Origin of the sequence: Streptomyces sp. XH2, from assembly GCF_049725035.1 — a bacterium.
GTDB classification, from domain to species: Bacteria; Actinomycetota; Actinomycetes; order Streptomycetales; family Streptomycetaceae; genus Streptomyces; species Streptomyces roseoverticillatus.
In genome coordinates this window covers 223,639-278,997 of record NZ_JBMMMZ010000003.1, presented here as the reverse complement: position 1 = coordinate 278,997, position 55,359 = coordinate 223,639, and the positions used below count along the sequence as shown (strand labels likewise).

The 55,359-nt window shown below is 73.8% G+C and carries 54 protein-coding genes and 4 tRNA genes (2 of these 58 cut by a window edge); 28 read left to right on the top strand and 30 right to left on the bottom strand.

All coding sequences use genetic code 11. The features are described from left to right. The 6 genes in view from ACOTKD_RS08300 to ACOTKD_RS08275 are tightly spaced (at most 56 nt apart) and all read left to right on the top strand, a layout consistent with a single transcriptional unit that may run on beyond the window. Positions 1 to 699: the 3' end of a GH3 family domain-containing protein gene (locus tag ACOTKD_RS08300; protein WP_424888213.1), read on the top strand. Its footprint begins 999 nt before the window's first position; 699 of the gene's 1,698 nt are visible here — the last part of the coding sequence; its start codon lies off the left edge, out of view; it ends in the stop codon at positions 697 to 699. 18 nt (positions 700 to 717) lie between these two features. Then, positions 718 to 1,596, top strand: a complete 879-nt coding sequence (locus tag ACOTKD_RS08295; RefSeq protein WP_424888212.1) for an alpha/beta hydrolase — start codon at positions 718 to 720, stop codon at positions 1,594 to 1,596. After that, positions 1,589 to 2,779, top strand: a complete 1,191-nt coding sequence (locus ACOTKD_RS08290) for an enolase C-terminal domain-like protein (protein ID WP_424888211.1) — start codon at positions 1,589 to 1,591, stop codon at positions 2,777 to 2,779. Before ACOTKD_RS08295 ends, ACOTKD_RS08290 begins: the two co-directional genes overlap by 8 nt. Before the next feature lie 3 nt (positions 2,780 to 2,782). Beyond that, the gene (locus ACOTKD_RS08285) at positions 2,783 to 4,531 is read left to right on the top strand and encodes a thiamine pyrophosphate-binding protein (protein WP_424888210.1); all 1,749 of its coding nucleotides are present in this window, start codon (positions 2,783 to 2,785) and stop codon (positions 4,529 to 4,531) included. Positions 4,532 to 4,587: 56 nt separating this feature from the next. Then, entirely contained in the window at positions 4,588 to 5,490 is a 903-nt protein-coding gene (locus ACOTKD_RS08280; protein ID WP_424888209.1) for an FAH family protein, read from the top strand. Between the two features lie 2 nt (positions 5,491 to 5,492). Further along, entirely contained in the window at positions 5,493 to 6,884 is a 1,392-nt protein-coding gene (locus ACOTKD_RS08275; RefSeq protein ID WP_424888208.1) for a hypothetical protein, read from the top strand. On the opposite strand, the gene ACOTKD_RS08270 is transcribed toward ACOTKD_RS08275, so the two are convergent. After that, entirely contained in the window at positions 6,781 to 7,152 is a 372-nt protein-coding gene (locus tag ACOTKD_RS08270) for an ArsR/SmtB family transcription factor (protein WP_424888207.1), read from the bottom strand. The genes ACOTKD_RS08275 and ACOTKD_RS08270 overlap by 104 nt on opposite strands. A 139-nt stretch (positions 7,153 to 7,291) precedes the next feature. On the opposite strand from ACOTKD_RS08270, the gene ACOTKD_RS08265 reads away from it, so the two are divergent. The 3 genes from ACOTKD_RS08265 (at position 7,292) to ACOTKD_RS08255 (ending at position 10,012) form a co-directional block, all read left to right on the top strand. Then, the gene (locus tag ACOTKD_RS08265; protein WP_424888206.1) at positions 7,292 to 8,731 is read left to right on the top strand and encodes an MFS transporter; all 1,440 of its coding nucleotides are present in this window, start codon (positions 7,292 to 7,294) and stop codon (positions 8,729 to 8,731) included. A gap of 163 nt (positions 8,732 to 8,894) precedes the next feature. Then, complete coding sequence (locus tag ACOTKD_RS08260) at positions 8,895 to 9,302, top strand: 5-carboxymethyl-2-hydroxymuconate Delta-isomerase (protein ID WP_424888205.1); 408 nt, start codon at positions 8,895 to 8,897, stop codon at positions 9,300 to 9,302. Further along, positions 9,299 to 10,012: an SDR family oxidoreductase gene (locus ACOTKD_RS08255; protein WP_424888204.1), complete on the top strand. Its 714-nt coding sequence runs from the start codon at positions 9,299 to 9,301 to the stop codon at positions 10,010 to 10,012. The genes ACOTKD_RS08260 and ACOTKD_RS08255 overlap by 4 nt, the downstream gene beginning before the upstream one ends. A 124-nt stretch (positions 10,013 to 10,136) precedes the next feature. Here ACOTKD_RS08255 and ACOTKD_RS08250 read toward each other — a convergent pair whose 3' ends face one another. From ACOTKD_RS08250 to ACOTKD_RS08190, 13 genes are all read right to left on the bottom strand, one after another. Then, complete coding sequence (locus ACOTKD_RS08250; RefSeq protein ID WP_424888203.1) at positions 10,137 to 10,952, bottom strand: VOC family protein; 816 nt, start codon at positions 10,950 to 10,952, stop codon at positions 10,137 to 10,139. Between the two features lie 59 nt (positions 10,953 to 11,011). After that, a complete protein-coding gene (locus ACOTKD_RS08245) occupies positions 11,012 to 12,301 on the bottom strand; it encodes an MFS transporter (protein ID WP_424888202.1) in 1,290 nt (429 codons plus the stop codon). A gap of 63 nt (positions 12,302 to 12,364) precedes the next feature. After that, positions 12,365 to 13,039, bottom strand: coding sequence for a class I SAM-dependent methyltransferase (locus ACOTKD_RS08240; protein ID WP_424888201.1), 675 nt, complete (start codon positions 13,037 to 13,039; stop codon positions 12,365 to 12,367). Then, positions 13,036 to 13,668, bottom strand: a complete 633-nt coding sequence (gene epsC, locus ACOTKD_RS08235; RefSeq protein ID WP_424888200.1) for a serine O-acetyltransferase EpsC — start codon at positions 13,666 to 13,668, stop codon at positions 13,036 to 13,038. The genes ACOTKD_RS08240 and epsC overlap by 4 nt, the downstream gene beginning before the upstream one ends. Beyond that, positions 13,665 to 14,321 (bottom strand): NADPH-dependent FMN reductase, encoded by a 657-nt coding sequence (locus ACOTKD_RS08230; protein ID WP_424888199.1) that lies wholly within the window; start codon positions 14,319 to 14,321, stop codon positions 13,665 to 13,667. The genes epsC and ACOTKD_RS08230 overlap by 4 nt, the downstream gene beginning before the upstream one ends. Next, positions 14,318 to 15,613 carry an ATP-grasp domain-containing protein gene (locus ACOTKD_RS08225; protein WP_424888198.1) on the bottom strand — a complete coding sequence of 432 codons (1,296 nt, stop codon included), beginning with the start codon at positions 15,611 to 15,613 and terminating at the stop codon, positions 14,318 to 14,320. The genes ACOTKD_RS08230 and ACOTKD_RS08225 overlap by 4 nt, the downstream gene beginning before the upstream one ends. Continuing rightward, positions 15,610 to 16,677: a PLP-dependent cysteine synthase family protein gene (locus ACOTKD_RS08220; protein ID WP_424888197.1), complete on the bottom strand. Its 1,068-nt coding sequence runs from the start codon at positions 16,675 to 16,677 to the stop codon at positions 15,610 to 15,612. Before ACOTKD_RS08220 ends, ACOTKD_RS08225 begins: the two co-directional genes overlap by 4 nt. Before the next feature lie 308 nt (positions 16,678 to 16,985). Next, the gene (locus ACOTKD_RS08215; protein ID WP_424888196.1) at positions 16,986 to 17,909 is read right to left on the bottom strand and encodes an AraC family transcriptional regulator; all 924 of its coding nucleotides are present in this window, start codon (positions 17,907 to 17,909) and stop codon (positions 16,986 to 16,988) included. A gap of 187 nt (positions 17,910 to 18,096) precedes the next feature. Further along, entirely contained in the window at positions 18,097 to 19,251 is a 1,155-nt protein-coding gene (locus tag ACOTKD_RS08210; protein WP_424888195.1) for a transaldolase family protein, read from the bottom strand. 159 nt (positions 19,252 to 19,410) lie between these two features. Further along, positions 19,411 to 19,500 (bottom strand) — tRNA-Ser (locus ACOTKD_RS08205). A 113-nt stretch (positions 19,501 to 19,613) separates the two neighbouring features. Continuing rightward, positions 19,614 to 20,105, bottom strand: coding sequence for a tRNA adenosine(34) deaminase TadA (gene tadA, locus ACOTKD_RS08200; RefSeq protein ID WP_052393010.1), 492 nt, complete (start codon positions 20,103 to 20,105; stop codon positions 19,614 to 19,616). Between the two features lie 34 nt (positions 20,106 to 20,139). Then, on the bottom strand, positions 20,140 to 20,667 hold the full coding sequence (locus ACOTKD_RS08195; RefSeq protein ID WP_424888398.1) for a tRNA adenosine deaminase-associated protein: 528 nt from the start codon (positions 20,665 to 20,667) through the stop codon (positions 20,140 to 20,142). A gap of 315 nt (positions 20,668 to 20,982) precedes the next feature. Then, positions 20,983 to 21,207 (bottom strand): hypothetical protein, encoded by a 225-nt coding sequence (locus tag ACOTKD_RS08190; protein ID WP_424888194.1) that lies wholly within the window; start codon positions 21,205 to 21,207, stop codon positions 20,983 to 20,985. Positions 21,208 to 21,396: 189 nt separating this feature from the next. Between ACOTKD_RS08190 and upp the strand changes: the two genes are divergently transcribed. Next, complete coding sequence (gene upp, locus ACOTKD_RS08185; protein ID WP_391828784.1) at positions 21,397 to 22,032, top strand: uracil phosphoribosyltransferase; 636 nt, start codon at positions 21,397 to 21,399, stop codon at positions 22,030 to 22,032. Positions 22,033 to 22,211: 179 nt separating this feature from the next. On the opposite strand, the gene ACOTKD_RS08180 is transcribed toward upp, so the two are convergent. The 3 genes from ACOTKD_RS08180 to ACOTKD_RS08170 form a co-directional block, all read right to left on the bottom strand. After that, the gene (locus ACOTKD_RS08180) at positions 22,212 to 22,937 is read right to left on the bottom strand and encodes a LytR C-terminal domain-containing protein (RefSeq protein WP_424888193.1); all 726 of its coding nucleotides are present in this window, start codon (positions 22,935 to 22,937) and stop codon (positions 22,212 to 22,214) included. A 115-nt stretch (positions 22,938 to 23,052) separates the two neighbouring features. Continuing rightward, positions 23,053 to 23,349 (bottom strand): type II toxin-antitoxin system VapB family antitoxin, encoded by a 297-nt coding sequence (locus ACOTKD_RS08175; protein ID WP_030368795.1) that lies wholly within the window; start codon positions 23,347 to 23,349, stop codon positions 23,053 to 23,055. Between the two features lie 157 nt (positions 23,350 to 23,506). Continuing rightward, entirely contained in the window at positions 23,507 to 24,106 is a 600-nt protein-coding gene (locus ACOTKD_RS08170) for a helix-turn-helix domain-containing protein (protein ID WP_424888192.1), read from the bottom strand. Positions 24,107 to 24,194: 88 nt separating this feature from the next. Here ACOTKD_RS08170 and ACOTKD_RS08165 point away from each other — a divergent pair, with 88 nt between their 5' ends. Next, on the top strand, positions 24,195 to 24,902 hold the full coding sequence (locus tag ACOTKD_RS08165) for a B3/B4 domain-containing protein (protein WP_424888191.1): 708 nt from the start codon (positions 24,195 to 24,197) through the stop codon (positions 24,900 to 24,902). A 64-nt stretch (positions 24,903 to 24,966) separates the two neighbouring features. Here ACOTKD_RS08165 and ACOTKD_RS08160 read toward each other — a convergent pair whose 3' ends face one another. After that, positions 24,967 to 25,587, bottom strand: a complete 621-nt coding sequence (locus ACOTKD_RS08160; RefSeq protein ID WP_424888190.1) for an HhH-GPD-type base excision DNA repair protein — start codon at positions 25,585 to 25,587, stop codon at positions 24,967 to 24,969. A 173-nt stretch (positions 25,588 to 25,760) separates the two neighbouring features. On the opposite strand from ACOTKD_RS08160, the gene ACOTKD_RS08155 reads away from it, so the two are divergent. The 7 genes from ACOTKD_RS08155 to ACOTKD_RS08125 all read left to right on the top strand — a co-directional run bounded on the left by ACOTKD_RS08155 (position 25,761) and on the right by ACOTKD_RS08125 (position 30,978). Continuing rightward, complete coding sequence (locus ACOTKD_RS08155; RefSeq protein ID WP_424888189.1) at positions 25,761 to 26,573, top strand: alpha/beta fold hydrolase; 813 nt, start codon at positions 25,761 to 25,763, stop codon at positions 26,571 to 26,573. A gap of 278 nt (positions 26,574 to 26,851) precedes the next feature. After that, complete coding sequence (locus ACOTKD_RS08150; RefSeq protein ID WP_424888188.1) at positions 26,852 to 27,034, top strand: hypothetical protein; 183 nt, start codon at positions 26,852 to 26,854, stop codon at positions 27,032 to 27,034. Between the two features lie 91 nt (positions 27,035 to 27,125). Beyond that, on the top strand, positions 27,126 to 28,880 hold the full coding sequence (locus ACOTKD_RS08145; protein ID WP_424888187.1) for an asparagine synthase-related protein: 1,755 nt from the start codon (positions 27,126 to 27,128) through the stop codon (positions 28,878 to 28,880). Further along, entirely contained in the window at positions 28,871 to 29,182 is a 312-nt protein-coding gene (locus ACOTKD_RS08140; protein ID WP_424888186.1) for a PqqD family protein, read from the top strand. The genes ACOTKD_RS08145 and ACOTKD_RS08140 overlap by 10 nt, the downstream gene beginning before the upstream one ends. After that, positions 29,179 to 29,664 carry a lasso peptide biosynthesis protein gene (locus ACOTKD_RS08135; protein WP_424888185.1) on the top strand — a complete coding sequence of 162 codons (486 nt, stop codon included), beginning with the start codon at positions 29,179 to 29,181 and terminating at the stop codon, positions 29,662 to 29,664. Before ACOTKD_RS08140 ends, ACOTKD_RS08135 begins: the two co-directional genes overlap by 4 nt. 112 nt (positions 29,665 to 29,776) lie before the next feature. Next, complete coding sequence (locus tag ACOTKD_RS08130) at positions 29,777 to 30,232, top strand: hypothetical protein (protein ID WP_424888184.1); 456 nt, start codon at positions 29,777 to 29,779, stop codon at positions 30,230 to 30,232. Next, on the top strand, positions 30,229 to 30,978 hold the full coding sequence (locus ACOTKD_RS08125; protein ID WP_424888183.1) for an alpha/beta hydrolase family protein: 750 nt from the start codon (positions 30,229 to 30,231) through the stop codon (positions 30,976 to 30,978). Before ACOTKD_RS08130 ends, ACOTKD_RS08125 begins: the two co-directional genes overlap by 4 nt. Before the next feature lie 89 nt (positions 30,979 to 31,067). Here ACOTKD_RS08125 and ACOTKD_RS08120 read toward each other — a convergent pair whose 3' ends face one another. After that, a complete protein-coding gene (locus ACOTKD_RS08120; protein WP_424888182.1) occupies positions 31,068 to 31,490 on the bottom strand; it encodes an STAS domain-containing protein in 423 nt (140 codons plus the stop codon). Between the two features lie 540 nt (positions 31,491 to 32,030). Between ACOTKD_RS08120 and ACOTKD_RS08115 the strand changes: the two genes are divergently transcribed. The 5 genes from ACOTKD_RS08115 (at position 32,031) to ACOTKD_RS08095 (ending at position 35,656) form a co-directional block, all read left to right on the top strand. Then, a complete protein-coding gene (locus ACOTKD_RS08115; protein WP_169748845.1) occupies positions 32,031 to 32,195 on the top strand; it encodes a hypothetical protein in 165 nt (54 codons plus the stop codon). 24 nt (positions 32,196 to 32,219) lie between these two features. After that, entirely contained in the window at positions 32,220 to 32,513 is a 294-nt protein-coding gene (locus tag ACOTKD_RS08110; protein ID WP_424888181.1) for a Dabb family protein, read from the top strand. Between the two features lie 150 nt (positions 32,514 to 32,663). Further along, positions 32,664 to 33,686 carry an RNA polymerase sigma factor SigF gene (locus tag ACOTKD_RS08105; RefSeq protein ID WP_424888180.1) on the top strand — a complete coding sequence of 341 codons (1,023 nt, stop codon included), beginning with the start codon at positions 32,664 to 32,666 and terminating at the stop codon, positions 33,684 to 33,686. A gap of 188 nt (positions 33,687 to 33,874) precedes the next feature. Then, positions 33,875 to 34,708, top strand: coding sequence for an RNA polymerase sigma factor SigF (locus ACOTKD_RS08100; RefSeq protein WP_058045431.1), 834 nt, complete (start codon positions 33,875 to 33,877; stop codon positions 34,706 to 34,708). A gap of 432 nt (positions 34,709 to 35,140) precedes the next feature. Continuing rightward, on the top strand, positions 35,141 to 35,656 hold the full coding sequence (locus ACOTKD_RS08095; RefSeq protein WP_424888179.1) for a hypothetical protein: 516 nt from the start codon (positions 35,141 to 35,143) through the stop codon (positions 35,654 to 35,656). Between the two features lie 34 nt (positions 35,657 to 35,690). Here ACOTKD_RS08095 and ACOTKD_RS08090 read toward each other — a convergent pair whose 3' ends face one another. Next, the gene (locus tag ACOTKD_RS08090; protein ID WP_424888178.1) at positions 35,691 to 35,909 is read right to left on the bottom strand and encodes a hypothetical protein; all 219 of its coding nucleotides are present in this window, start codon (positions 35,907 to 35,909) and stop codon (positions 35,691 to 35,693) included. 213 nt (positions 35,910 to 36,122) lie between these two features. Between ACOTKD_RS08090 and ACOTKD_RS08085 the strand changes: the two genes are divergently transcribed. Together ACOTKD_RS08085 and ACOTKD_RS08080 are read left to right on the top strand one after the other, a co-directional pair. Continuing rightward, a complete protein-coding gene (locus ACOTKD_RS08085; protein ID WP_424888177.1) occupies positions 36,123 to 36,572 on the top strand; it encodes a MarR family winged helix-turn-helix transcriptional regulator in 450 nt (149 codons plus the stop codon). Positions 36,573 to 36,623: 51 nt separating this feature from the next. Further along, positions 36,624 to 38,261, top strand: a complete 1,638-nt coding sequence (locus ACOTKD_RS08080; protein WP_424888176.1) for an MDR family MFS transporter — start codon at positions 36,624 to 36,626, stop codon at positions 38,259 to 38,261. Positions 38,262 to 38,464: 203 nt separating this feature from the next. Here the strand turns inward: ACOTKD_RS08080 and ACOTKD_RS08075 are convergent, their stop codons facing one another. The 9 genes from ACOTKD_RS08075 to ACOTKD_RS08035 all read right to left on the bottom strand — a co-directional run bounded on the left by ACOTKD_RS08075 (position 38,465) and on the right by ACOTKD_RS08035 (position 47,885). Continuing rightward, on the bottom strand, positions 38,465 to 39,235 hold the full coding sequence (locus ACOTKD_RS08075) for a TetR/AcrR family transcriptional regulator (protein ID WP_424888175.1): 771 nt from the start codon (positions 39,233 to 39,235) through the stop codon (positions 38,465 to 38,467). 626 nt (positions 39,236 to 39,861) lie between these two features. Next, complete coding sequence (locus ACOTKD_RS08070; protein ID WP_424888174.1) at positions 39,862 to 41,364, bottom strand: MFS transporter; 1,503 nt, start codon at positions 41,362 to 41,364, stop codon at positions 39,862 to 39,864. Between the two features lie 82 nt (positions 41,365 to 41,446). Beyond that, positions 41,447 to 43,477: a glycosyltransferase family 39 protein gene (locus tag ACOTKD_RS08065; protein WP_424888173.1), complete on the bottom strand. Its 2,031-nt coding sequence runs from the start codon at positions 43,475 to 43,477 to the stop codon at positions 41,447 to 41,449. Continuing rightward, positions 43,474 to 44,781, bottom strand: a complete 1,308-nt coding sequence (locus ACOTKD_RS08060; protein WP_424888172.1) for a glycosyltransferase — start codon at positions 44,779 to 44,781, stop codon at positions 43,474 to 43,476. The genes ACOTKD_RS08065 and ACOTKD_RS08060 overlap by 4 nt, the downstream gene beginning before the upstream one ends. 127 nt (positions 44,782 to 44,908) lie before the next feature. Next, on the bottom strand, positions 44,909 to 46,492 hold the full coding sequence (locus tag ACOTKD_RS08055; RefSeq protein ID WP_424888171.1) for a sensor histidine kinase: 1,584 nt from the start codon (positions 46,490 to 46,492) through the stop codon (positions 44,909 to 44,911). Further along, positions 46,489 to 47,256 (bottom strand): response regulator transcription factor, encoded by a 768-nt coding sequence (locus ACOTKD_RS08050; protein ID WP_424888170.1) that lies wholly within the window; start codon positions 47,254 to 47,256, stop codon positions 46,489 to 46,491. Before ACOTKD_RS08050 ends, ACOTKD_RS08055 begins: the two co-directional genes overlap by 4 nt. A gap of 139 nt (positions 47,257 to 47,395) precedes the next feature. After that, a tRNA-Met gene (locus tag ACOTKD_RS08045) sits at positions 47,396 to 47,469 on the bottom strand. A 29-nt stretch (positions 47,470 to 47,498) separates the two neighbouring features. Beyond that, a tRNA-Arg gene (locus ACOTKD_RS08040) sits at positions 47,499 to 47,571 on the bottom strand. 223 nt (positions 47,572 to 47,794) lie between these two features. Beyond that, positions 47,795 to 47,885 (bottom strand) — tRNA-Ser (locus ACOTKD_RS08035). Positions 47,886 to 48,101: 216 nt separating this feature from the next. On the opposite strand from ACOTKD_RS08035, the gene ACOTKD_RS08030 reads away from it, so the two are divergent. After that, entirely contained in the window at positions 48,102 to 48,596 is a 495-nt protein-coding gene (locus ACOTKD_RS08030; RefSeq protein WP_424888169.1) for an SSI family serine proteinase inhibitor, read from the top strand. Between the two features lie 300 nt (positions 48,597 to 48,896). Next, complete coding sequence (locus tag ACOTKD_RS08025) at positions 48,897 to 53,312, top strand: PAS domain-containing protein (protein ID WP_424888168.1); 4,416 nt, start codon at positions 48,897 to 48,899, stop codon at positions 53,310 to 53,312. A gap of 42 nt (positions 53,313 to 53,354) precedes the next feature. Here ACOTKD_RS08025 and ACOTKD_RS08020 read toward each other — a convergent pair whose 3' ends face one another. Then, a complete protein-coding gene (locus ACOTKD_RS08020; protein ID WP_424888167.1) occupies positions 53,355 to 54,008 on the bottom strand; it encodes a TetR family transcriptional regulator in 654 nt (217 codons plus the stop codon). A 134-nt stretch (positions 54,009 to 54,142) separates the two neighbouring features. On the opposite strand from ACOTKD_RS08020, the gene ACOTKD_RS08015 reads away from it, so the two are divergent. Continuing rightward, positions 54,143 to 55,359, top strand: partial view of an MFS transporter gene (locus ACOTKD_RS08015; protein ID WP_424888166.1) — the 5' portion only. Its footprint extends 70 nt past the window's final position; 1,217 of the gene's 1,287 nt are visible here — the first part of the coding sequence; its start codon is at positions 54,143 to 54,145; its stop codon lies beyond the right edge, outside the window.

Genomic DNA, 55,359 nt, shown 5'->3' with positions numbered 1-55,359 from the left:
ACCGAGGGCGTCACCACCATCCCGGTGGACGACACCCCGCACAGCCAGCCCCTCGCGATCAGCCAGGCGTTCTACGAGTTCGTCCCGGCCGAGGTGCCGCTGGGCGAGCTCGTGGAGCGCGGGGAGCCCGTCGAGACGCTGCTGTTCGACGAGGTCGAGGCCGGCCGGGACTACCACCTGATCATGTCGCAGGGCAACGGCCTGTACCGGCTGTGGACGGGCGACATCTACCACGTCGACCGCATCGAGGGCGGTACGGGCGGCGTGCCGTGGATCCACTTCGTGCGGCGCGACGGCGTCTTCCACTCCTTCACCGGAGAGAAGATCACCGAGGCGCAGGTGACGCAGGCCATCGAGCGGGGCGTCGCCGAGCAGGGCCTCGACATGGGCCTCTACATGTGCGGCCCCAAGTGGGGCGAGCCGCCGCACTACGTCGCCCTGGTCGAGAGCCACGGCAGCGACAGGGGCATCGACGCCGAGCTGTCCGGGCGCATCGACGAGGCGCTCAAGACCATCAACATCGAGTACGCGTCCAAGCGGGAGAGCGGACGGCTGCGGCCCATCGAGGTCGTCACCGTGCCGCACGACGCGATCAACGCGTACGTCGAGGGCCGCCGCGCCGCCGGCAACGCGACCCAGTACAAGTACAAGCCCTTTCAGCAGGACATCGACTTCGTGGCCGACATCGTCGGCGACTGACCCGGAAGAGGCATCGCCATGCTGGAGCTCAAGCGCCCCCCGCAGAACACCCGCAAGGAGATCACGTACGTACGGCGCGACGGCGCGGACCTCGCGCTGCACCTGTGGCGCCCCAAGAACCTCAAGGGCGCGATCTTCTATTTCCACGGCCTGCAGAGCCACGCGGGCTGGCTGTGGGAGGTCGGCCCGCAGTACGCCGACAACGACATCGCGTTCTTCGTCCTCGACCGCCGCGGCAGCGGCATCAGCGACGGCGAGCGCCAGGACCTCCCCGACGCCGAGACGATCGTCGGTGACTACGCGGCGGCCCTCGCCACCGTGCGCCGCATCATCGGCGAGGACACCCCCCTGCAGCTGTTCGGACACTGCCTCGGCGGCTCGTTCCTCGCCGCGCTGATGCACCACCCGGACTTCGACGTCCCCTACGAGTCGGCGGTCTTCTGCTCGTCCTGGCTCGGCAAGCTGCACGCGACCCTCTCCCCGGAGCAGCGCGCGGCCCTGGCCGCGGAGGACGGCACCGAGCTGTGGGACGCCGGCCTGAAGTCCGCGGACTTCACCGACAACGTCAAGTACCAGCAGTACATCGACCACGACGACCTGGCCGTAAGACAGCTGACCCGGCGCTCCCGGGCCACCCTCCTGGAGCTGGAGAAGCTCTACCTGCAGCCGCGGCGCGAGCTCCCCGACGTGCCGGTCAGCTACGTCTCCGGGCTCACCGACCCGATCGTCGACCTCGACGACGCCCACAAGACGTTCATCGAGATGACCAACGGGCGCGGCGGCATCATCAAGCTCCCCACGCACCAGCACTACCTCTACTACACCGACGTCCGCACCAGCCTCGTCACCTGGTCGTCCACGTACGCCCTGATACCGGGCCTGGACCACCATGGATGAGGCGCTGCTCCACCACGCGGCGCTGCCGATGCGGGTGGCCTTCGACCACCCCGCGGCGCGCCGCCGCCGGTCCGACAGCCTCGTCCTGGCGCTCACCGCCGGCGGGGTGACCGGGCTCGGCGAGTGCGCCCCCCGCCCGTACGTCACCGGCGAGACCACGGACGGCGTCCGCGCCGAGCTCCGGCGGGTGCCCGTGCGGCAGCTGCTGGAACGCCTGCGGACCACCGGCAGCGAGGAGTTGCTGGAGCTGCTGCGCCGGGACGGCTTCGCCCGGACGTTCGGCATCACCGGGGGGAACAACCTGATCTGCCTGCTGGAAACCGCGGTCCTCGACCTCCTGGGGCAGCGGCTCGGGCGCGGCGTGGGCGACCTGGTCCGCCCCGCCGGGCCCGGCCCGGCCGGTGACCGGGAGCCGCTGCCCGTCTCCCAGGTCATCGACCTGGGCACCGGCGTCGAGGAGTTCCTGGCGACCCGCGGCCCGTTCCACTTCGTGAAGGTCAAGGCGTCCGCTGACATCGAGCGCGACGCCCGCACCGTCACCGCGATCCGCGAGGCCCTCGGGCCCGGCGTCCCCGTCATGGTCGACGCCAACATGAGCTGGACCTACGACGAGGCGCTCGGCAACATCAAACGGCTCGCCGACTGCGGCGCGGGCCTCATCGAGGAGCCGCTCCGCAAGGGCTCCTGGGACGGGCTGCGCGACCTGCGGCGCGGCACCGGCGTGCCGATCATGCTGGACGAGTCGCTGTGCTCGCTCGACGACGCCCGCACCGCGGTGCGCACCGGCGCCGCCGACGCGTTCAACGTCCGCGTCGCCAAGTGCGGCGGGCTGCTGAACTCCGCGGCGATCATCGACTTCGCCCGGGAGCACGGCATCGCGTTCCAGATCGGCGTCCAGGTCGCCGAGACCGGGCCGCTGATCGCCGCGAGCCGGCAGCTCGCCTTCCGGCACCGGGACGCGATCACCGTCGAGGCCGGCCAGTCCGACCGCTTCTTCGAACGGATGATCGTCACCCCTCCGCCCGCGGTGGACCGCGCGGCCAACACCATCTCGCCCGCCGAAGGCGCCGGGTTCGGGATGGCCCTCGACGACAGCGCCCGCGCATGGGCCGTGCTCCGCTACGCCCCGGACACCGACCGGTGGCAGCCCGTGGGCGGCAGCGGCGAAAGCTACGAAGGCTGAGGCATGAGCAAGTACTTCTCCGACCTGATCGTCGAGTTCCTGCACCAGCAGGGCATCGACCACGTGACCTTCAACCCCGGCGCCTCCTTCCGCGGCGTCCACGACTCCCTCGTCCACGAGGACAACGCGGAGATCGCCCCGGAGATCGTCATGGCCTGCCACGAGGAGATCGCCGTCGCGATCGCCCACGGCTACCACAAGGCGAGCAACCGGCACATGGGCGTCTTCGTGCACGCCAACGTCGGCCTGCTGCACGCCTCGATGGCCGTCTTCAACGCCTGGTGCGACCGGGTGCCGCTGTTCGTCCTCGGCGGCAACGGCCCCGTCGACGCGGGCAAGCGCAGGCCCTGGATCGACTGGATCCACACCTCGCAGAACATCGAGTCCGTGGTCAAGGACTACGTGAAGTGGTGCGACCAGCCGATCGGCCAGCGGGCCACCGTCGAGTCCCTCTACCGCGCCTTCAAGCTGATGAACACGCCGATGAAGGCCCCGGTCTTCGTGGCCCTGGACTTCGACGTCCAGGAACAGCCCGTCGAGGACGGCGTACGGCTGCTCCCGGCGTCCGCCACGGCCGCGACCGAGCTGCCCCCGCTGGACGCCCTCACCGCCGACGGCCTCGCGGCCCGGCTGCGGGACGCCCGCCTGCCCGTCCTCATCACGGACTTCTCCGGCCAGGACCCGCGGACCGTGGCCCCGCTCACCGCCCTCGCCGAGACCCTCGGACTGGCCGTGATCGACCGCGGCAACCGGATGAACTTCCCCGGCAACCACGAGCTCAACCTCTCCGGGGCGGACGCCGGCTTCCTCAAGGACGCGGACCTGGTGCTCGCCCTGGAGGTGCAGGACCTCGTGGGCGCCCTCGGCTCCTTCCTCGACCTCGACGACCAGGGCAGGCCGGTGGGCGGCGCCCACGTCGTCACCATCGGCGCCAACGACCTCCTCACCAGCAAGTGGGCCGCGGACTACCAGCAGTTCGTGCCCGTCGATCAGGCCGTGGCCGCCGACGCGCTGGGCAGCATCACCGCCCTCCGCGAGCGGGCCGACGCCCCCGGCTTCGCGACCCCCGCGTTCACCGCGCGCCGCGACGAGCGCGTCAAGCAGATCGCCGCCGCCCACACCCGCGCCCGCCTCGCCTGGGCCGAGCAGGCCGAAGAGGCCAAGGGCAACGAGGTCGTCAACGTGGCCGCGGCCGTCGACGAGATCCACCGCGCCGTGCGCGACGAGACCTGGATCCTCGCCAACACCGGCAGCCTCACCATCGACGGCTGGGTGAAGAAGCTCTGGCCCCTGGAGCGCCCGCAGAGCTACCTCGGGCTCAACGGCGGCGGCGGCCTCGGCTACGGCCTCGGCGCCTCCGTCGGCGCCGCCCTCGCCCACAAGGGCGACGGCAGCATCGTCATCGACCTCCAGTCCGACGGCGACTTCCTCTACACGCCCAGCGCCCTGTGGACGCTCTCCGCGTACGACGTGCCGCTGCTCACCGTCGTCATGAACAACCGCCTTTACCTCAACTCGACGCAGCACGCCCAGCGCGTCGCCGGGAACCGCGACCGCGACATCGACCGCGCCCACATCGCGACGAGCTTCTACGACAACCCCGTCGACTTCGTCACCCTCGCGCGGTCGTACAACATCCACGCCCTGCCCCGGGTCGAGGCCGTCGAGGACATCGCCCCGGCCGTCCGTGAGGCCGTCGCGTACATCAAGGCCCACGGCAAGCCGGCGCTCGTCGAGATCCTCATGGAATAGCCGGCCCCCGCCCCGTACTCCCCCACCCCACCGACGTCCTTGGAGGGCGTTCCGCCGTGACCCAGTTCTTCGCATGCACGTACCAGGGCGAGCGGCTCGCCGGCTTCGACGAGCCCGCCGACGGAGCACCGCTGCACCTCTACCGCACCGGTGACGACCACGGCGCGGCGCTCGCGGCCGCGGGCTTCGACGCCGCCGCGTTCGCCGCCGCCGCCCAGGCGGCCGGCCCGGCCGTCACCGTGCCCGCCGACCGCCGCCACGAGGTCCGCCACCTTCCCCCGCTGCTCCCCACCGAGCTGGGGAACGCGCTGGTCAGCGGCTTCATGCAGACCCACAACGTCAAGGTCTCCGAGGAGGCCGCGCGGGACGGCGGCGAACGCCCGCAGCCCAACTGGTTCTTCAAGGGGCTCGGCACCTCCCTCCGGGTCTCCGGTGACGAGCTGGCCGTCCCCGCCGCGGCCGTCGCCGTGTGCGAGGAGGCGGAGGTCGTCCTGATCTACATCGACGACGAGCGGGGCACGCCCCGCTACGCCGGGTACACCTTCGGCAACGACCTCACCGACATCGGCCGCTTCAAGCGCAACAACGGCCACCTCTCGTACGCCAAGCTGTGCGACGCGGCGGTCTCCCCCTGGTTCTTCGCCGGGGAGCCGCCGCGCTCCGTCACCGGCAAGGTCTCCGTGGAGCGGGACGGCGTGACCGCCTGGGAGGGCGGCTTCACCACCGGCACCGACGCCCTGGCCTACCGGCTCGACGCGATGATGGAGCACCTCTTCGCCTATCCGCCGCTGCACCACCCCGGCCGCGTGCACTACGTCTTCATCGGCGCCGACCGCAGCAGCTTCCACGCCGGCTTCCGCATCGCCCACGGCGACCGGCTCACCATCGACGTCACGAGCCACGGCGTCGCCCTCACCAACACCATCGCCCGGGACGGCGCCGAACGGCAGGTGGACTGACCATGGAGCTCCTGCGCAAGCTCAGCGACGTCGAGGCGTCCTTCGCGTACATGCACGCCCTGCTGAAGGGAAACACCCAGGTCACCACCTGGATCAGCATCGACGCCCCGCTCGGCGCGGCCGAGCTCGGCGACGCCGTCCGGCGCTGGGCGCGCCGCCTCCCGCTGCTGCGGGCACGCATCGAGGAGCGGGACGGCTCGCTCTGGTTCGCCGCGGGGCCCGGGCCCGGCCCGGAGCAGCTGCGCCACGGCCCGGTGCCCGCCGGGCGCTCGCCCGAGGACCTCCTGGGCGAGGAACTCAACGACGTCCTGCCGACGGGCGGCGCCCTGTGGCGGCTGCGGGCCGCCGCCGATGAGCAGGCGGGCGTCACGCACCTCTACTTCACCCGCAACCACGCGATCTCCGACGGCCATTCCACCGGCGGCACCCTGCGGGTGCTCCTCGAAGAGCTCTTCGGCGCCCCGGAGCACGCCGTGCCGGAGCCCTTCTCCCGCAACGGCGACGAGCTGACGTACACCGCGCCGGCACCCGGTGCGGAAGGCCTGCCGGCCCTCCCGGGCGCGCCCGCGCCCGGCATCCCGTTCGCCGTCCGCGCGCCCTGGGAGGAGCGGGGCACCGCCTTCGTCCCCGCCGACCTGTCGCCCGCCGGGTCGGCGGCCGTGAAGCTCTACTGCCGGCGCCGCGGCCTGACCGTCAACCAGTTCTTCGCGACGGCGCTCGCCGAGTCCTTCGCGCTGGCCACCGGCCGCGACGAGGTGGACTTCTTCACCGCCGTGTCGCTGCGCCGCCGTTACGCCGAGGAGGAGTCCCTGTCCGACCTGGGCTGCTTCATCAGCGTCGCCCGGGCGCCGCTGCGGCTCGGCGGCGGGTCGTTCAAGGACCACGCCGAGGCGTACCGGGACGGCTTCCGGGCGGCCGACGCCGCCTGGCGGCCGCAGACCCGCCCGCACCACGAGATCCGGGCCGCGGTGGCGGCCGCGGCGGCCGCCGGCAGCGCCCCGGGCATCTGCATCACCAACGTGGGCCCGGTCGACGCCTCGCTGGGCGCGCACGCGGGCCGGGTGACGGGCTTCCGCACGGTCGTCAACCGCACCGGCGCCAACTACGGGCTGGTACTGCACCTTTCGACGTTCCGCGGGGCGTTCGGCCTGGCCCTGTCGTACGGGACGCCGAGCGTGGACCCGTCCGTCGCGAACGGCACGGCGAAGCTGCTGCGCGAGCGCCTCGCCCTGGCGGCGGGCGCGGCCTGCGGCGAGGAGCCGCGCCCGCGGCGTCCGTACGGCTCCGTCGCTATCCCCGCGACGGCGGGCCTCCGCCCGCTTCCCGCTGCCGCAGGACGAGGGCCAGCAGCCCGGGGAACCGCTCCTCGAACTCGGCCCGGCGCAGCCGGTTGATCCGCTTGGCGCCCGCGTCGCGCTGCTCGATCAGCCCGGCGGAGCGCAGCACCGCGAAGTGATGGCTCAGCGCGGCCTTGCGGACCGGCACGTCGAAGCTGCCGCAGGTGCGCTCCCAGTCCTCACTGGCGGCCAACTCCCGTACGAGTGCGATCCGTACGGGATCGGAGAGCGCCGCCAGCGCGGTCTCCAGGGCCACGTCCCGGGGATGGACGTGCTCCGGTGGCGTGCGGTGCGGCGCCGGAGCCGCGACGTTTCCCTTGGTCATAACGGCCTTCCTGACGAACGATTGCAAAGTGTTCGATGATCTGCGTACAGTTTAGTTGTTCGCCTCGCATCGAACAGTCTATTCGCGTCGTGCGCCCCTCGCCCTCCCCACCCCGTCCGACCGACCTTTAGGAATAGGCATGTCCCAGAGTGAACCCAGTACTGCGAAAAGGAAGCTGTCGCTGCTCGCGGCCTGCCTCGGGTTCGTCGTCGTCATCCTCGATGTCAGCGTGGTCAACGTCGCCACCGACGCGCTGAGCAAGGACTTCGGCGACAGCCTCTCCGGGCTGGAGTGGGTGATCAACGGCTACACCCTCACCTTCGCCGCGTTCCTGCTGTCCACCGGATCGCTGGGGGACCGCTTCGACCCGAAGCGGATCTACCAGGTGGGCTTCGCGCTCTTCGCCGTGGCGTCCTTCGCCTGCGGCGCCTCCACCACGCTCGTCGCACTGATCGTCTCCCGGGTGGCCCAGGGCCTGGGGGCGGCGATGATCGTCCCGTCCTCGCTGTCGATCGTGAACAAGTCGTTCCCCGACGCCGGCGAGCGCGCCAAGGCCGTGAGCCTGTGGGCCGCGGCGGGCGGCCTCGCCCTCGCCCTCGGCCCGGTGGTCGGCGGCGTCCTCATCGACCAGCTCGGCTGGCGGTCGATCTTCTTCGTGAACGTCCCGATCGCCGTCGCCGGCATCTGGCTCACCCAGGCCAACGCCCCGGCCACCGTCCGGGCCGCCGACGCCCCGCGCCGCTCCTTCGACCTGCTCGGCCAGGTGCTGGCCGTCATCGCGCTGGGCACCTTCACCGCCGCCATCATCGAGGCCAACGGCCGGGGCTGGGGCTCGGCGTTCGTGATCGGCAGCCTCGCGGTCTTCGCCGTCGCGACCATCGCCTTCATCGCCGCCGAGAAGCGCAGCAGCGACCCGATGCTGCCGCTGCACCTCTTCGGCCGCAAGGCGTTCACCTCGACCTCGCTGATCGGCGTCCTGGTCAACTTCGCCTTCTACGGCCTGATCTTCGTCTTCAGCCTGTTCTTCCAGTCCGTCTGGGAGTACTCGCCGATCGTCGCCGGCCTCGCGTTCCTCCCGATGACCGCCGCGATCATGACCGCCAACCTGTCCTGCGGCCCGCTCGCCAAGCGGTACGGAGCCCGCGCCGTCCTCATCACCGGCAGCTCCCTCGCCGCCCTGGGCTACCTCGGCACCCTCCCGGCCGTGCACTCCGGCTCGTACTTCGCGATCATCGGCCAGTTCCTGGTGGCGGGCTTCGGCATCGGCCTGGTCGTCCCGGCCATGACGAACGCCATGCTCTCCGCCGTCGACACCGGCAACATCGGCATCGCCTCCGGCGTCCTCAACGCCTCGCGCCAGCTGGGCGGCCTGACCGGCGTCGCGATCATGGGCCTGATCGTGGGCGACGCCAAGTCGGACGCCTTCACCTCCGGGCTGCAGACGGCCCTGGGGTGGGCGGTGGCGGCGCTGGTGGGCTGCGCGCTGCTGAGCGCCTTCGGCATCCACCGCGCCGCGAAGGCCGCTTCCGCCCCCGCCGCGGCCCCGGCGGGCGCCAAGGCCGCCGTCCCGGCGAAGTAGCCCACCCGCGAGAACCCGCAGAACACCCACAGACCCGGAACCGCCGGCCCCGTGCCGGCGGTTCCGTCATGCCGGCGTATCCGCCGTCGGTAGATGCCCACGAGGCACGAAGAGGAGGAGGTATACGCCGGCATCACCAGTGAGACACGAGAAAGGAATCGGCATGCCGCACCTCATGCTCGAACACTCGGGCAACATCCGTGAATCGGTCGACGAAGCCGGCCTGTTCAGGGAACTGCATGCTGCGCTCTCGGAAGTCGGCGGCTTCCGCGTCCAGGACTTCAAGAGCAGGCTCGTCCGGCTGAACGCCTACATCGGCGACGGCACGTACGAGCAGGCCTTCGTCAACCTCGACATCCGCACCTTCGCGGGCAAGCCCGCGGACACCAAGCGCCTCATCAGCCAGGAAGCCCTGCGCGTCCTGGGCCGGCACTTCCGGCGGACGATGGCGGAGACCTCCTGCGACATATCGGTCCAGATCACCGAGCTGAACCGTGAGAGCTATTCCCGCACCCGATCCGAGGACCTGGCGTCCCAGGTCCCCGTCCTACAGGAGAGCACTTCACCGTGACCGACTACCAAGGAAAGCGCGTCCTCGTCGTGGGAGGGAGCTCGGGCGTCGGCCTGGCCACCGCCCGGCGGTTCACCGAACAGGGCGCCCTCGTCACCATCGCCTCCCGCTCCGAGAAGAAGATCGACGCCGCGCTCGCCGGCCTCGGCGCCACCGCGGCCGGCCAGGTCCTGGACATCACCGACGACGACGCGGTCGAGGCGTTCGCCGGCACCGCCGGCACGTTCGACCACGTCGTCATCACGGCGGCGGACACGCCGATGGGCCGCGTCGACACCCTGCCGCTCGACGCCGCCCGCGCCGCGATGGACAGCAAGTTCTGGGGCGCGTACCGCCTCGCCCGCGTGCTGCGGATCCACCCCACCGGCTCGCTGACGATCGTCACCGGCTACCTGTCCGTACGGCCCGGGAAGGCGGCCGCCCTGCAGAGCGCGATCAACGCCGCGCTGGAGGCCCTCGTCCGGGGGCTGGCTCTGGAGTACGCACCGCTGCGCGTCAACGCCGTCTCCCCCGGCCTCATCAGGACCCCGCTGTGGGACGCCCTCCCCGCGGAGCACCGCGAGGCCATGTACGAGGCCGCGACCCGGCGGCTCCCCGTCGGCCGCGTGGGCGAACCCGAGGACATCGCCGACGCGATCCTCTACGTGGCGGGCAGTCCGTACAGCACCGGCACCACGCTGTTCATCGAGGGCGGCGGCGCGATCGCCTGACCCCGGCGGCAGCCCGGTCACCGGGACGGGCCGGTCCCGCGGAATCCGGCAGCCTTCTCCCCGGCTGCGGTCCGCGCGTTCCGGCCCGTCCGGCGGCACCGGACCCCGCTTCCCGTCCGTCAGCTCACTTCTCCTCGGTCAGCTCCGGCATCTTCCCCGTCGTCGCCCCCAGGTCGATGACGGCGAACGCCGCGCCCTGGGGATCGGTCAGTGCCGCGAAGCGGCCGAAGGGGCTGTCCATCGGGCCGAACTTGAGCTCGCCGCCGCGCTCCGTCGCCTTGGCGACCACCGCGTCGCAGTCACCGACCGCGAAGAACACCTGGATGTGCGGAGGCACCTCCGGAGGGAACTCCTCACCCATCACCATCCGGCCGAGCACCGGATCGCCGCCGAGCGTGAAGAGCTTGAAGTCGATCTCCTCGCCGTCGGTGTCCGCGTCGCCCGCGATGCGCTGCACGCCGAAGGGGAAGACGGCCGGGAAGAAGGCGTCGGCCTTGTCCGGCTCGCGGGTGAAGACCTCGGCCCAGCAGTACGCGCCGGCCTCGCCGCGCTTCTCGAAGCCCTCGTGGGTGCCCGCCTGCCAGACGCCGAAGGCGACGCCCGAGGGGTCACGGGCGAGGAGCATCGTGCCGAAGTCGCCGACCGTCATCGGGTCCATCAGCACCTCGCCGCCGCCCGCGCGGATCTTCGCGGCGGTGGCGGCCGCGTCGGGCGAGGCGAAGTACAGGCACCAGGCGGAGTGGCCCTCCTGGCCCGGCATGGGCGGCACCACGGCGGCCACCGCCCTGCCGTCCGCGTACGCCTGCGTGTAGTCGCCGAACTCCGACGCGCTCTCGCCGAAGGTCCATCCCAGGACGCCGCCGTAGAAATCCTTGGCCGCCTCGACGTCCGTGAACATCGCGTCGGCCCAGCACGGCGTGCCCTCTGGTTGCGCGGCCATGGCTCCGGCTCCTTCCGGGCGGTTACGCCCCTTACACCCCCTACGTCCCCGTAGCCACGCTAATCACCAGGGACCGCACCCGCACGGGGAGCGCGCAGCGCCACCAGGCCCACGACGCCCGCAGCGGCCACCGCCACCAGCCCGCACGCCAGGATTCCGGCCCGCGCCCCGTAGTGCTGGACCACCCAGCCCACCACCGGGCCGCCGACCGGCGTCCCGCCCGTGTAGACGAGCATGTACAGGCCCATCACGCGGCCCCGCATCGACGGGTCCGTGTTCAGCTGCACCAGCGCATTGGCCGTGGTCGCAAACGTCACGCTCAGCAGCCCCACCAGCACCATCAGTGCGCCGAACCACCAGACGCCCGGCGCCGCCGACGTCAACGCCTCCAGCACGCCGAAGGCCGCCGCCGTGCCCGTCATCACCACCGCGCTGCCGCTCCGCCGGCGCGCCGACAGCAGCGCCCCCACCAGGGCCCCCAGCCCGACCGCCGTCGTCAGGAAGCCGAACTCCTTCGCCCCGCCGTCGAAGACGTTGTACGCGAAGCCGGACAGCAGCGTCGGGAAGTTGAAGCCGAAGGTGCAGACGAACCCGACCAGGACGATCGGCCGGATGAGCTGCGGATGCTCCCGCACGTGCCGCAGGCCCGCCCTGATCTGGCCCTTCTCACGCGGCGCGGGCTTCACCGGGCGCAGTTCGGACGCGCGGACGGCCAGGAGGGAGGCGATCACCGCGAGATAGGAGGCGGCGTTGAGGGCGAACGCCCAGCCACTGCCGATCACGACGATCAGCGGGCCCGCGACGGCCGGGCCGAGCAGCCGGGCGCTCTGGAAGTTGACGGCGCCCAGGCTGACCGCGTTGGCGACGCGCTCGGGGCCGACCATCTCGGGGACGAACGTCTGGATCGCCGGGTTGGCGAACACGTTCATGAGGCCGAGCAGGAACGCGAAGACGTACACGTGGGCGACCACGACGGCATCGCTCAGCGTGAGCACGGCCAGGGCGGCCGCGAACAGGCCCATCGCTCCCTGCGTGGCGAGCAGGATCCGCCGCTTCGGGTACCGGTCGGCGACGACGCCGCCGAACAGGCCGAACAGCAGCACCGGCAGGAACTGCAGCGCCGTGGTGACGCCCACCGCGAACGTGCTGCCCGTCAGGTGGAAGACCAGCCAGTCCTGGGCGACGAACTGCATCCACGTGCCGGAGTTCGAGACGAACTGCCCGAAGAAGAAGTAGCGGTAGTTGCGCACGGCGAGCGTCGCGCCCTGGCGGCCGGGGGGCGGGGCGGGCGGGGCGGGGCCGGGGCCGGGGCCCGCCGCGGCGGGCCCCCTGGGGGACGGAGCGGTCATCAGTACCAAACCCTTGACGTCTGTACGGCTTACGCGTCTGTGCGGCTTACGGGCCTGTGCGGCTTACGCGTCGCGGCGCGCGAGGACCAGCAGGTAGGCCAGGCCCGGCAGCTCCCTGCGGACGGTGCGGACGGCGGTCACGGTGAACCCGGCGCCGGCCAGCAGCTCCGTCGCCTCCCGCTCGGTGAACCAGCGCGACAGGCGGCCGTCCTCGGCGCGGTTGAGGACGCCCTCGGCGAGCTCCTCCGCGGTGCTGAACAGACTGACGGCCAGCAGCCCGCCGGGACGCAGCCGCCGGCGTACGTTCGCGAGGTACCGCGCGTAGCCGGCGGGGTCCTGGTGGTGGAGGACGCCGTTGTCGACGGCCGCGTCGTAGGTGCGGCCGTCCGCCATGTCCGCGAAGTCGCCGAGCGCGAAGGCCACGGCGTCGCCGTAGCGGCTGGTCAGGGCGTCCCAGTCGGGGAGCCGGACGAGGTCGACCGCGGTGACGCGGTGACCTGCTGCCAGCAGGAGCTCCGCGTCCCGGCCGCGGCCCGCGCCGATGTCGAGGACGCTGCTGCCCGCCGCCAGCTCCGTGCGGAGCAGGGGCACCAGCTCGCGCATGGCCGGCTCCTCGCTCCAGGAGTCCGCGCCGTCCTCGTAGCGCCGGACGAAGGCCTCGCGGAGGACTTCGCGGTAGGGATCACCGGTGCTGCCGGTGTCCGTGTCTGTGCCGGTGCCGGGGTTCGTCGTGGTCACAGGCCGCTCCTCTTCCTCTTCGGTTCCGTGCCGCCGGCCCGTGCCAGGACCGGCCTGCCCTTCGGATGGATCTCGCTCCTGGGGGCACCCACCCGGCTTCCGGCCGGGACGTCCGTCGTCACCAGCGCGTGCGCGCCGACGAGGCTGTCGTCGCCGATGTGCACCGGGCCGAGGACGGAGGCGCCCGCGCCCACCACGACCCGGTCGCCGAGGGTGGGGTGGCGCCGCTCGCCGGGCAGCCGCCGGCGGTCGCGCCACCAGCCGACGGCGCCGATGGTGACCTGGTGGTAGAGGGTGACGTCGTCGCCGATCACGGCGTCCTCGCCGATGACGACGGCCGCGGCGTGGTCGATGAACAGCCGCCGGCCCACGCGTGCGCCCGGGTGGATGTCGACGCCGCCGGACAGGAAGCGGCCGGCGAGCGACAGCACGCGGGCCGCGACCCGGTGCCCCCGCGCGTGCAGCCTGCTCGCGGGCCGGTGCAGCCACAGGGCCGGAAGGAAGGGCGACAGGAGCGCCTCGGCCCGGCTGCGGACGGCGGGGTCGCGGTCGGCCACGACCTCCAGGTCCTCGCGCAGGCGGCGCAGGGGGCCCGGGAGGCCCGTACGGGGGATCGTCCTCGCCCTCAAGCCGCCACCCCCGCCCGGCCGTTCGCCCGGCCTTCCGCCCGGTCCCCCGGGGCGCCCGCGCCGCGCATCGCGCGGGTGAACGCCGCCAGCTGGTCGGCCAGTTCCTCGCATCGCGCGTGCACCGGCCCCGCCTCGTCGAGCGTCCGCCGGCCGCCCGTGAAATCCCCCGCGAGGTCCCCCGTGGTGTCCCCCGTGAAGTCCGCGGTCACCGTGCTGACCTGCAGCGGCACCGCCCACCCGCCGAGCGCCTTCACCACCTGCCGCAGCTGCTCGCAGGCGCCGGCCGAGCCGCGCGGCCCGCCCGCGTGCGACACCAGGGCCACGGCCCGGCCCTCGAAGGCGTCGCGCGGCAGCAGGTCGACGGCGCTCTTGAGCAGCCCCGAGTACCCCGAGTGGTAGACGGGAGTCCCCAGGACCAGCGCGTCGCTCGCGCGCACCGCGTCGATGAACTCGCGCGCCCGCGCCACGGGGTGGGGCTCGGCGCTCCAGTAGTGGTCGGGGTGGCTGGGCGGCAGGCCAAGCTCGGCGAGATCCGCCAGGGAGGTCTCGGAGCCGCGCCGCTCCAGCAAGCGGCCGACGTGGGCGACCAGCGCCCGGGTGTGGGACCCGCGGGCCGGGCTCCCGGCCACGCACAGCGTGCGGAAACGGATCACGCGGCACCCTCCGCGCGGTCCTCGACCGTCACCCGCACGAGGGCGTGCGCCTCTTCCGCCGCCTTCCGCGCCCCGGCCGCCGTGGCGGCCGTCGTGATGAGGAAGCCGAGCCGGTCGAAGTTGTTCCGGGCCGGGCGCACCGGCTGCCCGGGGCGCGCGTGCAGCATCACCTCGGCCGTCCCGGGGGCACCGCGGGCCGCCTTCACGTCGATGCCGGCGAGCACGCCGGGCGCCGGGGCGGTGATCGCCCGGATGCAGCCCGCGCCGCGTGCCGGGGAGGGCGACGGGCTGCCGCCCAGGGCGAGTTCGATGACGTCGTGGTAGATGTTCCGGCCCAGCACGTAGTTGATCATCGTGGGGACGTAGCCGCCGATGAGCCGGCCGTTGATCTCGATGATCTGCGGGCCGTCCGGCCCTAGGACCACCTCGGTGTGCGTGTGCGCGCGCCGGACGCCGGCGGCGGCGAGCGCGCCGGCGACCACGCGCACGACGGCCTCGCGGACGTCGTCGTCCAGTTCGGCGGGGAAGCAGCCGCCCAGCTCGACGGGGTGCGGCGCGGGGGCCAGCAGGCGGTCCACGCAGCCGTACGGGGTGCTGGTGCCGTCGACGGTCACCATCTCGCAGCTGACGACCGGGCCCGGCACGTACGCCTCCAGCAGGGCCACGCCGCTGCCGGTGACCCCGCGCCCGTACGAGCGCGCCCCGGCGACGGCCGCGGCCAGCTCGGCCACTTCGCCGGCGTCGTTCGCGACGCCGACGTGGAGGGAGCCGAAGCCGTCGGCCGGCTTGACCACGACGGGGTAGCCGAGCTCCCCGGCCGCGGCCACGGCCTCCGCGGGCGTCCCGGCCCGCCGGAACGCGGGCTGCGGGACGCCCGCGGCGGCCAGGAGCTCGCGCACGGCGTGCTTGTCGCGCAGCCGCCGCATCACCGCCGCGCTCTCGAAGGGCAGGCCGAGCGCCTCGGCGGCCTCGGCCGTGGCCGGCAGGTGGCCCTCGCTGAGGGCGAGCAGTCCGTGCACGGGGTGCTTGCGGTGCAGCGCGCCGATGACGTCCAGCAGGCCGCCCGGGTCCGTGGTGGGGACCCCGGTCAGCAGCCGGGTCGGCGTCCGCAGGGCCTCCTCGCCGCCCTCCGCGGCGAGGTACGGATCGAGGGAGCGGGCCACGAAGGTCACGTCGTGGCCGAGCGCGCGGGCCTCGGCCACGATCTTGAATCCGGCCGTCGGGGTCGTCTCGACGAGGACCAGGTGGGAGGGGCGCTGGGAAGGGTGCGAAGGGGTCGGCGCCGTCGTCATCGTCCGAGCCGCTCCCACTCCTCGGGCGTCCCGGCGTCGGGGAACACGGTGACGACGGTCGCCGACGGCGGCAGCGCGGCGGCGACCTCCTTGGCGGCCAGCCAGTTGGCGGCGGCCGAGCTGCCGATCCGCAGGCCGGTGAGGTCGTAGAACTCCCCCATGGCGGCGAAGGCGCGCGGGTACGAGACGGTGCGCTGCTCGGTCTCGTCGTCGTGCAGCGTCACGAACGGCTGCCGGATGCCGTGGCCCATGCCGCCCGAACCGGCGTACTTCCGCCGCCCGTTGGGCGGCTGCTCACTGCCGTAGGGCAGCTCGGCGGGCGTGACGCCGACGGCCCGCACGGCGGGGAACCGGGTGCGCAGGGCGCGCAGCACGCCGACCAGCGTGCCGCCGGTGCCGATCGAGGCCACCCAGGCCGCGGGGGCGCGGCCGCCGAGCTGCGCGATCAGCTCGGCGCCGGTGGTGCGCTCCTGCAGCAGCACGTTGGCGGGGTTGCGGTGCTGGTAGAGCAGGGTCCACCCGGGCTCGGCGGCGGCGATGCGCAGGGCCTCGCGGACGACCTCCAGGAAGCCGCGCTCCTTGTCCACCAGGTCGACGCGGGCGCCGCGGTCGGCGAGCGTGCCGAGGAGGCTGCGGGGGCTCGCCGAGGAGAGGACGAAGCGGGCCGGGACGCCCAGGTCGGCGCAGAGGCGGGAGAGGGCGTTCGCGAGGCTGCCGCCGGAGTACTCCAGGACGCGGAGCTCGCCGGGCGGGCGGTCGCCGTGGCGCTGCAGGGCGCTGCCGAGCAGGGCGTGGGCGACGCGGTCCTTGATGGAGCCGGCCGGGTTCTCCCACTCGCACTTGGCGAGCACGGTGGCGCCGCCGCGGGCGCCCGGCACCTCGATGAGGGACGTGTTGCCGAGCTCCTGGCCGAACTTCGCGTAGGCGGGGTGCCGTTCGGCCACGGCCGCCGTGTCCACCGCGGCGTCGGCCGGGTCGAGACGTCCGGGTGGGTAGGGCGCTTCGAGTGGTTCGGGGCGGGGGGCGGGGTGAGAGGAATACGTGTTGTTTCCGGCCTGATACACCGTCAGCCTCCCTGAGCGATTTACGCGTTCACATGCACGTTCCAAGGCAGCGCGATCACCCTAGGTGAAGGAATGCTCACCTCAGCGGATGATGTGACGTCCCTCACTTCCCAAAACGGAAGATGACTTATTACTTCCCCCGGGGAAGCCGCATCCGAGCAGATGGGAAGGTGAATCGGACGCGCAACTTCCGCCACAGGGCGGGTGGTTAAGGAACGCAGGTGCGGAATTCCACCGACTCCCCGGCCGTGAATTCCGGCCAGCGCCGCCGTATTCCGATGTTTACGCCACGGGTATCAGGGCGCCGTTCACCCGATCCGGCCGGCGAAATCCGGCCGCCCGGCCGCCCGACGCCCGGCCCCGTCCCGGTACTCGCTCGGGCTCATCCCCCGTACCCGCTTGAACGCCGCGCTGAAGCCGAACGGATCGGCGTAGCCCACCCGGCGCGCCACGGACGCCAGCGTCGTGCCCGGCTCCCCCAGCAGGTCCGCGGCGAGCGTCATCCGCCACTCCGTGAGGTACGCGAGCGGCGGCTCCCCCAGCAGCTCGTGGAAGCGCTTCGCGAACGTGGAACGCGACACGCCCGCGACCGACGCCAGGGACGCGAGCGTCCACGGCCGGTCCGGGGCCTCGTGCATGGCGCGCAGCACCGGGCCAGCGACCTCGTCGCCCAGCGCCCGGTACCAGGCCGGCGACGCGGCCTCCGGACGGTCGAACCAGTCCCGCAGCGTGCACACCAGCAGCCAGTCCAGCAGCCGGTCGACGACGATCTGCCGCCCCGGCAGGCCCGCGGTCAGCTGCGCCTCCAGATACGTGCGCATCGACGAGCAGTCGTGCTCGTCCGGCACGACCAGCAGCGGCGGCAGCACCCGCAGCAGGCGGCGCGGCACCTCGCCCGGGACGCGGTACGCGCCCGCCATCAGCACGGTGCTCCCGTCCACGCCTCCCGTACCGCCGCAGGAGACCTCCCGCACGAGCTCCTCCGGCGCGCCCGGATCGTCCGTGAACACGAACGGCCCCGGCCCGCGGACGATCGCCACCTCGCCCGCCCGTACGCGCCGCGCCTCCGCGCCGTCCGCCGGAACGATCCAGCCCTCCCCGCGCAGCGGGGCGCACAGGGTCAGGAACGCGTCGTCGGTGAACCTCAGGGCCCACGGCGGCGACAGCACCGACCCTCCGAAGACCGCCCCGTTGGCGCGCACGCCCCGCAACAGATCGTCGAAAGGGTCCATGGCCGCACGATATGCGGACCCGTGCGACCCGTGGACATGCGGCCCGGACGATCACCCATGGGCGGGGCGGCGGGCGGCGGCTTGGCTGGACGCATGCAGAACACGAACCCTTCGCACACCGTCTCCGGCCGGCCAAAACAACCCCGCCGCAACGACGCGAAGCCCCCCACGGCCGCCCCGCTCGCCGTCAATACGACGGCGCGGCGCTCACCGCCATCAGCAGCGCGTTCCAGCGCGCCGCCCGCGCCCGCGCCGCCCGCGTCGCCAGTTCGCGCGTCGTCGGCGCGTAGGGCGCCCCGAGGATCTCCAGTGAGTCCAGGATCCGCGCCGCGGCGCGGCCCCGGCCGGTGACGGCGTCGCCGCGCGGGTTGCCGCGCTCGGCGACGGCCTCCAGCGTGGCGGGGCCCAGCGTCGTGATCGCGCCGCGGACGACGAGCCCGTCCACGTACCGCGTGCCGGGCGGGCCCGGCGCGCGGTCGGTGGTGTCCGTCCACCGCACCCGGTGCGGCCGCGCGCCGAGCGCGGCGAGCTCGCGCCAGTCCGGCCCGGCCAGCACCTGCTCGTGGCGGTGGAAGACGAGCCGCGCGGAGGCGAGCGCGGCCTCGCCGCGCATCATCCGGGCCGCCTCGGAGGGGGAGAGCCGCAGCCGCTCGTCGAAGGCGGCGTCCACGGGCGCCAGCGGCACGGAGACGACGGCCCGGACGGCGGAGAGGTCGCGCCCCGCGCGGTGGGCGCGGCGCAGGCCGTCCAGCCAGGCGGCGGCCGCCCGGCCGTAATGGGCGGGCGACAGCACGGGCCCGAGGTCCACGCCGATGCCTTCGGCGAGGCAGTCCGCGGCGGCGGCGAGCCCTTCGGGCCCGGCGGGCAGGGCGACGAGGGCGTTGGGCCGGTCGACGGCCCGTGCGAGGCGCAGCGCCGTGGCCGTGTCGGCGACGGGGCCGACTTCCAGGGCGACGTGCCCGTCCCGGCCACCGGTCCGCTCGTGGACGGGCAGCAGCACGTCACACGCGCGCCGCCCCTCCGCGGCGAGCAGCGCCTCGGCCACCTGCCCGGCCTCGGCCACGGGCCGCACGGGCCGCGCCGGCCGCCCCGGGCCGGAGGGCCACGCGGCGCGGGCGCGCCGGGCCAGGGACCGGGTGAGGGGGTCGGGCCCGAGGGCCAGCCCGGTGATCAGCCCGTCGTCCACGAGCCGGGCCAGCCGGCGCGGGTTGGGCTCCTGCCACTCGGCGCCGTCCAGCCAGCGCGACACGCCCTGGTCCGCCAGCAGGCTGATGATGCCCGCGCCGCACACCTCGTCACTCCCCTTGCCCTGTCCATGCGAGCGCCCCGCCACTCGACGCACGCCGCGGCATCCTCGGCGGAAATGCCGTACGAGTCAAGGAACCTGACGGTGCGTCGCCCGACTTCGCGCCGAGTGGAACGGCGGCCCGGGGCGCCCGGGGCGGCCCGGACATGCAGAACACCCCTCCGTCCGCGTTTCCACGGGCGAAGGGGTGTTCGCTGGCGGTAGCGGTGGGATTTGAACCCACGGTGGAGTTGCCCCCACACACGCTTTCGAGGCGTGCTCCTTAGGCCGCTCGGACACGCTACCGAGAGAGAGCTTAGCGGACGGTGGGCCGTGCTCTGAAATCGGTACCGGAGCGAACCGGTGTGACGCTCCTCATGAAAGCGCCGCAAAGGCGCCGGAAGGGCGCCCGGAGGCGCTCACCGGGAGCGGAAGAAGTCGGTGAGGAGCGCGGCGCACTCCCCGGCGAGGACGCCCTGGATCACCTCGGGCCGGTGGTTGAGCCGGCGGTCGCGGAGGACGTCCCAGAGGGAGCCGGCCGCCCCGGCCTTCTCGTCGACGGCGCCGTAGACGACCCGGTCGACGCGGGAGAGGACGATCGCACCCGCACACATCGTGCACGGCTCCAGCGTCACGACCAGCGTGCAGCCCGCGAGGCGCCACTCGCCGACGGCCCGCGCCGCCTCGCGCAGGGCGAGGACCTCGGCGTGGCCGGTCGGGTCGCCGGTGGCCTCGCGTTCGTTGCGGCCGCGGCCGATGACGGAGCCGTCCGGGCCCAGCACGACGGCGCCGACCGGCACGTCGCCGGTGGCGGGGGCCCGTACGGCCTCGTCCAGGGCGGCCCGCATGGGGGCGAGCCACGGGGCGCGTACGGGGTCGTGGTCGGTCGGCTCGCGGACGGCTTCGTTCATGGCACCAGTGTGAGCGAACCGGGCCCGGCGGCCGTCAGCGGACGGCCTCCAGGACCTCCGTGCAGCCGAGGGCGTCGGCGATCTCGCCGAGCGCGTCCCCTCCGAGGGCGAGCAGCTCCTTCGCGCTCACGCCGAGGTCGGAGAGGATCTCGACGTCACCGAGCGGGCCGGCCGGCCGCGGCTCGACGTCGCCCGCCTCGTCGGCCTCGTCCTCCGCGGGCTCGGGCTCGCCGTCCTCGGTCCCGTCCAGGTCGAGGTCGTCGAGCTCGTCGGTGTCGGTGTCGTCGCGGCCGATCAGCTCGTCGACGAGCATGGCGCCGTACGAGCTGCGGCCCGCGACGACGGCGTTCGAGACGAAGACGCGCGGGTCGTCCTCGCCGTCCACGCGGACGACGCCGAACCAGGCGTCCTCCTGCTCGATGAGCGCCAGGACCGTGTCGTCGTCCACCGCGGACTCACGGGCCAGGTCGGCCAGGTCGCTCAGGGTTTCCACATCGTCGAGCTCTGTGTCGCTCGCTTGCCATCCGTCGTCGGTGCGCGCGAGCAGTGCGGCGAAGTACACCGTGACTCTCCCACTGGTCATAGGCGGTGCCGGGCCGGACGGGGACCACCCCGCCCACTCGGAATCGTGGCAGAAACCTCGCCGTTGCGAGAGGTCTTCCGCGCTGCGTCGTGCAGCAGTCCGAAGAGATGTGCCTCACGTGACGCCGCCGGGCCGCCGTCCGGGCGGTGCGTCACCGGCCGATCACCCGTGGATCACCGTGCGGGGCGCCGCATGGATCAACCGCATGGGTCACCGCACGGACCAACGGACGGACCACCGGACGGACCACTGGACGGGCCACTGGACGGGCCACGGGGCGGGCCACGGGGCGGATCACCAGCGGAAGGTTCGCATCCGCATCTGCTGGCGCATCCGGGCCGCCCGGGCCCGGCGCGGCTGCACCCGGTCGCGGAGCTCCTTCGCCTCGTTCAGCTCGCGCAGGAACTGCGCGCGTCTGCGGCGGCGGTCCGCCTCCTCCTCGGCCCCGGGGGCGGTTTCGGTTCCGGGCGCGTACGCGCCGGGCTTCGTGTCGGACTTCTCGGGGGCGTCTTCAGCCATGGCAGGACCACCTCGTGCCGAGTACTTCGCCGGCCACGTCCGGAGCGACAGACCGGGCGTACGTGCCCACTTTCCCCCTAAGTGGTGGTTTGATGCCAGTGCGGCGACAGACCGTCGCAGACCTGCGGCGGACCGTCGAACGCCGCACGGCGGCCGCCGGGGGCCGAAAGCTCGGTTAATGTCGATGTCATGCGGATCCACGTCGTCGACCACCCCCTGGTGGCGCACAAGCTCACCACCCTGCGCGACAAGCGCACCGACTCCCCCACCTTCCGGCGTCTCGCCGACGAGCTGGTCACCCTGCTCGCCTACGAGGCCACGCGCGACGTGCGCACGGAGCAGGTGGACATCGAGTCCCCGGTCACGGCGACCACCGGCGTCAAGCTCTCCCACCCGCGCCCGCTGGTGGTGCCGATCCTGCGCGCCGGCCTCGGCATGCTCGACGGCATGGTCCGGCTGCTGCCGACCGCCGAGGTGGGCTTCCTGGGCATGATCCGCAATGAGGAGACCCTCAAGGCGGAGACGTACGCCACGCGCATGCCCGACGACCTCTCGGGCCGCCAGGTCTACGTCCTGGACCCGATGCTGGCGACCGGCGGCACGCTGGTCGCGGCGATCCAGGAGCTGATCTCCCGCGGTGCGGACGACGTCACCGCGATCTGCCTGCTGGCCGCCCCGGAGGGCGTCGAGGTCATGGAGCGCGAGCTGTCCGGCGCGCCGGTGACCGTCGTCACCGCCTCCGTCGACGAGCGCCTCAACGAGAACGGCTACATCGTCCCGGGCCTGGGCGACGCGGGCGACCGCATGTACGGCACGGCGGGCTGACCGCCCCTCCACGACGAACGCGTCGGTCCGGCGGCCCTGCATTCCGCCGGACCGTCGCCGTAGTGGTGCTTCGCCGCTGCGGCGGGCAGTTGTTCTCCGCCGCAACGGCGACGAGTGACGACGGCGCAGTCCGGCGGTGCCGGACCCCGCGGCGTCACTCCCTCAGGGCTTCCACTCCCTCAGCACTTCGAGGGCCTCGGTGCCGGGGACGCCTTCTTCGAGGGCGAGGGCGGCGCCGAGGAGGGCGATCCCGAGGGTGCCGGTCCCTCACCCGGTTCGACGCCCATGTCGGTCAGGGCCCGGTCGGCGTCCTTCCGCGCCGTGAGCTCCTTGAACTCGTTTCCGATCACCAGGTCGACGTCCTCGTCGGTGTCGCGCTGGTCGTTCTTGATCTCGGCCCCGGCCATCTGGGTGCCGATGACCCGCAGCGCCCCCTCCGCGGCCGTCGGCGCGCCGATCAGCAGGCCGACCCGCTCGACCTTCTTGTCGTAGAGGGCGGGGGCGTTCCCCACTTTCCCGATCCTGAAGCCGCGGCTCTGGAGCTCGTCCGCGGTGATCTTGGCGAGTCCGCCGCGCGGAGTCGCGTTGTAGACGTTGACGGTGATGTCGGAGGGGCGGGGCAGCGGTTTCGACTCCGCTTCCTCGTCCGCGGCCGCCTTGCAGTCGCCGTCCTTCGCCCCTTTCCCGCCCTTCGCTCCCGCACCGTGGGCCTGTGTCTCGCTCGGGCCCCCGGTGAAGACGTCGACGAGCTGGAAGGTCCCCCATCCGGCCAGGGCGAGCGCGGCGGACGAGGTGACTGCGGCGAGCACGATCCTGCGGCGGTTTCTGGGGCGGCGCATGTGCGGGAATCGCTTGCCCGTAATGCGGTATCTGCCGCCCATGCCGGGAGGGGTGAGCATGCTCATGGGCGCAGCGTAGTGCGGGGCGGGGCCGCTGCCTACTAAATGATCAATGGGTTCGCGCGGCCCAACCCGAAAGGCCGAACAACGGCCGGGAACAACGGCCGGAAAGGGTCTCCGGTCAGCCCAGTTCGAGCACGCGCGCGTGCAGCACCTGGCGCTGCTGGAGCGCGGCCCGCACGGCGCGGTGCAGGCCGTCCTCGAGATAGAGGTCGCCGTGCCACTTCACGACGTGGGCGAAGAGGTCGCCGTAGAAGGTCGAGTCCTCGGCCAGCAGGGTTTCCAGGTCGAGCTGCTGCTTGGTGGTCACCAGCTGGTCGAGCCGCACCGGGCGCGGGGCGACGTCCGCCCACTGCCGGGTGCTCTCCCGGCCGTGGTCGGGGTACGGCCGCCCGTTTCCGATGCGCTTGAAGATCACACGGAAAGCCTACCGGGCGACAGGCTCCCGGCGCAGCCACGGCACGGCAGCGCGAAGGCGACAATCGGCCGCATACCAGGAGCAGCGGGGGCGGTTTCCGGCGCGGAATTCGATAGGTGATCCGTACAGGAAATCCGCCGTCCACAGGCTGGGGACATCAGCCGTGCGGCGGCACGAGGACGACCCCCGCGTACTCGGTCTCCGACTCCGTACGGTTCGCGTAGGAGTGGGGGTGGTCGCCCGCCATGCGCAGTCCGTACCCCTGCGGAAGGACGACCTCCTGTCCGCCGGCCGTGACGGTGAGGGTGCCGCGGAGGACGTGGAGGAGTTCGACCGTGCCGCGGACGTGCGCCTCGCTGTGGTGCTCCTCGCCGGGGGCGAGCCGCCAGTGCCACAACTCGGCGCCCACGGGCGGGGCGGCACCGGTGACGAGCAGACCGCGGCCGCCGTCCGGGCCGGTCCACAGGACGGGCTGGTCCGCGGGCGGGGTGAGCGTCAGGAGGGGCTCGGCGGGCTGCTGGAGCAGGGTGGTCAAGGGGACGCCGAAGGCGTCGCAGAGGCGCACGAGGGTGGCGAGGTTCGGGTTGGAGCGGGCGTTCTCCAGGGCGACGAGCATGCCCTTGCTGACCCGGGCCCGGGCGGCGAGGACGTCGAGGCTCCAGCCCCGCTCCCTGCGCAGGGCCCGCACCCGGGCGGCGACGGCCTCCATGACGGCCCGGTCGTCGGCGGATTCCGTCCCCGTGTCATTCCCACTCATGCCGGTCATCTTCGCGCGTCCGCCTCTCCGGTCATTTGATGCTACCGTCCGGGTCAGTAAAACGACCACGCAGCCACAGGAGAGCGTCGTGAACCCGGACCGGAAGCCCGATCTCGAAGCGGTGGCCGCGAGCGTGCGCGTGGACGAGGCCGTCCGCGCGCTGCGGCCCGACTTCGCCGTGCTGGTGATCGCGGCCGACGGGCTGCCCGCGGGGCCCACCGACGCCTGGTCGCGCGGCCTGCTCGCCGAGGCCGCCGCGACCGCCGAGGGGCTCGACGCCACCGCCGACCCCCACGTCGCGGCCTGGCGGGCGGCGTACGGCGCGTTCGGCGCCAAGCCCGGCCGCACGCGCAACAGCGCCGAGGCCCTGATCCGCCGTGCCCCCGCGGGCCTGCCGGAGGTCAACCTCCTGGTCGACGTCTACAACGCCGTGTCCGTCGCGCACCGCCTCCCGGTCGGCGGCGAGGACCTGGCCGCGTACGCGGGCGCGCCGCGCCTGGTGCGCGCCACGGGCGACGAGGTGTTCGACACGGTGGCCGGCGGCGCGCCCGCCACGGAGCACCCCGAGCCCGGCGAGGTGATCTGGCGCGACGACCTGGGCGTCACCTGCCGCCGCTGGAACCACCGCCAGTGCGTGCGCACCCGCATCACCGAGAAGTCGGTGAGCGCGCTGTTCCTGCTGGAGCGGCTCGACCCGATGCCGCTCGGCGCGCTCGACGCCGCGGCCGGCGACCTCCTCGCCCGGCTGCGCGAGCGCGCGCCCGGCGTGCGCGCGGCCTCGCGTCTGATCCGCTGACACCGGGTCCGACGGCGCCGTGGTCCGCTCCCGGCGGCGCCGCCGGGAGGGAGGCCGGGCCCGGTCAGCTCTTCTTCCTGGCCGGCCGGATGGTGGCCTTCTCGGCCGCCGCCTGCTTCGCGGCGCGCTTCACCTCCTGCTTGTGCGCCCGCACCTTCGCCAGCGACTCGGGGCCGGTGATGTCCGCCACCGACCGGTACGAGCCCTCCTCCCCGTACGCGCCGGCCGCCTCGCGCCAGCCCTCCGGCGCGACCCCGAGCTGCTTGCCCAGCAGCGCGAGGAAGATCCGGGCCTTCTGCTCGCCGAAGCCGGGCAGTTCCTTGAGCCGTGCGAGCAGCTCCGCGCCGGTCCCGACGCCTTCCCACACGGCGCCGGCCTCGCCGCCGTAGTGCTCCACCAGGTACTGGCAGAGCTGCTGGACGCGCTTGGCCATCGAACCGGGGTAGCGGTGCACCGCCGGCTTCTCCGACAGCAGCCCGGCGAAGGCGTCGGGGTCGTAGGCGGCGATCTCGTACGCGTCGAGGTCGTCGCGTCCCATCCGCTGCGCGATGGCGTACGGGCCGGAGAACGCCCACTCCATGGGGATCTGCTGGTCCAGCAGCATCCCGACCAGCGCGGCGAGCGGGCTGCGGCCGAGCAGGGCGTCGGCCTCGGGCTGCTGTGCGAGGTGCAGGGTGATGTCCATGCTCCGATGATCGCCCCGGGGGGTGCGTGCGGGAAGGAGCCGGGGGCCCGGGGTGTCACCCCTCCGCCGGCCGCGCGCACGCCCCGTGGGCGAACGGGTGAACCCCGGGGCGGGGCCCTTGCGGGCGCGGCGGCGCGCGGCTGTCATGGACGTCCGAGCGAGGGAGGCCCGGCATGGCGCGAGTCCGGGTGCGCGGCGTGGAGCTCTTCCACGAGGTCGTGGGCGAGGGCGAGCCGCTGGTGCTGGTCCACGGCGGGCTGACCGACCACTACACGTGGCAGGCGGTCGTCCCGGCCCTCGCCGCGTCCTTCCGGGTCCTCGTCTACGACCGGCGCGGCCACAGCGGCAGCACGCGCACCCTCGGCAACGGCGTCCGCAAGGACCACGAGGACGACCTGGCCGCCCTGATGGAGACGCTGGGCTTCGCCCCGGCGCACGTCGCGGGCAACTCCTTCGGCGCGTCGACGGCGCTGGGCCTGGCCGTTCGCCGCCCCGGCCTGTTCCGCAGCGTCATCGCCCACGAGCCCCCGCTGCTGGGCGTGATCCGCGGCGACGACCCGGTCCACGTCCTGATGCGGACCGCGCAGGAGGGCATCGACACGGCCGTGGCCCTCATCCTCGCCGGGGAGGAGAGTGAGGGAGTTCGCCGCTTCATGGAGGACGTGGCCCTCGGCCCGGGCTCCTGGGCGGCCCTGCCCGCCCGGGTGCGCGCGGCCCTCGTCGCCAACAGCCGCGCCTTCGCGTACGAGCAGTGCGACCCCGGCTGGGCGAGCCTCGACCTCACCCGGCTGTCCGGATTCTCCGGGCGGACACTGCTGACGTACGGCACGGAGAGCCTGCCGTGGCTCCCGCCGGTGACGATCGAGCTCTCCCGGACCCTGCGGCAGGCGGAGCTCAGGGGGCTGGAAGGCGCGGGGCACGTGCCGCAGGTGTCGCACCCGGACCTGTACGCGGCGATGGTGCGGGAGTTCATCGCGGCGGGGTGACGCCCCGGGCCCCGCCCTGCTGCCGCCCTGCCGCCATCCTGCTGCAGTCCTGCCGGCGCCTGCGCCGCCCGCCCGCGTGACACCGCGTGAGGCCCGTCCCGGCGTGCGCACCGGTACGTGAGCGTCCGCGCGCCGCGTGCCCCGCCACCCGCTCCGGGGCGCCGCTCCAGCGCGTCATCCCCCTCTGTGCGGGAGCGGCGGAAGTGCACGACCGTGGAGTGGGCGGGACACAGTGCCCTGCAGTGCCAAGCCGTGCACAGCGGAACAGGGGGACCGCAATGGAGAGCACGCACGACCCGATCACGCCGGCGACCGACCACTCCGCGACCGTCCAGCGCTCCCGCACCGTCAAACGCCCTTACGTGGAACCGCAGATCGACGAGCTCGGCACCGTCGAGCACCTCACGGCCCACGGCAGCACCCTCCTCCCCGACTCGCCGAACAGCCGCGCGCTCCTCTGACCCGCGCGCCCGCCGCCCCGGCCCGCGCCGGGGCGGCACCGGACCGTACGGACGTGCGGTGCCCGCGCGAGCGATGCCGGAAGGGGAAGCCATGGAGACCGTGTCCGTTCCCGACGGCGGCCGTCCCGGCGGCGGCCCTCCCGTCGGCGACTACCTGGGCTGCTACGGGCGCGTCCCGTTCGGCGGCCACGCGCCCCGCATCTCGTACGTCAGCGCGCCCTTCGGCCGGCGCCCCGCCTGGTCGGACCCCGGCCGCCACCTCGTCCAGTGGGCGGCCCCGGGGACCCCGCGGATCCCGTACCCCTCCGAGCGGGAGAGGCTGCTCCTGACCGGCGTCGTCCGGGGCCCGGTGACGCCCGCGTGGGTGCACCGCCTCACCCATGTCCTCAAGGAGGGCCGGCACGCCGAACTGGCCCGCATGCCCGGCGCGCTGTCCGGCGCGCTGGTCGCCGACCACCGGGTGTTCCTCTTCCGCAGCGCCACCAGCGAGGAGGCCCTGCACTACCGCCGCTCCCGGGACCTGCTGCGCTTCTCCACCGACCCGGCCGACCTCCTCGACGGGCCCGGCGAGTTCGGCCGCGAGGAGGTGTGGCGCGCCTGCCGCGGCGACATGGTCTTCGTCTACCCCGGCATCGCGCGCGTGCCGCCCGGCACGGTCGTCACCCTCGAACGCGGCTCCGCGACCACGGCCGCGTACGACCCCGTGACGCCGCTGGACCTGCCCCCGCGCACGACGATGACGGAGTTCGCGGAGGCCGCCTGGGAGCTCGTGGTGGAGGCCGTGCGCCCGTACGCGGGCCGCGGCCGGACCGGCATCCTGCTCAGCGGCGGCCTCGACTCCGCGGCCGTGCTCGCGGCGCTCGTGGAGTGCGGCGCGGACGCGGTCGCCTACCACTACGCCACGCGCGACCCGCTGGCCGACGAGTCGGCGTACGCCCGGGCCGTCTGCGACCACCTGGGGGTGCCGTTCGTCCCCGTCCCCACGGACCACGGCGCGGGATACCTGGACGAGCGCTGGCGGTTCCCCCACCCGTACAACCACCTGGCCTACCGGTGGCTGGAGCAGATGGCCGAGCGCGTCGCCCAGGACGGCGTCACGTTCCTGGCCTGGGGCCGCGAGGGCGACCGGATCTTCGGCCCCGCCCGCTACGGCCTGCACGACGTCCTCACCGGCGACCTGCCCGCCCGCGAGAAGGCGACGCTCTGCCGGGGCCTGCTGACCTCGCGCTGGGAGCTCCCCCGCATCCTGCGCAGCGCCTCGCCCCGCACCTCCCTGCTCGACGACCTCGTGCCCGCCGGCGGCGCCGTACGCCCCGCCGACTTCCTCACTCCCCTCCCCGGCGCACCGGCGGACGCCTTCGACACCGCCCACGCACCGCAGGAGCACTGCGCGAACCTCACCGTCTGGCGGCCCCGCGGCATCCAGCTGTGCAACCCCCTCGGCAGCAAGGGGCTGCGGAGCCTCGCCGCCCGCCTGCCGCACGCGTACCGCCTCCTGCCGCACCAGGGGCGGCTGATCACCAAACCGGTGCTCCGTCTGATGCTCTCCGGGCGGTTCCCGGACGCCGTGTGGCGCCGCCACGGCCGGCTGTGGCTCGGCTCCCCGCACAAGGACTACGTCCTGCGTCACCCGCACGTGTTCGCCGGTCTGCTCGGCCGCCCGGACGCGCACCTCGTCCGCCTGGGCATCGTCGACCCCGAGCGGCTCGCCCACGTGCTGGCCGAGCCGGCGCGGCTGCGCCTCAACGCGGAGAGCCTGATCGGCACCGCCATGACCGAGCTGTTCCTGCGCAGCGACGCGCGGCACACGCCGCCCGGCCCGAGGGGACGGACCGCATGCCGCTGATCGGACTGGCCCGGCACGCCGTCTTCGACGACACGGACGGCGCGGGCGTCATCCTCGACACCCGCCGCGGCGTCTACCTGTCCCTCAACGACACCGCCACCCGCATGCTGCGCACCGCCCTGGCGTGCGACTCCGTGGCGGCGGCCGTCGCCCGCCTGCGCGAGGACTTCGACGCGGACGAGGAGACCCTGGCCGCCGGACTCGCCGGACTCACCGCCCGGCTGTGCGAGCACGCACTACTGGAGCAGGACGCAGACGCCGCGGCCCCGCGCCGGTGGGGCCGCCGGAGGGAGGGCCGGTGAGCACGCACACGGACTGGGAGTTCTTCCTGGACGACCCCATAGGGGGCGCGCCCGCCCCCGCCGTCCCGCACCGCCTGCGGGCCGCCGCCCTGCTGCGCACGGCCCGGGCGCTGTGGCTCTTCCGGCGGCGCGGCTGGCGCGGCGCGTACCCGTACCTGTGCCGGATCCGGCCCGTGCGGGGCTCGGCGGCGCTGTCCGGGCTGCCGCCCGCGACCGCGGTCCGGCTGGCGCGCCGGGAGATCCTCGCCGCCCAGCTGGTGCTGCGCGCGATGCTGCCCAACGGGCTCTGCCTGCCGCGGTCGTTGGCCCTGACCGCGTATCTGTGCGCGCTCGGGCTGCCCGCCCGGATGACCGTGGCCCGGGGCCGCGCGCTGTCCACCCCGGCGAACGCCTTCCACTCGTGGACCGAGCTCCACGGGGCGGTCCTGACCGACAACCCGGACGTACGACTGGGGTACACGGTCCTGCAGCGGGTTCCGTGATCCGCAGTCCTTTGATCCACGCGTCTTTGATCCACAGGCTCTTGTCCACGCCGATCGATTGTTCTAGCGTGATACGAACAAAGTGATCCGGCTGGATCGGGGGGTGGGTGACGTGGCGGTCTGGAGCCGCACGGTCGTGGCGGGTTGGCTGGTGGCCCTGGGGGCGGTCTCCGCGGTGGGGTTCGTCGTGGCGGGGCTGCTGGTGGAGAGTCAGCTCCCGTTGTTCCTGTGGCTGCTGGTGGCCTCGGCGGCCCTGGTGGTCACCGGAGCGGTCCGGGTCACCGTGACGGACCGGGACGTGACCGTGCACGCGGTCGTGCTCCCCCTCGTCCGGCGCCGGATACCGCACGCCCGCATACGGGAGGCGACGGCGAAGCGGTCCCGGCCGATGGAGCTCGGCGGTTGGGGGTACCGCTGGCTGCCCGGACAGACCTCGGTCTCGCTGCGCGCCGGGGACGCCCTGTGGCTGGAACTGACGTCCGGGAAGTTCTTCGTCGTCACGGTCGACGACGCGGAGGAGGCGGCGGAGCTCGTGAACGGCTACGTCGCACAGGAGGCTTCACGGTGACCGGAACCCTCACCCGCACCCCGGCCGGCAAGGCCGTGGACGTCTACGCACCGCCCGGCGGCGGCACCGCGCCCACCGTCCTGCTCTGGCACGGCATGGGGCCGGACGAGCGGGACATCATGCGGCCCGTCGCGGAAGCGGCCGCCGCGCAAGGGGTCGTGGTCCTCGTCCCGGACTGGCGCTCCGACGCGCCCGACCGCGGGGCGGCGCACCTGCTGGGCTCCCTGGCGTTCGCGCGGGAGCGGGCGGCGGACTTCGGCGGGGACCCCGGCAGGCTCGTGGTGGCGGGCTGGTCGGCGGGTGCCGGAGCGGCCGTCGTGACGGCGCTGCGGCCCGATCTCCTCGGCGGCTTCCGGCCGATGGCCGTGGTGGGCATAGCGGGCCGGTACGACGTCCCCGCCCGGACCACGGGTTCGGTCCCGGTGGAGGACCTCAAGGAGGGCCTCAAGGAGGACCTCGCGGAGGAATTCGCGCACGCGGCGCCCGTGCCGGTGCTGCTGGTGCACGGCACCGAGGACGACCAGGTGGACGTCCGCAGCAGCAGGGAGTTCGCCGCCGCGCTCCACACGCACGGCCTGCCCGTACGGCTGGAGGAGCCGGCGACGGACCACGCCGGGGTCCTCATGAGCGCGTACGACCCGGAGCTCGGGCGGCTCCGTGCGAGCAGCGCCGAGCACGCGCTGACGGGCGGCCGGACCACGGCCCGGGTGCTGGCCGCGGCGGCGAAGGGGATCGTCGCGCCCTGACCTCGCGGGGCTTGCTGACCTCGCGGGGCTTGCTGACTTCGTGGGGGCGCACCGACCTCGTGGGCGCGCACCGACCTCGCGGGGCCTCCTCAGGCGACGCTCCCGTCCCGCGGCCCGGCCTCCTCCGCCGGCGCGAACTCCGGCTGTACGAGTTGCACGGACGGCACGGCCGGAACGGGCGGGAAGGCGTCCAGGATGTCGAAGGCCGCGTCCACCCCCGACACCCGCATCACGCGCGCCACGCGCGGCACTCCCCGCACCAGCCGCAGCCGCCCGCCCCGGCAGAGCATGCGGTGCCGGGCTCTGAGCAGCAGGCGGAGCCCGCTCGCGTCCAGGAAGGACACCCGGCGCAGGTCGATCACGATGTCGGCGCGGCCCCGCTCGGTCAGCGCGTCCATGCGCGGCCCGAGCTCCTGCTCCGCCAAGATGTCCAGCTCACCGTGCAGTTCAATGATGATCGCGCCGCACGCCACGCGCTCCCGCATGGCGAAGGCGGGCTCTTGCGCGCCCATGTCGCCCCTCACCGACCTCCCTCGGCCCCTCACTTCCGGCACCGCGCATCCGCCGGTTGCCGGATACCTTTCTGGTGCCCCCGCAGTAGGCCGATCTCACCTTCGACGCAAAGCTGTCATCTCGCGTACAGGCGCGCCGCACGGGGCGCACGCGGGCCCGGGCGCTCGAAGGAGAAGGCACGGGGAAGAGCAGAGGGGGAAGTGCAGGTCGGGGGAAGCGGCATCGGGGGGACAACCGCTTCCCCCGGCGGGGGCACGGCCTCCAAGTACGGGCCGCGGTCGGGGGGGAAGCTCGCGGCCCGGACCCCGCAGTGAGGCCATGTCCCTGCCCGGCGGATTCCTGCCAGATCCGGTACGGGCACCCCCCATCCTCCGCCCCGCCGCACGCCGCCCCGTACGGCGAAGGACCCGGCTTGGCAGGCCTTTGGTCCTTAAAGGCGACGTGAGGAAGCGGGCACGCTCCCGGCATTCGGGCAAACGTACGGTTAGACTCCGCCACCGGAGAGGGGATCGCGGGGATCACCGGGGAGGCAGTGCGCCGTGGAGAAGGCGAAGAAGATCACGCTCTGGGTACTCGGCGTTTTCGTGGCGTACACGATCATCCACTCCCCCAAGCGGTCGGCGGAGCTCGTCCAGATAGGGTTCGAGGGCATCTCGGACGCCGCCAAGAGCGTCGGCGAGTTCATGACCCAGCTGATCAGCTGACCGACCCGGCGTGGAGGCACTGCCGTGATTCGTCATCTCGTCCTGTTCAAGCTCAACGAGGGCGTCACGCGCGACGACCCGCGCGTCGCCGCCGGAGTACAGGCGTTCGAGGAGCTGGGCAAGCAGATCCCGGAGCTCCGCTTCTGGGAGTGCGCCTGGAACGTCTCCGACCGGCCGATCGCCTACGACTACGCCATCAACTCGGCCGTCGACGACGCCGAGGCGCTCCAGCGCTATCTGGACCACCCGGCGCATCAGGCGGGTGTCGCGCAGTGGCGCGAATTCGCCACTTGGGTGATCGCCGACTACCCCTTCTGAGCGCCCGCAGCGCACGGCCCCTCGCCACCTTGGCGAGGGGCCGTTTTTATGGTCAACACGATGTTATGGGGTTCTTGCACACAGTGCACATGTCTTGTGATGCTATGACCGCTTTTGCCGGATGAGTTGACCATGAAGGGTGGCAGAACCGTGTCGGCCCGAACCGTCCCCGAAGCCCCCCTCCAGGAAACCCCTGCTCAGGCCCTCGGCCCGGACGCCGGGACCCCGAACGCGACCCACGCCGAACCGGTGCCGGACCCGGAACCCGGACCCGCCGACGGCCACGGCCACGGCCACGCTGCCAGTACCGGCGCCGGCTCCCAGGAGCCCCTCGCCGACACCTCCGGCACCCCCGACGCCCCCGACGCCCCCGAGGCAGCCGAGGCAGCCGACCCCGATCACCCCAGGAGCCGCGGAGCGGACGCCAGGGCGCTCACCCAGGTGCTCTTCAAGGAGTTCGTCGCCCTGGAGCCCGGCACGCCCGAGCACGCCCGTGTGCGGGCCGCGCTCATCGAGGCCAACCTGCCCCTCGTCCGCTACGCGGCCGCCCGCTTCCGCAGCCGCAACGAACCCATGGAGGACGTGATCCAGGTCGGCACGATCGGCCTGATCAACGCCATCGACCGGTTCGACCCGGACCGCGGGGTGCAGTTCCCGACCTTCGCGATGCCGACCGTGGTCGGCGAGATCAAGCGGTACTTCCGCGACAACGTCCGCACCGTGCACGTGCCGCGCCGGCTCCACGAGCTGTGGGTGCAGGTCAACGGCGCCAGCGAGGACCTGACCGTGCTGCACGGCCGCACGCCCACCACCGCCGAGATCGCCGAGCGGCTGCGGATCCCCGAGGACGAGGTGCTGGCCTGCATCGAGGCCGGGCGCTCGTACCACGCCACCTCGCTGGAGGCCGCGCAGGAGGGCGACGGGCTGCCCGGCCTGCTGGACCGGCTCGGCTACGAGGACCCCGCCCTGGCCGGGGTCGAACACCGGGACCTCGTGCGCCACCTGCTCGTGCAGCTGCCGGAGCGCGAGCAGCGCATTCTGCTGCTCCGCTATTACAGCAATCTGACGCAGTCGCAGATCAGCGCGGAGCTGGGCGTCTCCCAGATGCACGTATCCCGGCTGCTCTCCCGGAGCTTCGCCCGGCTGCGTTCCGCAAATCGAATCGAAGCCTAACCCTCACGAGTGACCCCCTCCTCATACGAGGCGGCAGATATGTCGACTTGACGCTACAGCGCGTTGCCGACATGTGACATTCTGCAGGAACTGCGTTTGCCACAGCGCGGCCTCCGGTATTCAGGTGGGGGCCAACCCCTCGTGCGAGGGGCACCGCTGTGACCCGTCCGCGACCTCAAGGGGGTGGCATGTCCGTAGACCTGGGCAGCGCGAAGGTGCTCGCCACCGACGCACCGCACGCCGTGCTCGACGACTGCGAATCCATCGACACCCGCACCCTCTCCCGCTCACTCTTCCTGCGCCTGGCCGCCCTCGACCGGGACAGCGCGGAGCGCGCCTATGTCCGCGACACCCTGATCGAGCTCAACCTCCCCCTCGTGCGCTACGCGGCCGCCCGCTTCCGCAGCCGCAACGAGCCCATGGAGGACATCGTCCAGGTCGGCACGATCGGCCTGATCAAGGCGATCGACCGGTTCGACTGCGAACGGGGGGTGGAGTTCCCCACCTTCGCCATGCCGACGGTCGTGGGCGAGATCAAGCGGTTCTTCCGGGACACGAGTTGGTCGGTGCGCGTGCCGCGCCGGCTTCAGGAGCTGCGTCTCGCCCTCACCAAGGCCAGCGACGAGCTCGCACAGAAGCTCGACCGCTCGCCGACCGTCCCCGAACTGGCCCTGTGCCTGGGCGTCTCCGAGGACGACGTCGTCGACGGCCTGGCCGTGGGCAACGCCTACACCGCCAGCTCGCTCGACTCGCCCTCCCCCGAGGACGACGGCGGCGAGGGCTCCCTGGCGGACCGGCTCGGCTACGAGGACAGCGCGCTGGAGGGCGTGGAGTACCGCGAGTCACTCAAACCCCTGCTGGCCAAACTGCCACCGAGGGAGCGGCAGATCATCATGCTGCGGTTCTTCGCCAATATGACGCAGTCCCAGATCGGCGAGGAGGTCGGCATCTCCCAGATGCACGTGTCCCGGCTCCTGACCAGGACGCTGTCGCAGCTCCGCGAGGGCCTCATCGCGGACTAGGCGCACCGTCACGGGGGCCTCACGGGGGACCATCCACCACACGGCGAATCGCACGGGGGATCGCCGGACCCGCACCGTCCGTACCGCCCGACTCTGTACTCCTGACTGACCGTCAGCCACACTGGGCCGATGCGCCGGAAGACGATCGTCTCCGCATCCGCCTCAGCCGCGGCGGCCGCACTCGCCCTGGGAGCCGTTCTCGCAGGTTGCGGCGGCACCGACCGCGACGCCTACGTCGCCTCCGAGGCGGCAGGCCCCGGCTCGTCCTCCCACCCGGTGGGCGGAGCCGTTCCGCCCGACAAGGGCGTTGAGTTCCACCCTTTGCCCGCAGCGCCGTCCTCCGGCCACCCATCGGGCCACGCGCCGGGCTCCGCGGCTCAGGGAGCTTCCTCCCCGCCGCCGGCTTCGTCCTCACCGTCACCGTCATCGCCGTTGCCGCCGCAGTCGCCGTCGGCGTCGCAGCCCGGCAGGAGCAGCGGGTCGCAGGGCGCCGGACTCGGCGCGGATCCTCGTACGGGCGCCGGAAGCTCCTCGCGCACGGCGGGTCCCGCATCCCCTGCGAAACCGCCGCCTCCGCACCCGTCGCCCCGTCCGCCGTCCTCACCGGCCGGGCAGCAGCCCTCGCACACGCCCGAGCCGGCCCGGCTCACCGTCGGCGAGTCGCGGCGGTCCGCGGACGAGGAGGGGCGGCGCTGGTGCGAGAAGGTCACCGCGCCGCTCACCAACTCCGGCGGCAGCCCCGTCACCTCGGGCACCGTCACCTTCGGCACGCACGTGATCGACCTGCTCGGCATCGACTGGGCCACGCTCACCTCGTCGCAGCCGCTCCCGGTGCCGATCGGGGCGGGCGCGACGGTCGAGGCGGCATGGACCGTGTGCGTCGACGCCTGGCGCGTGCCGTGGGGCATGCGCGTCGAGACGCGCGACGTGAAGGTGGAGTGGGGCTAGCCCGGCGCCCGGCCGGCGCGGCAGCGCCGACGGGTCAGCCGAGCGCGAGCCACACCACGGCCGCGACGACAACGACGGCCGCGATCACTCCGGCGATCACGCCGACGCGGGGACCGGACGACCGGGCGGGCGCCGGTGCCGCGCGCCTGCTGCCCACGGGGCCGCCCTGGCCCTCGTCGACGAAGGCGCGGAACATCTGCGTGCTGCCCGCGGGGTCGTAGCTCTCGGGGTTCTGCTGATGGGGGTTGGCCATAGGCCAGGACCCTAGCGAAGGAGGGCGGGGCGGTGCGCAGCGCCCCGCCTTGCCGAGGCGCTCCGTCCGCTTCGCGCCCTACCTGCGGTTTTACGGGGACCTGTGGTTCCTTGGCCCTACCTTTACCCAGGGAAACCCCTTTTCACTTGCCTGCAGCAACCAAATTCTGGTTACATCGTTGCCCTAAGCAACTGAAGGTGGGGAGGGCGGCGCATGGCCGAGCAGGAGCAGTACGAAGAGCTCGCCCGGCAGCTCAGCAGCATCGCCGCCGTCCGGCGCGACCTCGCCCGCGTGCTCCCGGCGGACTGCTCGCCGGCCTCGGCCATCGTGCTGACGATGCTGCGGCAGTACGGCGAGATGCGCATGGGCAAGCTGGCCGAACTGCTGATGATCGACATGTCGGTGACCAGCCGGCACGTCGCGTACGCGGAGGCCCGGGGCTGGCTCGAACGGCACCCCGACCCCGCGGACCGGCGGTCCCGGCTGCTGCGCATCAGCCCCGCCGGCGAAGCCCTGCTCCGGCAGGTCTCCGGGCGCTACACCCAGGCGCTCGCGACCTGCCTGCGGGACTGGTCGACGGAGGACGTCGGCCGGCTGATCGAACTGCTCGGCCGGTTCCGCAACAGCTTCGACGGCTGCCGGACCACGACCCGCACCCCGTAGACGCACACCGCACACCACACACCACACGCATTCGCACTGCAAAGGAACTTCATGGCTACGACCACACCGGCCGGTGTGGGGGGCGGCCACGCCAAGCACGGCGGCCAGGACGCCGGCGCCCCCATGACTCACCGGCAGATCATGGAGGCGCTGTCCGGGCTGCTGCTCGGCATGTTCGTCGCCATCCTGTCCTCGACGATCGTCTCCAACGCGCTGCCGGAGATCATCTCCGACCTGCACGGCAGCCAGTCCTCCTACACCTGGGTCGTCACGGCCTCGCTCCTGGCGATGACCGCGTCCACCCCGCTGTGGGGCAAGCTCTCGGACCTGTTCAGCAAGAAGCTGCTGGTCCAGATAGCCCTGATCGTCTACGTCGCGGGCTCGGTCGTGGCCGGCCTCTCGCAGAACACCGGCACGCTCATCGCCTGCCGCGCCATCCAGGGCATCGGCGTCGGCGGTCTGTCCGCCCTGGCGCAGATCATCATGGCGGCGATGATCTCCCCGCGGGAGCGCGGCCGTTACAGCGGCTACCTCGGCGCGACCTTCGCCGTCGCGACGGTCGGCGGCCCGCTGCTCGGCGGCGTCATCACCGACACCGACTGGCTCGGCTGGCGCTGGTGCTTCTACGTCGGCGTGCCGTTCGCCGTGATCGCGCTGATCGTGCTGCAGAAGACGCTGAAGCTCCCCGTGGTGAAGCGGGACGTGAAGGTCGACTGGCTGGGCGCGTTCTTCATCAGCGCCTCGGTCACGCTGCTGCTGGTGTGGGTGACGCTCGCGGGCAAGAACTACGACTGGATCTCCTGGCAGACCTACGCCATGGTCGGCGGCTCGATCGTGCTCGGCGCGATCTTCGTCCTCGTCGAGTCCAAGGCCTCCGAACCGATCATTCCGCTGCGGCTGTTCCGCAACAAGACGATCACCCTGTCGTCGGCGGCGAGCCTCTTCGTCGGCGTCGCGATGTTCAGCGGCACGGTCTTCTTCTCGCAGTACTTCCAGCTGGCGCGCGGCAAGTCGCCGACGATGTCCGGCGTGATGACCATCCCGATGATCGCCGGCCTGTTCCTGTCGTCGACGATCTCCGGCCAGATCATCACCAAGACCGGCCGCTGGAAGGCCTGGCTGGTCAGCGGTGGCGTGCTGCTCACGGCGGGCCTCGGCCTGCTCGGCACGATGCGGTACGACACCCCGTACTGGCACCTGGCGGTCTACATGGCGCTGGTCGGCCTCGGCATGGGCATGATGATGCAGAACCTCGTGCTCTGCACGCAGAACCAGGTCGCGCCCAAGGACCTCGGCGCCGCGAGCTCCGTCGTCACCTTCTTCCGCTCCCTCGGCGGCGCGGTGGGCGTCTCGGCGCTCGGCGCGGTGCTCGGGCACCGGGTCACGGACTACGTCAAGGACGGCATCGCCGCGCTCGGCCCGCAGGCCGCGGCCGCAGCGGCCAAGAGCGGCGGCTCCGGCGGAGGCATCCCCAAGCTGGACGCGATGCCCGCGCCGCTGCGCACGGTCGTCGAGAGCGCCTACGGGCACGGCGTGGGCGACGTGTTCCTCTACGCGGCGCCGTGCGCGCTGCTGGCCTTCGTCCTGACGCTGTTCATCAAGGAGGTCGCGCTGCAGGGGCGGCCGGGAGCGGCCGCCGCGACCGCCGCGGCCTCCGCGGAGAAGGAAGCCGTCGAGCAGAACGGCTGACAGACCCCGTCGGGCCGGGGCGCGGAATCGAGCGGAGACGCGCCCCCGGTCAGGCGGCACCGGGACCCGAACGGCATGAACGGTCCCGGGGACGGGCCCCGGTGGTGGCGCGCGCGAAGGCAGGGGACGGCCTGCGCGCCACCGCCGGGGCTTCGTTGTGCCCCCGGCCGGGCGGCCGTTGCGCGCGGGCCGGCCGGGGCGCGTCAGCTGGGACGGTCCCGCATGACCTCGATGCCGGCGATCACGAGGTCCAGGGCGTACTCGAAGTCGCGGTGCCGCATCTCCGCGACGGTCCCCTTGGCCCAGCTCTCGGTGACCTCGGCGGCCTCCCGGTAGTTCTCCGTCCACTCGGGACTGGCCGAGACCACGTTCATGACGTCCCGGAAGTACTCGTCCTCGCTGACGCCCGCGGCCCGGCAACGCTCCTTGTACAGGCCCTCGATCGTGCAGAAGCCGTAGACGAACTGGAAGACGGCCGCGAGCGCGCCGGTGATCCGATCCTGCGGGATGCCGCTGCGGGCCATCACCGCGATGGTGGCGTTCGAGTACGCCATCGAGCGGGGGCCCAGGTTGAGGTAACGGCCGAGGAGGCGGGGGGCCCACGGGTGGGCAGCGAGGGTCATGCGGTACGCCTCGGCCAGGACGCGGAGCTGGTCGCGCCAGTCGGCGCTCTCGTCGGACAGGTCCGGCAGGCCCATCTCGCCGGCGATCTCGTCGAGGACGTACTCCAGGAGGTCGTCCTTGTTGTCGACGTACCAGTAGACCGACATGGCGGTCACGCCGAGCTCGGTGGCGAGCCGCCGCATGGAGAACTTCTCCAGGCCCTCGGCGTCGAGGAGGCGGATGGTCGCCGCGACGATCCGGTCGCGGTCGAGGTTGCCCTGGTCGTCCCCGCGCCGCGGGGCGGAGGCCGGCTTCCCGGCCAGCCACACACTGGTCCGCGGACCGCTCGTCTGCTTACCGCCGCCCGCCATTGCCCTGTGCCTCCCTGTTCCCGACCATACGCCCGAATGCTAGGCCCTCGGGCCTGCGGCCCCGGGCCCCCGACCTCGCTCCATCCGGAGCCGGCCCCCACGACAGGCCCGCTATCGCGGGCCCACCCACGGACGGACCGCCCGCACGCCCCCGCCGCGGCAGATTCAAAGGCCCGGAGCCCCCGGACACGAAGGGCCCGCCACCACGGGCCCACCCTCACGGGGCGGACCGCCCGAATCCCCCCCGCCGCAACGGCGACCAACCACACACCACCTGACCGGCGGTACCGAACCCACCACGGGTCACTCCGGCACCGCCGGACCCCGCCACGGGGGCTGATCACCGCCGCGGCGGACTCAAAGGCCCGGAGCTCTGGGCAACCCCCGCTGCGGCGGACACGAAAGGCCCGCCACCACGGGCCCACCCTCACGGGGCGGACCGCCCGAACTCCCCCGCCGCGACGGCGACCAACCACACACCACGTGGTCGGCGGTGCCGAACCCACCTCAGGTCACTCCGGCACCGCCGGACCCCGCCGCAGAGGCGAAAGGCCGGGCCCACCCCCGTCGAGCCCCGCCCCCCGGGGGCCCCGGGGCCGCGCCCCGGAGCACCCCCGTTCCGCGGGCTACTCCGCCCGCTCCGCCCTCCGCAGGAGCACCGCCGCGGTGAGGCCGCCCGCCAGGACCGCCGCCGCGCCGACCAGCTGGCTGGTGTGCACGCCCGTGGCGAACGCGTCGGCGATCGCCGCGCGGTCCCCGTCCGTACGGGCGTCCGCCAGCGCCGCCGGCAGGGACCCCGCCCCCGCGGCCACCGCAGGGACCAGCGCCGCGAAGCGCGAGTTGAGGACGGCGCCCAGCACCGCGACGCCCAGCCCGTTGCCGCACTCCTGGAGCGTGCCGTTGACCCCGGCGCCGACACCCGCCTTCTCCGGCGGGATCGCGGACATGATCGCCGTGGCCATGGCGGGCATGGACAGGGCGATGCCGATGCCCATCAGCACGAGCCCGAAGAGCATCCCGCCGTACCCGTCGGCGCCCAGCACCGCGATCGCCGCGAGCCCCGCCGCGAGCAGCCCCATGCCGCCGGCGATGGCAACGGGCGTGCCGACCTTCGGCAGGAGCCGCGCCCCGACCCCGGTCAGGTTGAGGACGACGATGACGAGCGCCAGCGGCGACATCCGCAGACCGGTCTCCAGCGGGTCGTAGCCGAGGACGAGCTGCAGGTGCTGCGTGAGCAGGAAGAACGATCCGCCCATGCCGAAGGCGACGAGGATGGAGCCGGAGACCGCGCCCACGAAGCGCCGGTTGCGGAAGAACGACATGTCGAGCATCGGGTAGGGCGCCCGCCGCTCCCACACCGCGAACGCGGCCAGCACCACCACGCCCACGCCCGCGGAGGCCAGCACCCGCCCGGACGTCCAGCCGTGCTCCGGCCCGGAGATGATCGCGAAGGTGACCCCGGTCATGCCGATCGTGGACAGCAGCGCGCCGAGCAGGTCGGGCCGGTCACCGGCCGGGTTCTTGGACTCGGGCACCCACTTGAGGACGGCCAGCAGGCCGAGCAGCGCCACCGGCAGGTTGATCAGGAAGATCGAGCCCCACCAGAAGTGGTTGAGGAGCGCGCCGCCGATCAGCGGCCCGGCGGCGAAGCCGAGGGAGCCCACCGCGCCCCACAGCCCGATCGCCTTCGTCCGCTCGGCCTCGTCGAAGACCTGGACGACGACGGCGAGGGTCGTGGTCATCAGCAGCGCTCCGCCGATGCCCATGCCGGCCCGCGCGGCGATCAGCTGCCCGGTCGTCTCGGACAGGGCCCCGCCCAGCGAGCCGATCCCGAAGAGCGCGAGCCCTATGGCGAGCAGCTTCTTGCGTCCGTAGCGGTCGGCGGCGCTGCCCGCGGTGAGCAGCAGTCCGGCCTGGACCAGCGAGTACGCGTTGATCATCCACTGGACGTCGGACGTCGCGGCGCCCATCTCCTCGGTGAGGGAGGGGATGGCGACGGTGAGCACGGTGTTGTCGAGCAGCACGGTGAGCTGGGCGAGGCAGATCACGCCGAGCACCAGCCAGCGCGTGGGGTTGCGCTGCGGCAGCTCCTCCGCGGCGCTTGGCGATTCCTTGGTCGGCGCAGTCATGCGAGATCCCCCTTGTACGGTGTACGACTCCGTGATGTCGTACACCGTACAAGAGCTCCTCTACGCCGTACAAGGCTTTTTCCTACGCGCCCTCCACCGGCCGCGTCAGGTCGTAGAGCACCGCCCCGCCGGCCGTCACCTTCGTGAAGTGCGCCGCCACCCACGCCGCGATCCCGGACGAGACGGACTCCGTACCTCCGCGCCCGCCGCCGCGCGTCTCCCCGCCTTCCGAAGCGATGAAGTAGTGCACCTTCCCGGCCTTCACGTACGCCTCGAACTGCCGCAGCGTCGGCGACGGATCGCTCCCGTTGAAGCCGCCGACCGCCATCACCGGCACCTGGGTGGCGAGCTGGTAGCTCGCCGCGTTCTGCGAACCGACCGCGGCCGCCGCCCACCGGTACTCCGACGCGTCCTTCTTCACCGCGGCCGCGGCGGCGGCGCTCACGCGCTGACCGCCGAGGAGCCCGCCCATGCCGCCGCCGGCAGCACGCTCACCGCGCGGCGCCTTCCCCGGGAACCCGGCGGGACCGCCGGGACCACCAGGACCACCGGGACCACCAGGGCCGCCAGGTCCACCGGGCCCGCGCCCACCCGGCGCACCCCACGGCCCCCGGCCCCCGGGCGCACCCGCCGCCCCGCCGGGCTTCTGGTCCCGCCCCGCCGTCCGCATGCCGCCGCCGAAGCGCCCCGCGCCCTTCACCGCCGGCCCCGCCGTCACGATCGACCCGCCGTGCGGCGTCCGCACCGTGTTCAGCGTGTACGCCAGCGGCGCCGCGAGCGCGCTCGCCACGGACAGCACCACGGCGACCCGCGCGACAGGACCGCGCTTCGCGCCCAGCAGCGCGCACCCCGCCGCGACCCCGCCCAGCAGCACCGCCCACTTCAGCCACGGCAGCCACTGCGGAGTGCGGTCCAGCAGCACGTACGCCCAGCCGGCCGTCCCTGCCACGACCGCCGCCAGTACGGTGAACGCCCGCCGCTCCCACAGCAGTACGGCCCCCATGCCGGTCAGCGCCGCCACGTACGGAGCCAGCGCGATGTTGTAGTACTGGTGGAAGATCCCGGACATGAAGCTGAAGACCCCGAAGGTCATCAGCATCGCCCCGCCCCACGCCAGGAACGCCGCCCGCCGGATGTCCGTACGGGCCTCGCGCCGGGTCAGGAACAGCCCCGCCACCAGCAGCGCGAACGCCGCGGGCAGCAACCAGGCGATCTGCCCGCCCATGTCGGAGCCGAACAGCCGCAGGATGCCGGTCTCGCCCCAGCGGCCCCCGCCACCGGGACCGTGCCCGCCGCCGCCCACGCTCCCGGTCTCGTTGCCGTTGATGCGGCCGAGTCCGTTGTAGCCGAAGGTGAGTTCGAGGAAGCTGTTGTGCTGTGAGCCGCCGATGTACGGGCGCGAGCCCGCCGGCCACAGCTCGACCACGGCGACCCACCAGCCGCCGGAGACGACGGTCACCAGCCCGGCGAGCAGCAGCTGCCCCGCCCGCCGCAGCGGCCGGCCCGGCGCGCACACCGCGTACAGCACGGCGAGCGGCGGCAGGATCAGCCACGCCTGCAGCGTCTTGGTGAGGAACGCGAGTCCGAAGCAGAGCCCCGCCAGGAGCAGCCACGCCGTCCGGCCCGCCTCCAGCGCGCGCAGGACGCATGCCACGGCGCACACCATCAGCAGGCACAGCAGCGCGTCGGGGTTGTCGAAGCGGAACATCAGCGCGGCGACGGGCGTCAGCGCGAACACCGCGCCCGCGAGCAGCCCGGCCGCCTCGCCGGAGTACCGCCGCACCGTCGCGTACAGCACCCCCACCGCGGCCACGCCCATCAGCGCCTCGGGCACGAGGATCGCCCACGAGCCGAGCCCGAAGACCCGTACGGACAGGCCCATCGGCCACAGCGCCGCGGGCGGCTTGTCCACGGTGATCGCCCCGGCGGCGTCGGACGCGCCGAAGAAGAACGCCTTCCAGCTCGCGCCGCCCGCCTGTGCGGCGGCGGCGTAGAACTGGTTCGCGTAGCCGGACGCGCCCAGGTCCCAGAGGTAGAGCGCGGCGGTGACGGCGAGCAGCGCGACGGCCTTCCAGGAGGGGCGCCGCCACCGCAGCGGGAATGTCTTGGTCATCGAGCCTTCCTCAGTGTGCGGGCCCCGCACTCTGAGGCCCCCGCGTGATCGTCGGGCCGGGCCGCGTCCGGTACGTCCGGACGGGCCGGGAAGACCCACGCCCGCAGCAGCAGGAACCGCAGCACCGTCGCAGCCAGGTTGGCCGTGACGAGGACGGAGAGTTCCGCGCCGTGGGAGGGGGAGCCGCCCGCCGCGTGCAGCGCGGCGAGCGAACCGCTGGTCAGGGCCAGTCCGATGGCGAAGACCACGAGGCCCTGCGCCTGCTGCCGGACCGCGCGGTCCCGGCCCCGCACCCCGAAGGTCAGGCGCCGGTTGGCCGCGGTGTTGGCGAGGGCCGACAGCAGCAGCGCCGCCGCGTTCGCCGCCTGCGGGCCCGAGACCGTCCGCAGCAGCGAGTACAGCGCGAGGTAGAGGCCCGTGCTGAGCAGGCCCACGGCACAGAAGCCCAGCAGTTGCCGGGCCAGCCCCCGCGGCACCCCCGCCACGGCCCGGTCGCGCGGATCGTCGCCGAAGGGGCGGCGCAGCCGGTCCAGCGGCAGGGCCCCCGTGGCGAGCGCCCGCCCCACGCGCCACACGCCGCGCAGGTCCTCCGTCGCCGTGCGGACGATGTGCACGGAGCTGTCCGGGTCGTCGACCCAGTCCACCGGCACCTCGTGGATCCGCAGCCCCGCCCGCTCCGCCAGCACCAGCAGCTCGGTGTCGAAGAACCACCCCGAGTCCTCGACCAGCGGCAGCAGCCGCTCGGCGACGTCCTTGCGCACCGCCTTGAACCCGCACTGCGCGTCCGAGAACCGCGCCGCGAGCCCCGTCCGCAGCACGACGTTGTACGCGCGCGAGACGAACTCCCGCTTCGGGCCGCGCACGACCCGCGAACCGCCCGCGAGCCGCGTTCCTATGGCCAGGTCGGAGTGGCCGGAGACGAGCGGGGCGACCAGCGGCAGCAGGGCGTTGAGGCCGGTGGACAGGTCGACGTCCATATAGGCGAGCACGGGCGCCTCGGACATCGACCAGACGGTGCGCAGCGCCCGCCCGCGGCCCTTCTCCTCCAGCCGGACGGCGGTCACCTCGTCGAGGGAGTCGTCCAGCAGGGCGGAGACCTCGGGGGTGCGGTCGGTGCTCGCGTTGTCCGCGATCGTGATCCGGAACCCGTACGGGAAGGTGTCCGTGAGGTGCGCGTGCAGACGCCGCACGCACGTCTCCAGGTCGTCCTCCTCGTTGTACACGGGGATCACGACGTCGAGCACGGTCCCCTGCGGGGGCAGTGGCGTGCGGGCCGGGAGTGGTTGCCGAGTGGCCTCAGTCATGCGCCGACCCTCGCCGGGCCCGCTGTCGCGAACGTGTGGAAGCCCTGTGCGCAGCCTGTGAATGCCGAAACCGAGCCACCGGCCACCCGGCCACAACGCCCCTGGGGGGGAGGGGGCTTGCCCCCGATTACGGGAAGGGGCGGGCTGGGGGAATTCCCTCCGCCGCAACGGCACTCAGCCCCGGCGGCACATCCGGGGGTCCCCCCAGCGGTGGCCGGGGGAGGCGCCGAACCGGCAACTCCACCGTGAAAACGGTCCGCCCGGCCGCACTCTCGACGCCCACCCGGCCCCCATGCGCCGCAACAACCGCCCGCACGATCGCCAGCCCCAGCCCGGATCCCCCCGCCGCCCGGGACCGGGACGCGTCCCCCCGCGCGAACCGCTCGAACACATGCGGCAGCAACTCCGCGGGAACGCCCGGCCCGTCGTCCTCGACCGACACCACCGCCCACCCCTCGCGGGAGGCGGCCCGCGCCGTCACCGTCGTCCCCGCCGGCGTGTGCGTCCGCGCGTTGGCCAGCAGGTTGACGAGCACCTGGTGCAGCCGGGCCGCGTCGCCCCGTACGGTCACCGGCTCGGCCGGCAGGTCGATGCGCCAGACATGGTCCTGCCCGGCCGCCCGCGCGTCGCTCACGGCGTCGATCACGAGCGGAGAGAGGTCGAGGTCCGCGAACGTCTGCGGGCGGCCGGCGTCCAGCCGGGCGAGCAGCAGCAGGTCCTCCACCAGCCCGGTCATGCGGCGCGCCTCGGACTCGATGCGGCCGAGCGCGTGCCGCGTACGGGGCCCCGTCGGCTCGCCGGTGCCGCGCCGTGTGAGCTCGGCGTACCCCCGGATGGAGGCCAGCGGCGTGCGCAGCTCGTGGCTCGCGTCGGCGACGAACTGCCGCACCCGCATCTCACTTTCCTGACGCACCGTCAGCGCCGAACCCACGTGGCCCAGCATGCGGTTGAGCGCGGCACCGACCTGCCCCACCTCGGTCCGCGGATCGGCCTCCGCCTCGGGCACGCGCTCGTGCAGCGCCACCTCACCCTCGTGCAGGGGAAGTTCGGAGACCCGGGTCGCGGTCGCCGCCACCCGCCGCAGCGGCCCCAGCGCGATCCGTACGGTCGCGGCGGCGGCGATCCCGGCCGCCACGAGGCCGGCGGCGGTGACGCACACCTCGACCACGACCAGCGTGTCGAGGGTCTCCTGGACGCTCGCGGTGGGGATGCCGACCAGGTACGTCGCGCCGTCGGGCGCGGTGACGGACCGGGCGCGGTAGTCCCCGCGCCCGGGCAGGCCGACGTCGTGCGGCCGCCCGTCGCGGGGCAGCCGCGCGAGGGCGTCGCTCTGGGCGGCGGTCAGCGGCTCGCGCAGGGGCTCGCCGTCGCCCCACCAGGTGCGCGGGGACGTGCTGACGGCGGAGTCGGTGACCCGCCCGTCGGCACCGGTCAGCGCGCCGACGGTGCCGATGGGCTGGCCCCCGCCCTGGACGAAGCTCAGCGGGCCGCCGCGCCGCAGGTCCGGCGGGCGGGGCGCCGCGGCGCGGCGCACCACTTCCGCCAGTTGACCGTCGAGCTGCCCGTACAGGTAGCTGCGCAGCACGATGGCCGTGACCGTGCCGATCACCGCGCACACGACGGCGACCAGGACGACGGTGGACAGCACGAGCCGCGTGCGCAGCGATCGCGTGCGCGGCGGCCGCAGCCGGGCGGCCGGCGCCGGACTCACGCCGGCACGGCCGGCTTGATGAGGTAGCCGACGCCCCGCCGCGTGTGGATCATCGGCTCCCGCCCCGCGTCGATCTTCCGCCGCAGGTACGAGATGTAGAGCTCGACGACGTTGGCCTGCCCGCCGAAGTCGTACGACCAGACCCGGTCGAGGATCTGCGGCTTGCTGAGCACCCGGCGCGGGTTGCGCATGAGGAAGCGCAGCAGCTCGAACTCGGTGGCGGTGAGGTGGATGTCGGTGCCGCCGCGCGAGACCTCGTGGCTGTCCTCGTCCAGGACGAGGTCGCCCACGGTGAGGACGGAGCCGGGGCGCGGCGCGACGGCGCGGGCCCGGCGCAGCAGCCCGCGCAGCCGGGCGACGACCTCCTCCAGGCTGAACGGCTTGGTCACGTAGTCGTCGCCGCCGGCGGTGAGCCCGGCGATGCGGTCCTCGACGGAGTCCTTGGCGGTGAGGAAGAGCACCGGGACGTCGGGGCGTTCGCGGCGCAGCCGGCCCAGCACGGTCAGCCCGTCCAGGTCGGGCAGCATCATGTCCAGGACGACGGCGTCCGGCCCGAAGTCCCGCGCGACCCGTAGGGCCTCGGCGCCGTCCGCCGCGGACCGCACGTCCCAGCCCTCGTAGCGCAGGGCGAGGCGGAGCAGCTCGGCGAGCGACGCCTCGTCGTCCACGACGAGAATTTTGATTCGGCTGCCCGGGCCGCCGTCGTCGCGCAGGAGGGGGGCCGGGGCGGCGGGGGCTGGCGGGAGGGAGAGGTCGGCCGTCATGGGGACGAGGGTGCGAGCGCCGCGTGAGAGGGACCTTTCGGCTCCCTGTGATTCTCCTGAGAATCGCGCCGGACCCGCAGGGGAACCCTCCGGATACGCCGCAGGCCCGGTACCTGAGGTACCGGGCCTGCGGTCTTAGTAGCGGGGACAGGATTTGAACCTGCGACCTCTGGGTTATGAGCCCAGCGAGCTACCGAGCTGCTCCACCCCGCGACGGTCGGGAGTCCGAAGACTTCCGGCTGTGCGCTCGGCAGGATTCGAACCTGCAACCTCTTGATCCGTAGTCAAGTGCTCTATCCGTTAAGCTACGAGCGCTCGGCTTCCCGGCGTTTTCTTGCCGGTCGGCGTTGCGTGGACAACATTACATGAACTCCGCCGCGACGCGAAATCCATTCCCCGCACCCACTCCGACCTGCGAAAACGCCCCTCGGAGCGGCTCCGGGGACCGCCCGGGAGGACCCTCGCCCGGCAACGCGGAAGCGCCCGGCAACGCGGAAGCCCCGGCCGTCTCGGGGACGACCGGGGCTTGCCGGTGGTGCGGAGGCGGAGGGATTTGAACCCTCGATGGGCTTTAAGGCCCAAACCGCATTAGCAGTGCGGCGCCATAGACCGGACTAGGCGACGCCTCCAGCCCACCCGCGCATGCACGGGTGGTGCGATGCAGATGATGACACAGTCTCCTGGCCGCTCACCAATCGCACCCCTACGGTACCGGGCTTTCACCGGGCGGGGCAAAGACGTTTTCCGGAGCGCAACGCGTTGCCGCCCGGCGCGTTAGAAGGGTGAAGGGATCGGCCGGGCCCCGCACGCCCCCGGTCCGCCTCGCCTGCTCCCGGGAGTCCCGCATGCTGCTCCGCCGTATCGCCCTCGCCGCCGCCCTGGCCCCGGCGGCCCTGCTCGCCGTCCCCGCCGCCTCGGCCGCCCCGGCAGCCGGGCTCCCCATGCCCCCCGCGAACCCCGAGGGCCTCGACCACCTCACCGTGACCATCAGCGACAACGGCAGATTCGACGGCAGCGGGTCCTCCTCTTCCACCCATTCCGTCTCCACCTACTACCTCTACTGCCATCCGGACGGCGGCACCCACCCGCGCGCCCGGGAGGCCTGCCGCCAGATCGACGGCCAGACCACCTGGGGCAAGGACCCTTTCGCGCCCGTGCCCGACGGCACCGTCTGCACGATGATCTACGGCGGCCCGCAGCGCGCCCGGGTCACCGGCCACTGGGCCGGCCGCCCCGTGCGGGCGGAGTTCAAGCGGACGAACGGCTGCGAGATCGAGCGCTGGGAGAAGTTCTCCCGCCTGCTCGGCACCCCGCAGAAAGGCTGGCCGGGGATTCGCTGACCGCCGCCCGGAGGTCCGTCGGCACAACGGCCGGGAGGGCCGCGGGCACGGCCGCGGACACGCCCGCCGGCACCTTGCCTGCCGACCGCAATGTCAACCACAAGGTCTGACACATAAGACATGTCGGGCCTGCGGCAGACGCCCCACGGCGCCCGTACGATGCGCCTCGCCGCACGCCTCGTCCGCCGCCGCGCCCGCCCCGGCAGCCCGTAGACTGCGCTCCAGTGACACGCCAGGGCGCGGCGGCCAGCCCGCCCGGCGCGGTCTGCAAGGTGCGGTAACCAGGGAGGAAGCGTCGTCGTGAGCAGCAGGCCATCCCGAGGCGCTGCTCGCCTCGCAGCCATACTCGACGCCCTCCCCGACGCCCTGTTGCTCGTCAACTGCAACGGCACGGTCGTCAACGCCAACCACATAGCTCTGGAGACCTTCGAGGTCCCCGGCACGGGCCTGGTCGGCCGCGGACTGCTCTCCCTGCTGCCCGACTTCGACTCCCGGCGCATCCCCGGCTCGATCCGCCCCCCGGACGACGCCCGCACCAAGCCGACGCGCATGATCGCCCGGCGCACGGACGGTTCGCAGTTCCCCGTCGAGGTGACGAGCGCGAACCTGGAGGACGGCCGCACCCCGTACGCCGACCACCAGCCCTACACCGGCGACGAGCTCCTCATGATCGTCGTCCGCGACCTGACCGGCACGCTCGACACCGAGGCCGAACTCGCCCGGCAGCAGCGGCAGACCGAGATGATCCTGCGCGCCGCCGCGGAGGGCGTCGTCGGCGTCGACACCGCCGGCAAGATCGTTCTGCTCAACCCCTCCGCCGCGCAGATCCTCGGCTACCGCGCCAGCGACCTCGGCGGGAAGGAACTGCACCCGCTGATCCACCACTCCCGGCCGGACGGCACGCCGTTCCCGTACGAGGAGTCCCCGATCGCCGACACGCTGCGCTCGGGGCGCAAGCACCGGGTGCGCGGGCAGGTGCTGTGGGCCAAGGACGGCCGGGCCGTCCCGGTCGACCTCACGACGGCGCCCGTGCGCGACGGCGACCAGCTCGTCGGCGCGGTGATGACCTTCACCGACCGCCGCTCGTACGACGCGCTCGCCGCGCGCCACGCGCAGCTGCAGGCCGTCCTGAAGGAGTCGCTGCGCGGCCCCCTGGAGCAACTGCGCGCCGAGCTCGGCACCCTGGCCGCCGACCCGGCCGGCCAGCTGTGGCCCGAGGCCAACCAGATCCTGCACCACCTCTCCGCCGGCTACGCCCGGATGACCACCCTCGTCGACAACGTCCTCGCCTACCAGCAGCTGGACGCCGGCGACGCCAAGCTGGAGCGCGGGACGGCCGCGCTCGACGAGGTCGTGGCCGCGGGCGTCGACGGCGCGGTCGAGCTGATCGGGCCCGGGCGGGCGCAGTTCGCGGTGCACGCGCCGGCGATCGAGGCCGAGGTCGACGCGGAGCGGTTCGCGCAGGCGCTGGCGCACCTGATCGCGGACGTCGCGGGCGTCGACGCCACCGGCAACGCCCCGGCGGGCGGCGCGCCGTCCGGCGACTCCACGATCGTCGTGGCGGCGGCGCAGCGCGGCGAGGTCGTACGGATCGAGGTGCGGGGGCCCTACGCGGGCGGCGACCCCGTCCACGGGCCGATCGTGCGCGGCATCGTGCGGGCGCACGGCGGGGTGCTGCAGACCCACGACGTGCCGGGCGCGGCGGGCGGCAGCGCGTACGTCCTGGAGGTGCCCGTCTCCGCGAAGGGCGGGCCGGTGAGCCCCGCCGCCACGGAGCGGCGGTCCGCCACGGACACGATGAACGCCACGACCGTCATGCCGGTGCCGTCCCAGCGGGCGCGCGGCACGGCGGAGACTCCTGAGACCCCTGAGGCTTCTGCCGCTGCGGCCGGTGCGAACGGTGCGGCCGGCTCGACCGGTAGCGACGCTCCGGCTGCCGCCGGTGGCGGGACGCAGGGCGGCGGACGGCGGGCGCGCCGCGCGGCGGACGGCGACGCGCAGGGCGACGGCCCCGCGGCCGTCCAGCAGCCCGCCCAGCCTCCGCAGAACGACGACACGCCGCCCACGGGGCGGCGGCGCGCCAAGCCGCGCACGGGCGAGGAGCCGGCGCCGTCCGACGGCGAGGGCGCTCCCGGGTCGCGCTCCAACCGCCACGGGCGGGGCGGCGCGGCCGGCGGCGACGGTGACGCGAGCGGGCTCGTACCGCCGCAGGCACAGAGCGCGCCGGCCGGGCCCACGGGGCGGCGTGCGCGCCGCGAGCAGCCGCAGGAGGCGGAGGCGCCGAGGACGGCGTTCGCCCTGCCGCCCGCCGAGGCCGACCGCACCCCGGAGTCCGCCGCGGCGGCCGCCCCGACGGGCCGCCGCGCCCGGCGGGCCCTCACGGAGTCGCCGGAGCGCCCGATCCCCGGCCAGGCCACGGAGGAGCCCGCGGTGCCGCGGACGGCGTTCGCGCTGCCGCCGGCGGAGGCGGACCGCCCGCAGGCGGCCGGCGCCCTGCCCGGCGCCCCCCGCAAGCCCGCGGACGACGAGCCCCAGGCGGGCCCCGGCGCCCCGCACCCCGAACGGGGCGACGCGGGCCGGTTCGCGGGCCCGGCGCAGAACGGTCGCGCCGGCACGGCCCCCTTCTCTGGCTCCCTCGGCGCCGAAGCCGAACGGCCCGGCCCGGCGGCGCTCCAGGGCCGGGGCGGCCCTGCGCCCGCAGGCGCGGAGACCGGCCACCCGGGCCAGGGCGGCGGCACCTCGGCGTTCCTCGGGCAGGACACCCCGGCAACCACCGGCGCGGCAGCGCCCTTCCCCGGACAGGGCAACGGCCCCGCCCCCGCGAGCCCCGCGGCGCCTTTCCCGGCCCAGGGCGGTCCCACGCCCGCAGGCCCTGGAAACGGCCACCCGGTCCAGGGCGGCGGCACCTCCGCCTTCCTCGGACAGGACACCCCGGCAACCACCGGCGCGGCAGCGCCTTTCCCCGGACCGGGCAACAGCCCCACGCCCATGAGCCCCCCGGCCCCATTCCCGGGCCGAAGCGGCCCCGCGGGCACAGACCACAACCACCCCGGCCAGGGCGGCGGCACCTCCGCGTTCCTCGGGCAGGACACCCCGGCAACCACCGGCGGGACAGCGCCTTTCCCCGGACCGGGCAACGGCCCCGCCCCCGCGGGCGCAGGGAACAACCGCCCCGAGCCCGCGCAGGGCCCCGGCGCGGGCGACGCCCGGCGTGGGGCAGCAGCAGGGCCTTTCCCCGGGCCGGGCAACGGTCCCGCGCCTGCGGCCCCCGCGGGCGCAGACCACGGCCGCCCCGGCCAGGGCGGCGGCACCTCCGCCTTCCTCGGACAGGGCGCACCGGCGACCGCCGGAACCGCGGCGGCTCCCGTGCCGGTCCCCGGCCGGGGCGGCCCCGCGGTCGCCGGTGCGCATCCGGGTCCCGAGGGGCCCGCACCCGCCGGCCCGAACGGCCCCGTACCCGTACCCGCAGCCGCTCCTGACGGCGCCCCGGCGCCCCGCCCGGAGCCGGGCGCCGCAGCCGCCGCGGGCGTCACCGCCGAGCAGCCCGCCGCAGGCGCCCCCGCGCCGACGGGCCGCCGCCGGGCGCGGCGTCCGCTCGCCGAGGAGCCGGGCGCGGCAGCCGCGGCCCAGGGCGGTTCGGACACTTCCGGGCGGCCGATCAGCGTGCGCGCGCTGGGTCAGGCCCCGCAGTTCGCCCAGGCGCCCGGCCAGGAGCCGGTGCCCGGCAGTGGTTCGGGCCGTCGCCGGCGGCTCGGCAACCCGGCCGAGGGCGAGCGCACCCCGCAGCCGGAGCAGGAGCAGGCACCGCGTGCCGCCGCCGCGGCCGCCCCGGCGGCGCCGCAGCGTCCGCCGCTGCTCGACGCCCAGGAGGGGCGGGCGTTCGCCATAGGAGCACCGGACGAGGGTTCGGAGGGGCCGGAGCCCCTCGATGGCCCCAACGGCGCGGTCGAGGTGATGAACGCGCCGCGCCGCCCGATGGACGACGAGCTGCCGCCCGAGCCGCTCGACAACCCGCGCCGGCTCCTCGTGTGGCCGGCCCCGGACCCGTCCACGGAGGCGGCGCTGACCGAGCGCGGCTACCGTCCGGTGCTCGTGCGCTCGCGCGAGGAGGTCGACGCGCAGACCGCGGCCTACCCGGCGGCGCTGTTCGTGGACCCGCTGACCGGCCCGATCACCCGCACCGCGCTGCAGTCGCTGCGCGAGGCGGCCGTCGCGGCCGAGGTGCCCGTACTGGTGACGGCCGGGCTGGGGCAGGCGACGCGGGACGCGGCCTACGGGGCGGACCCCGCGGTGCTGCTGAAGGCGCTGGCGCCGCGCGACAGCGAGATGCACCCGCCGCGCGTGCTGCTGATCGAGGAGCACGCGCCGGTCGCGGAGGCGCTGACGGCGACGCTGGAGCGGCGCGGCATGCAGGTGGCGCGGGCGGCGACGGACGCGGAGGCGGTGTCGCTGGCGACGCAGCTGCCCCCGAACCTGGTCGTGATGGACCTGATGCAGGTGCGGCGCCGCCGCGCGGGCATCGTCGACTGGCTCCGTGGCAACGGCCTGCTCAAGCGCACGCCGCTGGTCGTCTACACCTCGGCCGGGATCGTCGACCCGACGCAGTTCTCGCGGCTGGCCACGGGGGAGACGGTGCTGTTCCTGGCGGAGCGGTCGACCAGCGCGGAGGTGCAGGGCCGGATCGTGGACCTGCTGTCGAAGGTCGGAACGGACTGAGCCGGCCGGCGGGGGACCGGGCGCACCGGGCCCCGCTCTGGCTCACCGGTCGCCTGACGGCTCCCGCCCGCCGGCCCGGTCCGTGGCCCCGCCCGGGCCGGGTGCCCGCTCCCCCGCCGGCCGGGTGATCCGCCCCGCGGCCGTCCGCACGGACTCCCGCAGCCCGGCCAGGTCGTCCTCGTCCCCGCCGACGAGCAGGCGGCGGAACTGGGGGACGGCCGTGGCCCAGCCGGCCAGCGCGCTGATCATGAAGAGCAGGTGCCGCGGCGGCAGCTCCCGGTCGACGCGCCCCTTCTCCTGGGCGGCGGCGAAGGCCTCGGCCTTGTCGTCGTAGCGGGCGCGCCGCTCCGCCTCGTGCGGAATCTCCCCGTTCCCGTACTCCAGGCCCTCCCACAGGAGCAGTCGCACCAGCTCGGGGTGGGCCCGGTGGTACTCCATGAGGCGGTCGACGTAGCAGTCGGGGTCGTCCGCGTCGACGGGCACGGCGGAGGCGAGCTGCAGCAGCGCCTGCTGGAGGACCTGGGAGAACAGCTCGGCCTTGTCGCCGAAGTAGGCGTAGATGAGCTGCTTGTTCGCCTTCGCCTCGCGGGCGATGCGGTCGACGCGCGCACCGGCGATGCCGTGGGCGGCGAACTCGGCGGTGGCCGCGGCGAAGATGCGCGCCTTGGTGGCCTCGGGATCCCTCACTGCTGCCATGCACCCAGCGTAACCAACTATTCGGTTGACAGCACGTTCCGTTTCACGTGAAACTTATAACCAACCAGTTGGTTACAGCCGCGGCCACCACCGCACCGCTTCGCTCCGCACGGCTCCAGGGGGACCCACCACTCATGCCGACACCCACGTCCGCATCCACAGCGCCCGCACCCGCGCCCGTAGGCACGCTGGACACGCCCTCAGGCGCGCCCCTGGGCACGGCCGCCCCCGCAGGCGCGACGGCACCCGCGCCGGCCCGCACCGGCAACACGGTCCTCCTCGCCGTCATCTCCCTCTGCACGGCCGTCACGGCCGCGAACATCTACCTCGCGGCCCCGCTCCTCGGCCTCATCGCCCGCGACTTCGGCGTCGCCCCCTCCGCGGCGGGCTGGATCGCCTCCGTCGCCCAGCTCGGTTACGCCATCGGCCTGCTGGTCTTCGCCCCGCTCGGCGACACCGCCGACCGCCGCCGGCTCGTGGCCGTGCTGTCGGCCCTGGCCGGCGTGGCCCTCGTCGCGGCGACGCTCGCGCCCGGCCTGCCCGCGCTGGCCGCTGCCGTCCTGGTGGCCTGCGCCGCGACGGTCGTCCCGCAGCTGCTCGTGCCGCTCGTCGCCGAGCGGGCGCCCGCCGAGCGGCGCGGCCGGCACGTGGCCGCGGTGGTGGCCGGGCTGTTCACCGGCATCGTCGCGGCCCGCGTCCTCGGCTCGCTCGCCGGTCAGGCCTACGGCTGGCGCGCCGTCTTCCTCGGCTCCGCCGCGCTGACCGTCGCCGTCGGCCTGCTGACCGCCGTGATCCTGCCGGCCGAGACCCGCCCGCGCCGCGCCTCCCGGCCGCTCAAGGCCATCGCCGCGCTGCCGGGCCTGCTGCGCGCCTCCGCCGACCTGCGGGCGGCGTGCCTGCGCCAGGGCGGCCTGTTCGGCGCCTGGAGCTCCCTCTGGACGACGCTCGCCCTGCTGCTCACCGCGGACGAACCGTTCCACCTGTCCACCGCGTCCGCCGGCCTCTTCGGCCTGTTCGGCCTCGTCTCGACCGCCGTCGCGCCCGTGTCGGGCACGCTGATCGACCGCTTCGGCGCGCCCCGGGTCGTCACCGCGGCGTACGCGCTCGCGGTCGTCTCGCTGCCGCTGTTCTGGCTGGGCGGGCACCAGCTGTGGGCGCTGTGCGCGGGGGCCGTGTTCATCCACGCCGGCCTGATGGCCGGTCAGGTCGCCAACCAGACCCGCGCACTGGCCTCGACCGGCACGCCCGCGGTGGCCAACACGGCCTACGTCGTCACGGCGTTCATCGGCGGCGCGAGCGCATCCGCGATCGCGGGCCCCGCGTACGCCCACTGGGGCTGGAACGGCGTGTG

What these genes read in the sequence shown, in the direction of transcription:
- ACOTKD_RS08295 (WP_424888212.1), top strand. Translation starts at nt 718, where the DNA reads ATGCTGGAGCTCAAGCGCCCCCCGCAGAACACCCGCAAGGAGATCACG.
- ACOTKD_RS08290 (WP_424888211.1), top strand. Translation starts at nt 1,589, where the DNA reads ATGGATGAGGCGCTGCTCCACCACGCGGCGCTGCCGATGCGGGTGGCC.
- ACOTKD_RS08285 (WP_424888210.1), top strand. Translation starts at nt 2,783, where the DNA reads ATGAGCAAGTACTTCTCCGACCTGATCGTCGAGTTCCTGCACCAGCAG.
- ACOTKD_RS08275 (WP_424888208.1), top strand. Translation starts at nt 5,493, where the DNA reads ATGGAGCTCCTGCGCAAGCTCAGCGACGTCGAGGCGTCCTTCGCGTAC.
- ACOTKD_RS08270 (WP_424888207.1), bottom strand. Translation starts at nt 7,152, where the DNA reads ATGACCAAGGGAAACGTCGCGGCTCCGGCGCCGCACCGCACGCCACCG.
- ACOTKD_RS08265 (WP_424888206.1), top strand. Translation starts at nt 7,292, where the DNA reads ATGTCCCAGAGTGAACCCAGTACTGCGAAAAGGAAGCTGTCGCTGCTC.
- ACOTKD_RS08260 (WP_424888205.1), top strand. Translation starts at nt 8,895, where the DNA reads ATGCCGCACCTCATGCTCGAACACTCGGGCAACATCCGTGAATCGGTC.
- ACOTKD_RS08250 (WP_424888203.1), bottom strand. Translation starts at nt 10,952, where the DNA reads ATGGCCGCGCAACCAGAGGGCACGCCGTGCTGGGCCGACGCGATGTTC.
- ACOTKD_RS08245 (WP_424888202.1), bottom strand. Translation starts at nt 12,301, where the DNA reads ATGACCGCTCCGTCCCCCAGGGGGCCCGCCGCGGCGGGCCCCGGCCCC.
- ACOTKD_RS08225 (WP_424888198.1), bottom strand. Translation starts at nt 15,613, where the DNA reads ATGACGACGGCGCCGACCCCTTCGCACCCTTCCCAGCGCCCCTCCCAC.
- ACOTKD_RS08215 (WP_424888196.1), bottom strand. Translation starts at nt 17,909, where the DNA reads ATGGACCCTTTCGACGATCTGTTGCGGGGCGTGCGCGCCAACGGGGCG.
- tadA (WP_052393010.1), bottom strand. Translation starts at nt 20,105, where the DNA reads ATGAACGAAGCCGTCCGCGAGCCGACCGACCACGACCCCGTACGCGCC.
- ACOTKD_RS08190 (WP_424888194.1), bottom strand. Translation starts at nt 21,207, where the DNA reads ATGGCTGAAGACGCCCCCGAGAAGTCCGACACGAAGCCCGGCGCGTAC.
- upp (WP_391828784.1), top strand. Translation starts at nt 21,397, where the DNA reads ATGCGGATCCACGTCGTCGACCACCCCCTGGTGGCGCACAAGCTCACC.
- ACOTKD_RS08180 (WP_424888193.1), bottom strand. Translation starts at nt 22,937, where the DNA reads ATGAGCATGCTCACCCCTCCCGGCATGGGCGGCAGATACCGCATTACG.
- ACOTKD_RS08170 (WP_424888192.1), bottom strand. Translation starts at nt 24,106, where the DNA reads ATGAGTGGGAATGACACGGGGACGGAATCCGCCGACGACCGGGCCGTC.
- ACOTKD_RS08160 (WP_424888190.1), bottom strand. Translation starts at nt 25,587, where the DNA reads ATGGACATCACCCTGCACCTCGCACAGCAGCCCGAGGCCGACGCCCTG.
- ACOTKD_RS08155 (WP_424888189.1), top strand. Translation starts at nt 25,761, where the DNA reads ATGGCGCGAGTCCGGGTGCGCGGCGTGGAGCTCTTCCACGAGGTCGTG.
- ACOTKD_RS08150 (WP_424888188.1), top strand. Translation starts at nt 26,852, where the DNA reads ATGGAGAGCACGCACGACCCGATCACGCCGGCGACCGACCACTCCGCG.
- ACOTKD_RS08145 (WP_424888187.1), top strand. Translation starts at nt 27,126, where the DNA reads ATGGAGACCGTGTCCGTTCCCGACGGCGGCCGTCCCGGCGGCGGCCCT.
- ACOTKD_RS08140 (WP_424888186.1), top strand. Translation starts at nt 28,871, where the DNA reads ATGCCGCTGATCGGACTGGCCCGGCACGCCGTCTTCGACGACACGGAC.
- ACOTKD_RS08120 (WP_424888182.1), bottom strand. Translation starts at nt 31,490, where the DNA reads ATGGGCGCGCAAGAGCCCGCCTTCGCCATGCGGGAGCGCGTGGCGTGC.
- ACOTKD_RS08100 (WP_058045431.1), top strand. Translation starts at nt 33,875, where the DNA reads ATGTCCGTAGACCTGGGCAGCGCGAAGGTGCTCGCCACCGACGCACCG.
- ACOTKD_RS08090 (WP_424888178.1), bottom strand. Translation starts at nt 35,909, where the DNA reads ATGGCCAACCCCCATCAGCAGAACCCCGAGAGCTACGACCCCGCGGGC.
- ACOTKD_RS08085 (WP_424888177.1), top strand. Translation starts at nt 36,123, where the DNA reads ATGGCCGAGCAGGAGCAGTACGAAGAGCTCGCCCGGCAGCTCAGCAGC.
- ACOTKD_RS08080 (WP_424888176.1), top strand. Translation starts at nt 36,624, where the DNA reads ATGGCTACGACCACACCGGCCGGTGTGGGGGGCGGCCACGCCAAGCAC.
- ACOTKD_RS08075 (WP_424888175.1), bottom strand. Translation starts at nt 39,235, where the DNA reads ATGGCGGGCGGCGGTAAGCAGACGAGCGGTCCGCGGACCAGTGTGTGG.
- ACOTKD_RS08070 (WP_424888174.1), bottom strand. Translation starts at nt 41,364, where the DNA reads ATGACTGCGCCGACCAAGGAATCGCCAAGCGCCGCGGAGGAGCTGCCG.
- ACOTKD_RS08065 (WP_424888173.1), bottom strand. Translation starts at nt 43,477, where the DNA reads ATGACCAAGACATTCCCGCTGCGGTGGCGGCGCCCCTCCTGGAAGGCC.
- ACOTKD_RS08060 (WP_424888172.1), bottom strand. Translation starts at nt 44,781, where the DNA reads ATGACTGAGGCCACTCGGCAACCACTCCCGGCCCGCACGCCACTGCCC.
- ACOTKD_RS08050 (WP_424888170.1), bottom strand. Translation starts at nt 47,256, where the DNA reads ATGACGGCCGACCTCTCCCTCCCGCCAGCCCCCGCCGCCCCGGCCCCC.
- ACOTKD_RS08030 (WP_424888169.1), top strand. Translation starts at nt 48,102, where the DNA reads ATGCTGCTCCGCCGTATCGCCCTCGCCGCCGCCCTGGCCCCGGCGGCC.
- ACOTKD_RS08020 (WP_424888167.1), bottom strand. Translation starts at nt 54,008, where the DNA reads ATGGCAGCAGTGAGGGATCCCGAGGCCACCAAGGCGCGCATCTTCGCC.